The organism is Cedecea sp. (assembly GCF_036500665.1).
In the GTDB taxonomy this organism is placed as follows: Bacteria; Pseudomonadota; Gammaproteobacteria; order Enterobacterales; family Enterobacteriaceae; genus Cedecea.
On the sequence record NZ_DASYBS010000072.1, the window covers coordinates 1 to 45,632 of the forward strand.

The 45,632-nt window shown below is 52.1% G+C and carries 47 protein-coding genes, 2 tRNA genes, 1 other RNA gene and 1 other annotated feature; of the genes, 24 read left to right on the forward strand and 26 right to left on the reverse strand.

What is annotated here, in order from left to right; genetic code table 11:
• Window positions 1-59: 59 nt before the first annotated feature.
• The 5 genes from VGM55_RS11965 to VGM55_RS11985 all read right to left on the reverse strand — a co-directional run bounded on the left by VGM55_RS11965 (window position 60) and on the right by VGM55_RS11985 (window position 1,948).
• A tRNA-Tyr gene (locus tag VGM55_RS11965) sits at window positions 60-144 on the reverse strand.
• A gap of 25 nt (window positions 145-169) precedes the next feature.
• Window positions 170-300: non-coding RNA, RtT sRNA (locus VGM55_RS11970), on the reverse strand.
• A 43-nt stretch (window positions 301-343) separates the two neighbouring features.
• A tRNA-Tyr gene (locus VGM55_RS11975) sits at window positions 344-428 on the reverse strand.
• 158 nt (window positions 429-586) lie between these two features.
• A complete protein-coding gene (gene purU, locus VGM55_RS11980; protein WP_154186846.1) occupies window positions 587-1,429 on the reverse strand; it encodes a formyltetrahydrofolate deformylase in 843 nt (280 codons plus the stop codon).
• 63 nt (window positions 1,430-1,492) lie between these two features.
• Window positions 1,493-1,948 (reverse strand): YchJ family protein, encoded by a 456-nt coding sequence (locus VGM55_RS11985; protein ID WP_154186847.1) that lies wholly within the window; start codon window positions 1,946-1,948, stop codon window positions 1,493-1,495.
• 114 nt (window positions 1,949-2,062) lie between these two features.
• On the opposite strand from VGM55_RS11985, the gene rssA reads away from it, so the two are divergent.
• The 4 genes from rssA to VGM55_RS12005 all read left to right on the forward strand — a co-directional run bounded on the left by rssA (window position 2,063) and on the right by VGM55_RS12005 (window position 6,542).
• Entirely contained in the window at window positions 2,063-2,971 is a 909-nt protein-coding gene (rssA, locus tag VGM55_RS11990) for a patatin-like phospholipase RssA (protein ID WP_331635579.1), read from the forward strand.
• 81 nt (window positions 2,972-3,052) lie between these two features.
• Window positions 3,053-4,066: a two-component system response regulator RssB gene (gene rssB / locus VGM55_RS11995; protein WP_331635580.1), complete on the forward strand. Its 1,014-nt coding sequence runs from the start codon at window positions 3,053-3,055 to the stop codon at window positions 4,064-4,066.
• Window positions 4,067-4,268: 202 nt separating this feature from the next.
• Window positions 4,269-5,177 carry a UTP--glucose-1-phosphate uridylyltransferase GalU gene (gene galU, locus VGM55_RS12000; protein ID WP_016536741.1) on the forward strand — a complete coding sequence of 303 codons (909 nt, stop codon included), beginning with the start codon at window positions 4,269-4,271 and terminating at the stop codon, window positions 5,175-5,177.
• 24 nt (window positions 5,178-5,201) lie between these two features.
• The gene (locus VGM55_RS12005) at window positions 5,202-6,542 is read left to right on the forward strand and encodes a UDP-glucose/GDP-mannose dehydrogenase family protein (protein ID WP_331635581.1); all 1,341 of its coding nucleotides are present in this window, start codon (window positions 5,202-5,204) and stop codon (window positions 6,540-6,542) included.
• A gap of 762 nt (window positions 6,543-7,304) precedes the next feature.
• On the opposite strand, the gene hns is transcribed toward VGM55_RS12005, so the two are convergent.
• A complete protein-coding gene (hns, locus tag VGM55_RS12010) occupies window positions 7,305-7,712 on the reverse strand; it encodes a histone-like nucleoid-structuring protein H-NS (protein ID WP_008454242.1) in 408 nt (135 codons plus the stop codon).
• Between the two features lie 554 nt (window positions 7,713-8,266).
• On the opposite strand from hns, the gene tdk reads away from it, so the two are divergent.
• Window positions 8,267-8,872, forward strand: coding sequence for a thymidine kinase (gene tdk, locus VGM55_RS12015; protein WP_154186851.1), 606 nt, complete (start codon window positions 8,267-8,269; stop codon window positions 8,870-8,872).
• A gap of 118 nt (window positions 8,873-8,990) precedes the next feature.
• Here tdk and adhE read toward each other — a convergent pair whose 3' ends face one another.
• Window positions 8,991-11,663 (reverse strand): bifunctional acetaldehyde-CoA/alcohol dehydrogenase, encoded by a 2,673-nt coding sequence (adhE, locus tag VGM55_RS12020; protein WP_154186852.1) that lies wholly within the window; start codon window positions 11,661-11,663, stop codon window positions 8,991-8,993.
• 476 nt (window positions 11,664-12,139) lie between these two features.
• Here adhE and VGM55_RS12025 point away from each other — a divergent pair, with 476 nt between their 5' ends.
• The 7 genes from VGM55_RS12025 (at window position 12,140) to VGM55_RS12055 (ending at window position 20,089) form a co-directional block, all read left to right on the forward strand.
• Window positions 12,140-12,787, forward strand: a complete 648-nt coding sequence (locus tag VGM55_RS12025; protein ID WP_331635582.1) for a YchE family NAAT transporter — start codon at window positions 12,140-12,142, stop codon at window positions 12,785-12,787.
• 797 nt (window positions 12,788-13,584) lie between these two features.
• On the forward strand, window positions 13,585-15,216 hold the full coding sequence (oppA, locus tag VGM55_RS12030; RefSeq protein ID WP_016536728.1) for an oligopeptide ABC transporter substrate-binding protein OppA: 1,632 nt from the start codon (window positions 13,585-13,587) through the stop codon (window positions 15,214-15,216).
• Window positions 15,217-15,324: 108 nt separating this feature from the next.
• The gene (gene oppB / locus VGM55_RS12035) at window positions 15,325-16,245 is read left to right on the forward strand and encodes an oligopeptide ABC transporter permease OppB (RefSeq protein WP_008454251.1); all 921 of its coding nucleotides are present in this window, start codon (window positions 15,325-15,327) and stop codon (window positions 16,243-16,245) included.
• Window positions 16,246-16,257: 12 nt separating this feature from the next.
• Window positions 16,258-17,166, forward strand: a complete 909-nt coding sequence (oppC, locus tag VGM55_RS12040; RefSeq protein ID WP_331635600.1) for an oligopeptide ABC transporter permease OppC — start codon at window positions 16,258-16,260, stop codon at window positions 17,164-17,166.
• Window positions 17,167-17,177: 11 nt separating this feature from the next.
• Window positions 17,178-18,191: an ABC transporter ATP-binding protein gene (locus VGM55_RS12045; RefSeq protein ID WP_154186855.1), complete on the forward strand. Its 1,014-nt coding sequence runs from the start codon at window positions 17,178-17,180 to the stop codon at window positions 18,189-18,191.
• Window positions 18,188-19,192, forward strand: coding sequence for a murein tripeptide/oligopeptide ABC transporter ATP binding protein OppF (gene oppF, locus VGM55_RS12050; RefSeq protein WP_154186856.1), 1,005 nt, complete (start codon window positions 18,188-18,190; stop codon window positions 19,190-19,192). Before VGM55_RS12045 ends, oppF begins: the two co-directional genes overlap by 4 nt.
• A gap of 51 nt (window positions 19,193-19,243) precedes the next feature.
• Window positions 19,244-20,089, forward strand: coding sequence for an ion transporter (locus tag VGM55_RS12055; RefSeq protein ID WP_331635583.1), 846 nt, complete (start codon window positions 19,244-19,246; stop codon window positions 20,087-20,089).
• A gap of 30 nt (window positions 20,090-20,119) precedes the next feature.
• Here VGM55_RS12055 and VGM55_RS12060 read toward each other — a convergent pair whose 3' ends face one another.
• The gene (locus tag VGM55_RS12060) at window positions 20,120-20,449 is read right to left on the reverse strand and encodes an HI1450 family dsDNA-mimic protein (RefSeq protein ID WP_008454257.1); all 330 of its coding nucleotides are present in this window, start codon (window positions 20,447-20,449) and stop codon (window positions 20,120-20,122) included.
• Between the two features lie 37 nt (window positions 20,450-20,486).
• Window positions 20,487-21,947: a cardiolipin synthase gene (cls, locus tag VGM55_RS12065; protein WP_154186857.1), complete on the reverse strand. Its 1,461-nt coding sequence runs from the start codon at window positions 21,945-21,947 to the stop codon at window positions 20,487-20,489.
• A gap of 146 nt (window positions 21,948-22,093) precedes the next feature.
• Here cls and VGM55_RS12070 point away from each other — a divergent pair, with 146 nt between their 5' ends.
• From VGM55_RS12070 to VGM55_RS12080, 3 genes are all read left to right on the forward strand, one after another.
• Window positions 22,094-22,273, forward strand: a complete 180-nt coding sequence (locus VGM55_RS12070; protein WP_008454259.1) for a YciY family protein — start codon at window positions 22,094-22,096, stop codon at window positions 22,271-22,273.
• Between the two features lie 200 nt (window positions 22,274-22,473).
• Window positions 22,474-24,003: a diguanylate cyclase gene (locus VGM55_RS12075; protein WP_331635584.1), complete on the forward strand. Its 1,530-nt coding sequence runs from the start codon at window positions 22,474-22,476 to the stop codon at window positions 24,001-24,003.
• Window positions 24,004-24,030: 27 nt separating this feature from the next.
• Window positions 24,031-24,795, forward strand: a complete 765-nt coding sequence (locus VGM55_RS12080) for an EAL domain-containing protein (RefSeq protein WP_331635585.1) — start codon at window positions 24,031-24,033, stop codon at window positions 24,793-24,795.
• A 43-nt stretch (window positions 24,796-24,838) separates the two neighbouring features.
• Here VGM55_RS12080 and VGM55_RS12085 read toward each other — a convergent pair whose 3' ends face one another.
• Window positions 24,839-25,135 carry a YciI family protein gene (locus tag VGM55_RS12085; RefSeq protein ID WP_331635586.1) on the reverse strand — a complete coding sequence of 99 codons (297 nt, stop codon included), beginning with the start codon at window positions 25,133-25,135 and terminating at the stop codon, window positions 24,839-24,841.
• 223 nt (window positions 25,136-25,358) lie between these two features.
• Here VGM55_RS12085 and tonB point away from each other — a divergent pair, with 223 nt between their 5' ends.
• From tonB to VGM55_RS27495, 4 genes are all read left to right on the forward strand, one after another.
• Window positions 25,359-26,087, forward strand: a complete 729-nt coding sequence (gene tonB, locus VGM55_RS12090; RefSeq protein WP_331635601.1) for a TonB system transport protein TonB — start codon at window positions 25,359-25,361, stop codon at window positions 26,085-26,087.
• Window positions 26,088-26,450: 363 nt separating this feature from the next.
• A complete protein-coding gene (locus VGM55_RS12095; RefSeq protein WP_331635602.1) occupies window positions 26,451-26,735 on the forward strand; it encodes a polymorphic toxin type 25 domain-containing protein in 285 nt (94 codons plus the stop codon).
• A gap of 144 nt (window positions 26,736-26,879) precedes the next feature.
• Window positions 26,880-27,335 (forward strand): hypothetical protein, encoded by a 456-nt coding sequence (locus tag VGM55_RS12100; protein ID WP_331635587.1) that lies wholly within the window; start codon window positions 26,880-26,882, stop codon window positions 27,333-27,335.
• A gap of 50 nt (window positions 27,336-27,385) precedes the next feature.
• Entirely contained in the window at window positions 27,386-27,475 is a 90-nt protein-coding gene (locus VGM55_RS27495) for a hypothetical protein (protein WP_414648254.1), read from the forward strand.
• A 515-nt stretch (window positions 27,476-27,990) separates the two neighbouring features.
• On the opposite strand, the gene yciA is transcribed toward VGM55_RS27495, so the two are convergent.
• The 3 genes from yciA to VGM55_RS12115 are packed head-to-tail and all read right to left on the reverse strand — an operon-like array spanning window position 27,991 to window position 29,725.
• Window positions 27,991-28,386 carry an acyl-CoA thioester hydrolase YciA gene (gene yciA / locus VGM55_RS12105; protein WP_085540022.1) on the reverse strand — a complete coding sequence of 132 codons (396 nt, stop codon included), beginning with the start codon at window positions 28,384-28,386 and terminating at the stop codon, window positions 27,991-27,993.
• A complete protein-coding gene (locus VGM55_RS12110) occupies window positions 28,386-28,922 on the reverse strand; it encodes a septation protein A (protein WP_154186861.1) in 537 nt (178 codons plus the stop codon). Before VGM55_RS12110 ends, yciA begins: the two co-directional genes overlap by 1 nt.
• 59 nt (window positions 28,923-28,981) lie before the next feature.
• A complete protein-coding gene (locus VGM55_RS12115; protein ID WP_154186862.1) occupies window positions 28,982-29,725 on the reverse strand; it encodes a YciC family protein in 744 nt (247 codons plus the stop codon).
• 329 nt (window positions 29,726-30,054) lie between these two features.
• Here VGM55_RS12115 and ompW point away from each other — a divergent pair, with 329 nt between their 5' ends.
• Window positions 30,055-30,687, forward strand: a complete 633-nt coding sequence (gene ompW, locus VGM55_RS12120) for an outer membrane protein OmpW (RefSeq protein WP_331635588.1) — start codon at window positions 30,055-30,057, stop codon at window positions 30,685-30,687.
• 49 nt (window positions 30,688-30,736) lie between these two features.
• On the opposite strand, the gene VGM55_RS12125 is transcribed toward ompW, so the two are convergent.
• From VGM55_RS12125 to trpL, 7 genes are all read right to left on the reverse strand, one after another.
• A complete protein-coding gene (locus VGM55_RS12125) occupies window positions 30,737-31,615 on the reverse strand; it encodes an alpha/beta hydrolase (RefSeq protein ID WP_331635589.1) in 879 nt (292 codons plus the stop codon).
• Between the two features lie 255 nt (window positions 31,616-31,870).
• Entirely contained in the window at window positions 31,871-32,677 is an 807-nt protein-coding gene (trpA, locus tag VGM55_RS12130) for a tryptophan synthase subunit alpha (RefSeq protein WP_331635590.1), read from the reverse strand.
• Entirely contained in the window at window positions 32,677-33,867 is a 1,191-nt protein-coding gene (trpB, locus tag VGM55_RS12135; RefSeq protein WP_331635591.1) for a tryptophan synthase subunit beta, read from the reverse strand. The genes trpA and trpB overlap by 1 nt, the downstream gene beginning before the upstream one ends.
• 12 nt (window positions 33,868-33,879) lie before the next feature.
• Window positions 33,880-35,241 (reverse strand): bifunctional indole-3-glycerol-phosphate synthase TrpC/phosphoribosylanthranilate isomerase TrpF, encoded by a 1,362-nt coding sequence (gene trpCF, locus VGM55_RS12140; protein ID WP_331635592.1) that lies wholly within the window; start codon window positions 35,239-35,241, stop codon window positions 33,880-33,882.
• Window positions 35,242-35,245: 4 nt separating this feature from the next.
• Window positions 35,246-36,841: a bifunctional anthranilate synthase glutamate amidotransferase component TrpG/anthranilate phosphoribosyltransferase TrpD gene (gene trpD, locus VGM55_RS12145; RefSeq protein ID WP_154186868.1), complete on the reverse strand. Its 1,596-nt coding sequence runs from the start codon at window positions 36,839-36,841 to the stop codon at window positions 35,246-35,248.
• Window positions 36,841-38,403 (reverse strand): anthranilate synthase component 1, encoded by a 1,563-nt coding sequence (locus VGM55_RS12150; RefSeq protein ID WP_154186869.1) that lies wholly within the window; start codon window positions 38,401-38,403, stop codon window positions 36,841-36,843. Before VGM55_RS12150 ends, trpD begins: the two co-directional genes overlap by 1 nt.
• A gap of 21 nt (window positions 38,404-38,424) precedes the next feature.
• Window positions 38,425-38,522 (reverse strand) — a sequence feature (Trp leader region).
• On the reverse strand, window positions 38,499-38,543 hold the full coding sequence (gene trpL / locus VGM55_RS27500) for a trp operon leader peptide (protein WP_414648255.1): 45 nt from the start codon (window positions 38,541-38,543) through the stop codon (window positions 38,499-38,501). (Overlaps the previous feature by 24 nt.)
• A gap of 136 nt (window positions 38,544-38,679) precedes the next feature.
• Between trpL and rnm the strand changes: the two genes are divergently transcribed.
• The 4 genes from rnm to rluB all read left to right on the forward strand — a co-directional run bounded on the left by rnm (window position 38,680) and on the right by rluB (window position 42,095).
• A complete protein-coding gene (rnm, locus tag VGM55_RS12155; protein WP_154186870.1) occupies window positions 38,680-39,561 on the forward strand; it encodes an RNase RNM in 882 nt (293 codons plus the stop codon).
• Window positions 39,558-40,178 (forward strand): L-threonylcarbamoyladenylate synthase, encoded by a 621-nt coding sequence (locus VGM55_RS12160; protein WP_154186871.1) that lies wholly within the window; start codon window positions 39,558-39,560, stop codon window positions 40,176-40,178. Before rnm ends, VGM55_RS12160 begins: the two co-directional genes overlap by 4 nt.
• A gap of 10 nt (window positions 40,179-40,188) precedes the next feature.
• Window positions 40,189-41,010 (forward strand): MerR family transcriptional regulator, encoded by an 822-nt coding sequence (locus VGM55_RS12165; protein WP_154186872.1) that lies wholly within the window; start codon window positions 40,189-40,191, stop codon window positions 41,008-41,010.
• Window positions 41,011-41,204: 194 nt separating this feature from the next.
• Entirely contained in the window at window positions 41,205-42,095 is an 891-nt protein-coding gene (rluB, locus tag VGM55_RS12170) for a 23S rRNA pseudouridine(2605) synthase RluB (RefSeq protein WP_331635593.1), read from the forward strand.
• Window positions 42,096-42,124: 29 nt separating this feature from the next.
• Here rluB and cobO read toward each other — a convergent pair whose 3' ends face one another.
• The 6 genes from cobO to VGM55_RS12200 form a co-directional block, all read right to left on the reverse strand.
• Window positions 42,125-42,715, reverse strand: a complete 591-nt coding sequence (gene cobO / locus VGM55_RS12175; protein ID WP_331635594.1) for a cob(I)yrinic acid a,c-diamide adenosyltransferase — start codon at window positions 42,713-42,715, stop codon at window positions 42,125-42,127.
• On the reverse strand, window positions 42,712-43,473 hold the full coding sequence (locus tag VGM55_RS12180; protein ID WP_331635595.1) for a YciK family oxidoreductase: 762 nt from the start codon (window positions 43,471-43,473) through the stop codon (window positions 42,712-42,714). The genes cobO and VGM55_RS12180 overlap by 4 nt, the downstream gene beginning before the upstream one ends.
• A gap of 156 nt (window positions 43,474-43,629) precedes the next feature.
• Window positions 43,630-44,691, reverse strand: coding sequence for a tyrosine-type recombinase/integrase (locus VGM55_RS12185; RefSeq protein ID WP_331635596.1), 1,062 nt, complete (start codon window positions 44,689-44,691; stop codon window positions 43,630-43,632).
• On the reverse strand, window positions 44,648-44,899 hold the full coding sequence (locus tag VGM55_RS12190; RefSeq protein ID WP_331635597.1) for an excisionase: 252 nt from the start codon (window positions 44,897-44,899) through the stop codon (window positions 44,648-44,650). Before VGM55_RS12190 ends, VGM55_RS12185 begins: the two co-directional genes overlap by 44 nt.
• Window positions 44,900-45,013: 114 nt before the next feature.
• Entirely contained in the window at window positions 45,014-45,193 is a 180-nt protein-coding gene (locus VGM55_RS12195; protein WP_331635598.1) for a DUF1187 family protein, read from the reverse strand.
• The gene (locus tag VGM55_RS12200) at window positions 45,181-45,435 is read right to left on the reverse strand and encodes a hypothetical protein (protein ID WP_331635599.1); all 255 of its coding nucleotides are present in this window, start codon (window positions 45,433-45,435) and stop codon (window positions 45,181-45,183) included. Before VGM55_RS12200 ends, VGM55_RS12195 begins: the two co-directional genes overlap by 13 nt.
• Between the last annotated feature and the right edge of the window lie 197 nt (window positions 45,436-45,632).

Sequence of the window (45,632 nt, forward strand, 5' to 3'; positions counted from 1 at the left end):
GCATGGGCAGAATATTGGGTAACATCGATTGATTTGGCTGAGGAGCTACAGAGAAGTGATGGTGGTGGGGGAAGGATTCGAACCTTCGAAGTCGATGACGGCAGATTTACAGTCTGCTCCCTTTGGCCGCTCGGGAACCCCGCCAGGGGTAGTGCTTTGAATTGTCAGATGGTGGTGGGGGAAGGATTATTCGTTGCTTCGCTCCTCACCCTTCGGGCCGCTGCTTCAGCAGCGTTATCTCGCTTTCGCTCGATTCGAACCTTAGTCGAAGGTTCTCACCCTTCCCGATAAGCGAAAGCATTGCCTCATCTCATCGGTATTACCACATCGCTGTGGTGAATAATGGTGGTGGGGGAAGGATTCGAACCTTCGAAGTCGATGACGGCAGATTTACAGTCTGCTCCCTTTGGCCGCTCGGGAACCCCACCACGGGGTATTGCTTGTTACTGGCCTGCTTCCTTGTGGGAAGCGGGGCGCATCATATCAAATGAAGCGCCGCTGTAAAGCTTTCAATCTAAGAAAATGAATCGTTTGCCGTTTTTTTACGCGTAGCGGCGTAAAGCTAAGCAATTCATTTTCCGGATGATTACAGAATAATCGTGCGGTTACCGTAAACAAAGACGCGCTGTGCCAGTACTTCGTATAGCGCTCGGCTCAGCACATTCTTCTCTACGTCACGCCCTGCACGCATCATATCGTCTGCGGTGTAGGTGTGGTCGACGTGAATCACGTCCTGCATGATGATTGGGCCTTCATCCAAATTATCATTAACGTAATGCGCGGTCGCGCCGATAATCTTCACGCCGCGTTCATAGGCCTGATGATAAGGGCGTGCGCCGATAAAGGCCGGCAGGAACGAGTGGTGGATATTAATAATCTGGTTTGGGAAGCGAGCCACGAACTCAGGCGTCAGGACTCGCATGTATTTTGCCAGTACCACGTAATCCGGTTTATGCGCATCAATGGCATCGGCCATTTGCATATCGTGCTCTTCACGCGTCATCCCTTCATGGCTGACAAGTTGGAACGGAATATCGAAACGCTCCACTAAAGTACGCAAGGTTTCGTGATTGCCGATAACGGCGGCAATTTCTACGTCCAGGCCGCCGTAGGTGGCTTTCATCAGCAGATCGCCAAGGCAGTGGGCCTCTTTGGTGACCAGAATAACGATGCGGCGACGTCCGGCTGGCGTCAATTCGCGAATTGAGCCTTCCGGCAGCGCACTGTCGAGGTCAGCCATCAGCGTGGTGTCGTTAAAAATACCCTCGAGTTCGGTGCGCATGAAGAAGCGGCCGGTACGATGATCGACAAATTCATTGTTCTGAACGATATTGAGTTCATGTTTGTAGCAAATATTAGTGATTCGCGCGATGAGACCCTTTTGGTCAGGGCAGATTGTGCGGAGAACTTTACGTTGTAGTGCCTGCATGAAGAGATAAATCCTGTTGAACGGTGTTTGCGAAACAATAATGCTGTTACGAAGCGAAGGCTATCACCCGCAGCATTTTTTATATTTTTTACCTGAGCCGCAAGGGCAGGGGTCGTTACGACCAAACTGCGGGCGAAGACCGTCGATATAGTACCATTGGCCGCTTTCCCTGACGAAACGGGAACGTTCAATTATCGCACTTTGATGGCCATTTTCTCGAAAACGGGCAACAAAACTTACATATCCTTCGTTTGCATCTTTGCCATCAGCCTCTTCATAGACGGTCAGGCCAAGCCATTCAGTGGTGCCAAAGCTGTTGGATATTTCTGATTTTAAGCCGGGGCGGCGGCAGCTCTCATGCCAGCTGGATACCAGATAGTCCGCATCCCGCATCACAAAAGCGGTATAACGAGAGCGCATAAGCTGTGACGGGCGTTGCGGATGCTGGCCAGCGCTTAGGTAAGGCTGACAACATAAGCTATACTCCAAACCGCTGCCACAGGGACAAAGTTGCAACATTGCATCTCCAGGAAAAAATAAACGGCGTCAATAACACTACGGCAGCGCTTATGTTAACTGAGCAGTGGCGTTGGCGTCACGGAGTGATTACCGGGGAAGATTGACCGAGGCGTGATGAGACAGGTAAAGATCGGCCTGGCATTAGGGTCGGGTGCTGCAAAAGGATGGGCGCACATTGGCGTTATCAATGCGTTAAAAAAGGCAGGGATCCAGATTGATGTCGTGGCAGGTTGCTCTGTAGGCGCGCTGGTCGGTGCTGCCTATGCCAGTCAGCGGCTTACGGTGATGGAGCGGTGGGTTCGGTCCTTTAGCTACTGGGATGTCCTGCGCCTGATGGATCTCTCCTGGCGTCGCGGCGGGCTACTGCGCGGCGAACGCGTGTTTAATAATATTCGTAAAATCATTCCAGAAACGGCTATTGAAGGCTGCGGCCTGCGATTTGGCGCCGTGGCCACCAACCTTAGTACCGGGCGAGAACTGTGGTTCACCGAGGGGGATTTGCACCAAGCCATCCGTGCTTCTTGCAGCATGCCGGGGCTCTTGTCACCGGTTGCACACAATGGTTATTGGCTGGTGGACGGGGCGATTGTTAACCCTGTACCAATCTCGCTAACCCGTGCACTGGGCGCGGATATCGTTATCGCGGTTGATTTACAGCATGATGCACATCTGATGCAGCAGGATTTGCTGTCGGTCAATATGACGCCATCGGCGGATGAGCCGTTGGCGCAGGCAACATCCTGGCGCAGCCGTCTGCGTGAGCGGCTGGGAAAAATGACTAACCGCCGGGCGAATGTGACGCCCACGGCGATGGAAATCATGACGACCTCTATTCAGGTGCTGGAAAACCGCCTCAAACGTAACCGTATGGCGGGCGATCCTCCCGACATTCTTCTGCAGCCGTTCTGCCCGCAAATATCTACGCTCGACTTTCACCGTGCTTCAGAAGCTATCGCGGCGGGAAGCCTGGCGGTTGAGAAAAAAATGGATGAGTTGTTACCGTTGGTTCGTACTCATGTTTAAGTTAATACTTAAACCGTTTCTGACAGGCGCTCGTTGCGATACCGTGCCACTATTGAGTTATTGCCAGGCAGAGGAAAGCGCATGAGTTACCCGCTGGAAGGAAAACACATTCTTATTGTTGAAGACGAGCCCGTTTTCCGCTCTCTGCTGGACAGCTATCTCACTTCACTTGGTGCTGTGACGAGGCTTGCGTGGGACGGCATGGATGCGCTGGAAAAGCTTGCGCAGTCCGTTCCTGATCTGCTGATTTGCGATCTTGCAATGCCCAGGATGAACGGCCTTGAGCTGGTAGAACATATTCGGAATGACGGTAATCAAACGCCAATTTTAGTGATTTCAGCGACCGAAAATATGTCGGATATCGCCCAGGCTTTGCGGCTTGGCGTGCAGGATGTCCTGCTGAAACCAATTAAAGATCTTAATCGATTAAAAGAGACGGTTTTATCCTGCATCTACCCCGCCATGTTTAATTCACGGGTAGAAGAGGAAGAACGACTGTTTCAGGACTGGGATGCGCTGGCGCGTGACCCGCAGGCGGCCTCTAAATTATTACAAGAACTGCAGCCGCCGGTTCAGCAGGTTATCTCGCGCTGCCGGATAAATTATCGCCAGTTAATTTCGGTCGATCAGCCGGGCCTCGTGCTCGATATTGCACCCCTTTCAGATAATGACTTAGCGTTTTATTGCCTGGATGTTACCCGTGCCGGTGAGAACGGTGTATTAGCGGCGCTGTTGTTACGGGCTTTATTCAACGGTTTGCTACAGGAACAACTCTCACATCAAGGGCAGCGTTTACCTGAATTGGGAAACTTACTAAAACAAGTTAATCAGCTATTGCGACAGGCCAACCTTAGCGGGCAATTTCCGCTAATAGTTGGTTATTATCACAGCGGATTAAAAAACCTCATACTTGTTTCCGCCGGGCTTAATGCAACGTTAAATACGGGTGAGCACCAAATCCAGGTCAGCAATGGTGTGCCGCTGGGTACGCTGGGTAACGCCTACCTGAATCAAATCAGCCAGCGATGCGAAGCGTGGCAGTGCCAGGTGTGGGGCTCCGGTGGCCGTTTGCGTCTCATGTTGTCTGCAGAATAAACAACGGAACAACTGATTACATTTAGCTTTTTTCCTGGAACTCGGGCGGTGGTAATATCGCGACCAACCTAATCGTATTTGTCTTAAATTAACCGCTGCCGGAGTAAACAGGGGGCGGTTTTCGTTTTTAAGCTGATATACTCAATCGCGTTTTTAAATTGACGACAAGTGTGAAACTTGAACAGTCCTGGAGGTTTTTTCAATGGCTGCTATTAATTCTAAAGTAACGAAAGCTGTTATCCCTGTTGCGGGATTGGGAACGCGCATGTTGCCGGCAACAAAGGCAATTCCAAAAGAGATGCTGCCGCTGGTTGATAAGCCGCTGATTCAGTATGTCGTTAATGAGTGTATCGCTGCCGGTATTACTGAAATCGTGCTGGTCACCCACTCCTCAAAAAACTCGATTGAAAACCATTTTGATACCAGTTTTGAGCTGGAAGCGATGCTGGAGAAGCGCGTTAAACGTCAGCTTCTGGAAGAAGTTCAGTCTATTTGTCCTCCTCACGTCACCATTATGCAGGTGCGTCAGGGGCTGGCTAAAGGCCTTGGCCACGCCGTGCTGTGCGCGCACCCGGTTGTGGGTGACGAGCCGGTCGCCGTTATTCTGCCAGACGTAATCCTCGATGAATTCGAATCCGATCTTTCCCAGGATAACCTGGCTGAAATGATCCGCCGCTTTGACACCACGGGCCACAGCCAAATCATGGTTGAGCCGGTTGCCGATGTTACCGCTTACGGCGTCGTTGACTGTAAAGGTGCCGCGCTCTCTGCCGGCGACAGCGTGCCGATGGTGGGCATTGTTGAAAAACCAAAAGCAGACGTTGCGCCATCTAATCTGGCGGTCGTCGGGCGCTATGTACTGAGCGCAGATATTTGGCCTCTGCTGGCTAAGACGCCTCCGGGAGCGGGTGATGAGATCCAGCTGACCGACTCTATCGCTATGCTGATGGATAAAGAGACCGTTGAGGCTTACCACATGAAGGGCGTGAGCCACGATTGCGGCAACAAACTGGGCTATATGCAGGCGTTTGTTGAGTACGGTATTCGTCATAAAACGCTGGGTGAAGACTTCAAAACCTGGCTTGAAGCCACCGTTGGCGCGAAGAAATAATTCTATTCAACGCAGGATGGTAAGATGAAAGTTACCGTATTTGGTATTGGCTACGTTGGGTTGGTACAGGCTGCTGTACTGGCCGATGTGGGGCACGATGTTATGTGCATCGACGTAGACGCAAAGAAAGTGGAAAACCTTAAAAAAGGCGAAATCCCGATCTTTGAACCAGGCCTTGCTCCCCTGGTAAAGAAGAATTACGAGGAAGGACGCCTGCAGTTCAGCACCGATGCTGAGCAGGGCGTTCACCACGGTGAAATGCACTATATTGCCGTGGGTACACCGCCGGATGAAGACGGTTCTGCTGACTTGAAATATGTGACTGCCGTAGCGCGCACCATCGCGCAGTATATGGACTCGCATAAAGTGGTTATCGACAAATCTACGGTTCCCGTTGGCACGGCAGATAAAGTGCGAGCGGTAATGGCAGAAACCCTGAAGTCGCGTGGGCTTGAGATTGGGTTTGACGTGGTTTCTAACCCTGAGTTCCTGAAGGAAGGCGCCGCGGTTGCCGACTGTATGCGCCCTGAGCGTATTGTTATCGGTACGGATAACGAAGAGGTTATTGAACTGCTGCGCGAGCTCTATGAGCCGTTCAACCGTAATCATGATCGTATGATTCTGATGGATATCCGCAGTGCAGAGCTGACCAAATATGCCGCTAACTGCATGCTGGCGACCAAAATCAGCTTTATGAACGAAATTGCAAACCTGGCCGAGCGCCTGGGGGCGGATGTCGAGAAAGTGCGTATGGGGATCGGTTCAGATTCCCGTATCGGCTACAGCTTTATCTACCCTGGCTGCGGCTACGGTGGCTCCTGCTTCCCGAAAGACGTTCAGGCCCTGATTCGTACTGCTGAACAGATTGGCTACACGCCACGTATTCTGCAGGCGGTAGAAGAGGTCAACTACGCACAGAAGCAAAAGCTGCCAGAGTTCATTACTCGCCACTTTGGTCAGGATCTGAAAGGGAAGACCTTTGCTCTTTGGGGGCTTTCATTCAAGCCGAATACCGATGATATGCGTGAAGCCTCGAGCCGCGTGTTGATTGAAGCGCTGTGGGAACGCGGTGCTGAAGTGCAGGCTTTCGATCCGGAAGCAATGGATGAGACTCAGCGTATTTATGGCCACCGCAGCGACTTAAGGTTGATGGGAACCAAAGAGGCTGCGTTACAGGGCGCTGATGCGCTGGTTGTTTGCACGGAATGGCAAAGCTTCAAAGCGCCAGATTTCGACCTGATGAAGAAATCCCTGAAGCAGCCGGTTATCTTTGATGGTCGTAACCTTTATGATCCTGAAAGGCTTAACAAGCGTGGTTTTGTCTATTATGCCATTGGCCGCGGTGCATCTATCAATATTGTCTGAGTAACAACCTTCTGTCGTTATGTATTGTTACCGGCACGACAGCGCATCTAACAGGCCTGTATGCTGCCGGTATTTCTCCTTCTGGTCACGCTCTAAATCCCCTCACACTGTTTCTGTGCGTAATACCAGCCGTTGCTGGCTTCTGTTTCCAGTTGCGCCAGGCGTAAGCCACTTATAACGATCCCAAACAATCAGAGATACGTTCATTATTTGACCTCTCAGGCGTTGCAGCGTCAGAACAAAAAGTGGTGGGCTAAAAGCAAACGCCATTTTCTTGATCCTGAATATTAGCGTTAAAGGTGTCGATAATAATTGGAATCATACGTTGGTTAAGCAAGCCAGGCAGACTCATTCCAGCGGTGCTTATGTTAGCGGAGATAAAAACGAAACGTAACGCGTCTCCTCAATAATCACAGCAGTAAGAATTGTTGGCTTGATTAGCCACTACTCAGGCCTGCAATTCAAATCTTTGTAGTAATACTCTACGTTCTGTTGATAACGCTTATGGGGTATATGAACCCGGTAAAAGGATTACCACACGGTAAGATAAATCAGTTTTACGGTTAACGTGATGATTAAGGAGCGAAATTAGCTGTACTAAAGATCAGGTATTGTATCTAAAAATATTGGTCCAGTTTCTTTAATAAGAAAAGTAAGCGGTTTTATGATTGCGTTACTGGGGGCGGGGAGGAACTTAACATGCTGGGGGCTTAAAATAAAAATCCCGCCGAAGCGGGATCTTAATAAGCAGCACTGAGAGGATTAAAGCAGGAAGTCTTCCAGTTTCTTACCTTGCTCGTCCATTGCTTTCTTGATAACTGCTGGGGTACGGCCCTGGCCGGTCCAGGTTTTAGTTTCACCGTTTTCGTCGATGTACTGGTATTTAGCCGGGCGCGCAGCGCGTTTCGCTTTGCCTGCGGATTTAACAGCAGCAATGCTGTTCAGCAGCTCGTTAGGATCGATACCGTCAGCAATAAGCATTTCACGGTACTGCTGCAGTTTACGAGTACGTTCTTCAACTTCAGCCGCTGCCGCGTTTTCTTCTTCGCGACGTTCGTTAACCACAACCTCTAATTTTTCCAGCATCTCTTCCAGAGTTTCCAGGGTGCATTCTCTTGCCTGGGCACGAAGAGTACGGATGTTGTTCAGAATTTTAAGTGCTTCGCTCATTGTAGTAATCTCAAACTTATTATTGGGGGGTGACGTTTGAGCTAATAATAGAGCGTTATATTAAGTTCTGCAATAGCCGTGAATGTAAGGAATTCAAAATTTGCTGATATATATGCGGTGGTTTAAATACGGTTAACTTAATTTCGGCCTGCCAGACCACACCAAATGGCACTTTAAGACTCAATTTTTAGACAACAACCCTGAGGTCAAAAGGGTTTGTTGGTGGGGAAAAAAAGATAAAATTTCGCATTAATCATCAAATATCAATTGAATCTATTAATGCCTGTGGCTGATACAGGCTGTTTACAATTTATAATAATTGAGCAAGTGAACAATTTCCTGGAGGAGGTATAAACGTGGCACAACAGCTTCTGCTACGGCTGTTTCACCGGTGAAGGCGGCAGCTATTACTCACTGTATAAGCGTGATTTATTAATATATCTGATGAAATTAACCCTTGTGTTTAGAGAGGTAATCGGTAATCCACTGCTTCGCATCGCTGTGGTACAATCCGCAGCAACATTATTTACATTCTGATTCAGGCTACAGGTGCAATGGCTCAACTCTATTTTTACTACTCTGCAATGAACGCAGGAAAATCGACAGCACTGCTTCAGTCCTCCTGGAATTACCAGGAAAGAGGGATGCGCACGCTGGTGTATACCGCGGAGATAGATAATCGTTTTGGTGTCGGTAAAGTCAGTTCACGTATTGGTCTGTCATCCCCTGCCAGACTGTATAACCAGGCGACGGATTTGTTTGCCGATATTCGCGCAGAGCAGCAGTCTGCGCCGGTACATTGCGTGCTGGTAGATGAAAGCCAGTTCTTATCTAAAGAGCAGGTCTATGCTTTATCTGACGTTGTGGATGAGTTAGATATACCGGTTTTGTGCTACGGCCTGCGTACGGATTTTCGTGGCGAATTATTCAGCGGTAGCCAGTACCTTCTCGCGCTGTCCGATAAGCTGGTGGAGTTGAAGACGATTTGTTTCTGCGGGCGCAAGGCCAGCATGGTGTTACGCCTCGATCAGGATGGGCGTCCTTATAATGAAGGTGAGCAGGTTGTGATTGGCGGCAATGAGCGCTACATCTCAGTTTGCCGTAAGCATTATAAAGAAGCGTTAATTAAAGGCTCTCTGCAGGAGATTCAGGGGCGTTAATTAAGAAGCAGGGCAGCCTATGCCCTCGTGGTATTAAACGCGTTGTCGTGGCCTGAGCGCGTGAATCAGGCATAAAAAAACCCGCCGAAAGGCGGGTTTTGTATTTGAAAGCTAACGATTAAGCCGTTTTCTTCGCTTTTTTATCAGCTTTTGCTGCAGGCGCCGCTTCTTTAGCCACCGCGCCTTCAACGAACTCACGTCCGTAGTAGGTATCCAGCAGAATCTGTTTCAGTTCAGAAATCAGCGGATAGCGAGGGTTTGCACCGGTACACTGGTCATCAAACGCATCTTCAGACAGTTTGTCAACGTGCGCCAGGAAGTCTGCTTCCTGTACGCCTGCTTCGCGGATGGACTTAGGAATACCCAGTTCAGCCTTGATAGAATCCAGCCATGCCAGCAGTTTCTCAATCTTAGCCGCGGTACGGTCACCCGCAGCGGTCAGACCCAGATGGTCAGCGATTTCAGCATAGCGACGACGTGCCTGTGGGCGATCGTACTGGCTGAAAGCGGTCTGCTTGGTTGGGTTGTCATTCGCGTTATAGCGGATAACGTTGGAAATCAGCAGGGCGTTCGCCAGGCCGTGAGGAATGTGGAACTGAGAACCCAGTTTATGAGCCATTGAGTGACACACACCCAGGAAGGCGTTAGCAAACGCGATACCGGCGATAGTCGCTGCGTTGTGAACACGTTCACGGGCAACCGGGTTTTTAGACCCTTCATTATAGGAAGCTGGCAGGTTTTCCTTGAGCAGTTTCAGCGCTTGCAGAGCCTGACCGTCAGAGAATTCGCTCGCCAGTACGGAAACGTAAGCTTCCAGCGCGTGAGTGACGGCATCCAGACCACCAAAGGCGCACAGTGACTTAGGCATGTCCATAACCAGGTTAGCATCAACAATCGCCATATCCGGCGTCAATGCGTAGTCAGCCAGTGGATATTTCTGGCCCGTTGCATCATCAGTTACAACCGCAAACGGAGTGACTTCTGAACCGGTACCGGACGTGGTGGTAACCGCAATCATCTTCGCTTTCACGCCCATTTTCGGGAACTTGTAGATACGTTTACGGATATCCATAAAGCGCAGCGCCAGTTCTTCAAAGTGGGTTTCCGGGTGTTCGTACATCACCCACATGATTTTCGCAGCATCCATTGGGGAGCCGCCGCCCAGCGCGATAATCACGTCTGGCTTGAAGGAGTTCGCCAGCTCTGCGCCTTTACGTACAACGGTCAGCGTCGGGTCAGCTTCAACTTCGAAGAAGACTTCGGTTTCTACACCTGCTGCTTTCAGCACGGAGGTGATCTGGTCAGCGTAGCCGTTGTTGAACAAGAAGCGGTCAGTCACAATCAGCGCACGTTTGTGGCCATCAGTAATCACTTCGTCCAGCGCAATTGGCAGGGAGCCACGGCGGAAGTAGATAGATTTCGGAAGTTTATGCCACAACATGTTCTCAGCTCGCTTAGCAACGGTTTTCTTGTTGATCAGGTGCTTCGGACCCACGTTTTCAGAGATGGAGTTACCACCCCATGAACCACAGCCCAGCGTCAGGGAAGGGGCCAGTTTGAAGTTATACAGGTCGCCGATACCACCCTGAGAAGCCGGGGTGTTAATCAGGATACGTGCGGTCTTCATTTTGTCGCCGAAGAATTTAACGCGCGCAGGCTGGTTGTCCTGGTCGGTATACAGGCAAGAGGTATGGCCGATACCGCCCATCTCAACCAGTTTTTCCGCTTTCACCACGGCATCTTCGAAGTTTTTGGCACGGTACATTGCCAGGGTCGGAGACAGTTTTTCGTGAGCAAACGGCTCAGACTCATCCACTACGGACACTTCGCCGATCAGGATTTTGGTGTCTGCGGGTACGGTAAAGCCTGCCAGTTCAGCAATTTTGGTTGCTGGCTGACCAACGATTGCGGCATTCAGCGCGCCATTTTTCAGGATGATGTCCTGTACGGCTTTCAGCTCTTTGCCCTGCAGCAGGTAGCCGCCGTGGGTAGCGAAGCGCTCACGCACTGCGTTATAAGCAGAATCGACAACGATAACGGACTGTTCAGAAGCACAGATCACGCCGTTATCGAAGGTTTTGGACATCAGAATAGAAGCAACAGCACGTTTGATGTCTGCGGTTTCGTCAACCACAACCGGGGTGTTACCGGCACCAACGCCGATAGCAGGTTTACCAGAGCTATAAGCCGCTTTAACCATGCCTGGACCACCGGTAGCCAGAATCATATTGATATCCGGGTGGTGCATCAGAGCGTTAGACAGCTCTACGGAAGGCTGATCGATCCAGCCGATCAGATCTTTCGGTGCACCGGCAGCGATTGCAGCCTGCAGCACGATATCCGCTGCTTTGTTGGTTGCATCTTTAGCACGCGGATGTGGCGAGAAGATGATGGCGTTACGGGTCTTCAGGCTGATTAAAGATTTGAAGATGGCGGTAGACGTCGGGTTGGTGGTAGGGACGATACCGCAGATGATGCCGATGGGTTCAGCGATAGTGATGGTACCGAAGGTGTGATCTTCAGACAGCACACCGCAGGTTTTCTCATCTTTATAGGCATTGTAGATATATTCGGAAGCAAAGTGGTTTTTAATCACTTTATCTTCGACGATACCCATACCGGATTCGGCAACGGCTAATTTAGCCAGGGGGATTCGAGCGTCGGCAGCTGCCAGGGCGGCAGCACGGAAGATTTTATCGACTTGCTCTTGAGTAAAGTTGGCATATTCACGCTGGGCTTTCTTTACGCGCTCTACGAGGGCGTTCAGTTCCGCGACATTAGTTACAGCCATAATGCTCTCCTGATAATGTTAAACTCTTTTAGTAAATAAGCTGCGCGAGTCGACAGTATAGTCAGCAGCAACAGAATGCGTGTTTAGGACGAAACGATGCCGTACAAAATACCTGATTTCATGCGCTGATTTACTAAAAGAGCCTCACCTGAACAAGCGGCTTCAGAGGAAAATTCTGCTTTTCAGATGTGACCAAGAGTACCCACTTCTGAGTAGGTTTTTCGTGATCTAAATCACAACTATCTCATGCTGACACCATTCAGCAGGCGCTACTCAGGTGATTGATAAATCTTTAAAAATTTAGTCACAGCGATGACAAAACAAAGTACCACAAATTCAACATTAAGGTAACAGTTCACCACCATGCTAAAATTAGTTGCTGTCGCGGTCGATTACCCAGGGAAATAGCGTAGCGGCGGGGGTGTTTTTCCATTACATTACGCCTGCTTTTGCTTTGTTCATTTGCGGAGTTTTGCGTGGCTCAATCCTTTTTCGACTTGCCAACCTATATTAAGTTTTTTATCGGGATGTTTGCTCTGGTCAACCCGGTAGGGATTATTCCCGTCTTTATTAGCATGACCAGTTACCAGAGTGCGGCCGCAAGAAATAAAACCAATCTTACCGCCAATCTCTCGGTTGCGATTATTCTCTGGACCTCACTTTTTCTTGGCGACGGCATTCTGCAAGTCTTTGGTATTTCAATAGACTCATTCCGCATCGCCGGCGGCATTCTGGTGGTGACCATTGCCATGTCGATGATAAGCGGCAAGCTGGGTGAGGATAAACAAAACAAGCAGGAAAAGTCAGAGAGCGCCATCCGCGAAAGCGTAGGTGTTGTTCCGCTTGCATTACCGCTGATGGCGGGGCCTGGGGCCATCAGTTCCACTATCGTTTGGGGCAGTCGCTACCATAACTGGGGCCACCTTCTGGGCTTTTCTATCGCCATTGCGCTGTTTGCTTTCTGCTGCTGGCTGCTGTTCCGTATTGCGCCCTGGCTTGTGCGCATATTGGGGCAAACCGGCATAAACGTGATCACCCGTATCATGGGGCTGTTGTTGATGTCGCTCGGCATCGAATTTATCGTCACCGGAGTGAAGGCTATCTTTCCTGGATTATTAAGTTAATTCCGCTGCTACTTTCAAATGAAAAAGCAGAATCTTTATTCTGCTTTTCTTCTCTTAATAGATGAAAAATGCATCTATCCGTTGTTCCTTTTTTGCAAAAACAAATGCGAATCTTTCATAAGAAAATACTTTGGAAAACCGTAGATTAGCGGTTGACGGTGTAACAAGTTGTACAGAAAAGTGGCAATCGAAATTATATTTAGCTGCCGTTATGCAATCAGGCTTGCTGCGAATTTATTGAGATGATATTAGTAATTCATGCCTTCCCGCAGAGGAATGTGCTAAAAAATAATCAATTGTTAATTTTTTGTGAGTGATGAAGCGAGTGAGAAATCGTCCTCCCTTCCCGTGTGGTGATGCCCAAGTAACTCCATGATTATAAAGATTATGTGTAAGTTAATTGATTGGCGTGTTGCGCATCGCGCTCCCCACAATCTCTCCATAAAAGAGAAATGGTTAACAAATTTGCAAATTGTATTGGCGGGTATCTGAAGCTTTTGATACTTTCCGGGCAAAACAATTCGCTGAAAAAAGTTTCTTTTGTAGATGAGAATGATTTCGCAGAGTAATCATGTCCTGCGAAATAGAGATTACTGCCCGTCGACCACGCAATCGGCGGCATACCAGAATCGACGTAATGAGGCTGTCGTATCGAACGGCCCGAAAATAAAGTCGGTGATAGCGAGAAGTAAAGCAGTATCCCGTACGGACGCTTAACGCTCCTGCGCTGTAAGGGACCCCAAGGGGAAGAGGCTGACTTTCGGGTCAGTAATTATAATGAGTGGAGTACCAACACAATGACAAATATCACTAAAAAAAGCCTGATTGCAGCAGGCATTTTAACTGCGCTGATTGCCGGCAATGTCGCTATGGCGGCGGACGTCCCGGCTGGTGTTCAACTGGCAGAGAAACAAGACCTGGTTCGTAACAACGGTTCAGAACCACAGTCTCTGGACCCGCACAAAATTGAAGGCGTGCCGGAGTCCAACATTAGCCGCGATTTATTTGAAGGTTTGCTGGTTACCGACCTGCAGGGTCACCCCACTGCCGGCGTTGCCGAGTCATGGGATAACAAAGACTTTAAAGTGTGGACCTTCCACCTGCGTAAAGATGCTAAATGGTCAAACGGCGAGCCTGTAACCGCTCAGGACTTCGTTTACAGCTGGCAGCGCCTGGCTGACCCGAAAACCGCTTCTCCATACGCAAGCTACCTGCAGTACGGCCACCTCGCTAACATCGACGATATTATCGCCGGTAAGAAGCCGACCAGCGATCTGGGCGTAAAAGCCATCGACGCCAACACGCTGGAAGTGACTCTGAGCGAGCCGGTTCCTTATTTCTACAAGCTGCTGACTCACCCGTCCGTTTCTCCGGTTCCTAAAGCAACCATTGAAAAATTCGGCGACAAATGGACTCAGCCAGCCAATATCGTGACCAACGGTGCTTATAAAGTAAAAGATTGGGTAGTTAACGAACGTATTGTTCTGGTGCGTAACACCGACTACTGGAATAACAAAAAAACCGTTATCAACCAGGTCACCTATCTGCCAATCTCTTCTGAAGTTACCGACGTAAACCGCTACCGCAGCGGCGAAATCGACATGACTTATAACAACTTGCCGATTGAGCTGTTCCAGAAGCTGAAGAAAGAGATCCCAACTGAAGTACACGCCGATCCGTATCTGTGCACCTATTACTACGAGATCAACAACCAGAAAGCACCGTTTACCGACGCACGTGTACGTACCGCGCTGAAACTGGGCCTGGATCGTGACATCATCGTAAATAAAGTGAAAAACCAGGGTGACCTGCCGGCTTATGGCTACACCCCACCGTATACCGATGGCGCGAAACTGACCAAACCAGAGTGGTTCACCTGGTCTCAGGAAAAACGTAACGAAGAAGCGAAGAAACTGCTGGCTGAAGCGGGCTACACCAAAGACAAACCGCTGACCTTCAACCTGCTGTATAACACCTCCGATCTGCACAAGAAGCTGGCTATCGCCGTGGCGTCTATCTGGCAGAAAAACCTGGGTGTGAACGTCAAGCTGGAAAACCAGGAGTGGAAAACCTTCCTGGATACCCGTCATCAGGGTACCTTCGACGTGGCGCGTGCAGGCTGGTGTGCGGACTATAACGAACCGACTTCCTTCCTGAACACCATGCTGTCCGACAGCTCGAACAACACCGCGCACTATAAGAGCCCGGCATTCGACAAGATAATCGCCGATACTTTGCAGGTGACTGACGAAGCCCAGCGTACCGCGCTGTATGACAAAGCTGAACAGCAGCTTGATAAAGACTCAGCAATCGTTCCGGTTTACTACTACGTTAACGCCCGTCTGGTTAAGCCGTGGGTTGGTGGTTATACCGGTAAAGACCCGCTGGATAATGTCTACGTCAGAGACTTGTACATTATCAAACATTAATGGCAATTCGTGGGGCAGGGCTCACCGGCTTCGGCCGGTGGTTGAGTCGTGCCCCATCGTGTCTTATTTACATCGCACTGCAAAGGCACAGGCCAGAAGGTACGGGCAATGTTGAAATTTATTCTACGTCGTTGTCTGGAAGCAATTCCGACACTCTTTATTCTTATAACGATTTCCTTCTTTATGATGCGTCTCGCTCCGGGGAGTCCTTTTACCGGCGAACGTACGCTGCCGCCAGAAGTCATGGCGAACATCGAAGCGAAGTATCACCTGAACGATCCGATCACCACCCAATATTTCAGCTATTTAAAGCAGCTGGCACACGGGGATTTCGGGCCGTCATTTAAATACAAAGACTATTCTGTGAATGACCTGGTGGCTTCCAGCTTCCCGGTTTCCGCTAAATTGGGCGCAGCCGCCTTCATCTTTGCTATTGTGCTGGGTGTCACGGCGGGCGTGGTTGCGGCGCTGAATCAAAATACCAAATGGGATTACACGGTAATGGGCTTTGCCATGACGGGGGTCGTTATCCCCAGCTTCGTGGTGGCTCCGTTGCTGGTACTGATATTCGCCATCACCCTGAAGTGGCTGCCCGGAGGCGGCTGGAACGGGGGCGCGCCGAAGTACATGATACTGCCGATGATCGCGCTGTCTCTGGCTTATATCGCCAGCATTGCGCGTATTACTCGCGGTTCAATGATTGAAGTCCTGCACTCTAACTTTATCCGCACCGCACGCGCTAAAGGCTTGCCGATGCGCCGTATTGTGCTGCGCCACGCCCTGAAACCCGCACTGCTGCCGGTACTGTCGTACCTTGGGCCTGCTTTTGTTGGGATCATCACCGGCTCAATGGTTATTGAAACGATTTATGGCTTGCCGGGCATCGGCCAGCTGTTTGTTAACGGTGCGCTGAACCGTGACTATTCACTGGTTCTCAGCCTGACCATTCTGGTCGGTGCGCTGACGATTCTGTTCAACGCGGTGGTCGACGTGCTGTATGCCGTCATCGACCCGAAAATCCGTTACTAAGCTGGAGTGGCCATAATGTTGACTAAGAAAAACAGCGAGGCGCTGGAAAACTTCAGTGAAAAACTGGAAGTTGAAGGCCGTAGTCTGTGGCAGGATGCGCGCCGCCGTTTTATCCATAACCGCGCGGCGATCACCAGCCTGTTCGTCCTGGCGGTAATTGCTCTGTTCGTGGCGTTTGCTCCGGTACTGTCGCAGTTTACCTACTTTGATACCGACTGGGGCATGATGTCGGCAGCGCCTGATATGGCGTCCGGGCACTATTTCGGTACCGACTCTTCAGGACGTGATTTGCTGGTTCGCGTGGCCATCGGTGGGCGTATCTCCCTGATGGTTGGTGTTGCTGCTGCGCTGGTTGCGGTGGTTGTAGGAACGCTTTACGGCTGTCTGGCCGGCTACCTCGGCGGTAAGATCGACTCCGTGATGATGCGTCTGCTGGAGATCCTGAACTCCTTCCCGTTCATGTTCTTCGTCATTCTGCTGGTGACCTTCTTCGGGCAAAACATCCTGCTTATCTTCGTGGCTATCGGCATGGTGTCATGGCTGGACATGGCGCGTATCGTGCGCGGTCAGACCCTGAGTCTGAAGCGTAAAGAGTTTATCGAAGCGGCTCATGTGGGCGGCGTTTCTACGATGAACATCGTTCTGCGTCACATCGTGCCGAACGTACTGGGTGTGGTGGTGGTATACGCCTCGCTGCTGGTTCCAAGCATGATCCTGTTCGAATCTTTCCTGAGCTTCCTGGGCCTCGGCACGCAGGAGCCTCTGAGCAGCTGGGGCGCATTGTTAAGTGATGGTGCGAACTCCATGGAGGTATCACCCTGGCTTCTGCTGTTCCCGGCAGGCTTCCTGGTGATTACGCTGTTCTGTTTTAACTTTATCGGCGATGGTCTGCGTGATGCCCTCGACCCGAAAGATCGTTAAGGAGTACCTCCATGAGTACTATTGAAACTTCTCCGGTGGCCGCTCCACTGAACAAATCAGAGGTTCTGCTCGACGTTAAAGACCTGCGCGTGACCTTTGGCACGCCGGACGGTGACGTCACCGCGGTAAACGACCTCAACTTTAGCCTGCGTGCGGGTGAAACCCTCGGCATTGTTGGCGAGTCCGGATCCGGCAAATCGCAGACTGCTTTTGCCCTGATGGGACTGCTGGCGGCCAACGGCCGCATCGGCGGCTCCGCGAAATTCAACGGCAAAGAGATCCTGAACCTGCCGGAAGCGCAGCTTAACCGCCTGCGCGCCGAGCAAATCTCGATGATTTTCCAGGATCCAATGACCTCGCTGAACCCGTACATGCGCGTGGGCGATCAGCTGATGGAAGTGCTGATGCTGCACAAGAAACTCGGAAAAGCGGAAGCGTTTGAAGAGTCTGTGCGGATGCTGGATGCGGTAAAGATGCCGGAAGCGCGCAAGCGTATGCGCATGTTTCCGCACGAATTCTCCGGCGGTATGCGTCAGCGCGTGATGATTGCCATGGCGCTGCTGTGCCGGCCTAAACTGCTGATTGCCGACGAACCTACCACGGCGCTGGACGTGACCGTTCAGGCGCAGATCATGACGCTGCTGAACGAGCTGAAACGCGAGTTCAACACCGCGATCATCATGATCACCCACGACCTGGGCGTGGTGGCCGGTATCTGCGACAAAGTACTGGTGATGTACGCCGGGCGTACTATGGAATACGGCAACGCGCGTGACGTGTTCTACAAGCCGGTCCATCCGTACTCCATCGGCCTGCTGAACGCGGTGCCGCGCCTGGATGCGGAAGGTGAGTCTTTGCTTACCATCCCGGGTAACCCGCCGAACCTGCTGCGTTTACCGAAGGGATGCCCGTTCCAGCCTCGCTGCCAGTTTGCTATGGAAGCGTGTAACAGTGCTCCGCCACTGGAGCAGTTTGGTGATGGCCGCCTGCGTGCCTGCTTTAGACCGGTGGAGGAATTAGCATGAGCACCGTTGCAGAAGAAAGAAAAGTGCTGTTAGAAATCGCTGACCTGAAGGTGCACTTTGACATCAAAGACGGCAAGCAGTGGTTCTGGCAGCCTTCAAAAACCCTGAAAGCCGTTGATGGGGTTACCCTGCGTTTGTACGAAGGGGAGACCCTTGGTGTGGTGGGCGAGTCCGGCTGCGGTAAGTCGACGTTTGCCCGTGCTATCATTGGCCTTGTGAAAGCGACCGATGGGCGTGTTGCCTGGCTTGGGAAAGATCTTCTGGGCATGAAGCCGGAAGAGTGGCGCAACGTGCGCAGCGATATTCAGATGATTTTTCAGGATCCGCTGGCCTCGCTGAACCCGCGTATGAACATCGGCGATATTATTGCCGAGCCGCTGCTGACCTATCATCCCAAAATGCCTAAGCAGGAAGTTCGCGACCGCGTGAAGGCGATGATGATGAAAGTGGGCCTGTTGCCGAACCTGGTTAACCGCTACCCGCACGAGTTTTCCGGCGGCCAGTGCCAGCGTATCGGTATTGCGCGCGCGCTGATTCTGGAACCTAAACTCATCATCTGTGATGAGCCGGTTTCCGCGCTGGATGTTTCCATTCAGGCGCAGGTGGTTAACCTGCTGCAAAAACTGCAGCGCGAGATGGGCCTGTCGCTTATCTTTATCGCCCACGACCTTGCGGTTGTGAAGCACATCTCCGATCGTGTGCTGGTGATGTATCTGGGGCATGCGGTAGAACTCGGCACCTATGACGAGGTTTACCACAACCCGCTGCACCCTTACACCAAAGCGCTGATGTCGGCAGTGCCGATTCCTGACCCGGATCTGGAAAAGAACAAAACCATCCAGCTGCTGGAAGGTGAGCTGCCGTCGCCGATTAACCCGCCTTCAGGCTGCGTGTTCCGTACCCGCTGCCCGATTGCAGGCCCGGAGTGCGCGAAAACGCGTCCTGTACTGGAAGGGAGTTTCCGCCATGCGGTTTCCTGTCTGAAGGTCGACCCGCTATAATCTCGCCAGGGGCCAGCACCGCGCTGGCCCTTTCTTTATGCGAGGATTGCCGTGTCAGGGAACATCTCTTCATTTCGAGCGCTGCTTTACCGCTTTCTGTTTGATCAAAATACCCGTTCCGGGCGCCGCTTTGAGGCGTTTTGCGGCCTGCTGGCGCTGCTTAGCGTTGCCGTTGTCTTTACCGAATCGAGCGTAGGGAGCGACCCGAGGCTGACGTTCGATGAATGGCAGCTCTTTATCTGGCTTGAAATCATCTTCACGCTGTTGTTTATCTGCGAATACGTATTGCGAGTGCTGACGTGGCCTAAACCCGTCCGCTATGTGTTTAGCGTCTGGGGTATTATCGACCTGGCGACCATGCTGCCGCTGTATGTGCTGTGGCTGTGGCCAGAGTTCGCTATTCACTATTATTTTGCCTGGCGAGCGATGCGCGCCATCCGCGTGCTCCGCATTCTCAAACTCTTGCGCTACATGCCCGCGCTCAAAAGCCTGTGGCGGAGCCTGCTCAACGCCAGCAATCAGTTAATCCTGTTCTACTCGTTTATTGCCATCGTAATGGTCGCGGCGGGCGCGCTGATGTACGGCATAGAAGGGAAGGCCAACGGCTTTACCAGCCTGGGTGTGGCGGTCTATTGGGCGGTTGTGACGGTGACAACCGTCGGTTATGGCGACATTGTGCCGCATACCGCTTTAGGCCGCTTCGTTGCCTCATTACTGATTTTGATTGGTTATTCGGTAATAGCCATTCCCACCGGGATTTTAACGTCTCAGATGTCGCAGGATATGCAAAGAAGACGGTCGGTGAGAGAGTGCACGCGCTGCCATCAGCAGGATCATGCCGCTAACGCGCATTACTGCAAAACTTGCGGGGAGCATCTTCCGCCCAATGAGAAGTAACAGCGCGGCCTGAGGGCCGCGCAGGGATGATTACTCACGCCACAGGATGTGGCAAAGCTTGTGGTCTTTCTCACGGCACAGCAGCACGCGAGCAAAGATATCGTTCAGCTCGCCGCCGTCGGTGTCCGCCAGCCCGATAACCACTTCGGCGAAGAAGTCCGGATTCAGGTCGAAATCGACGTGCTCCTGCCAGTCTTCGGCCGGGTCAAACAGCTCCGCGCCGCCGCGTTCCTCGAACTGCAGATTGAACAGAATAATGTCGGCAGGATCGAGGTTATCACCCGCCAGCTCGAGAAAAATATCGTACGCCTGTTCTAAAGTCTCGTCTTCGGTCAGGCGGTTATTCAGATCCATTTCCATCTCTACATCCACTTATCGAGTGCTGATGCGCCACGTTTTACAGCAACGGACTAAAGAAGTAAAACAGTCGCTCAGCCATACGCTGCCAGAGCGGGCGTTTTACCCACAAATGCGCGTCCAACAGCCGCGAGCGGGAAATATAGTCATCCTGTACTGCCGCTAAATCACCGGCAAAACCTTCATCATCGATGACCAGCGTAATCTCAAAGTTGAGCCACAGGCTGCGCATATCCAGGTTTACGGTACCCACCAGGCTCAACTGACCATCGACCAGCACGCTCTTGGTGTGCAACAGGCCTCCTTCAAACTGATAAATCTTCACGCCTGCGGCGAGCAGCTCGGTGAAGAACGCACGGCTTGCCCAGCCGACCAGCAGAGAATCGTTTTTACGCGGGACGATGATGCTCACGTCAACGCCACGCTGAGCCGCGGTGCAAATCGCATGCAGCAAATCATCGCTTGGCACGAAGTAGGGGGTGGTCATTATCAGATATTCACGCGCCGCATAGACGGAAGTCAGTAATGCCTGGTGAATCAAATCCTCAGGGAAGCCTGGCCCTGAGGCGATAGTGTGAATGGTATGGCCGCTGGCTTCTTCAAACGGCATGATGTTTTCATCCGGCGGCGGCGGGAGAATACGTTTGCCGGTCTCTATCTCCCAGTCACAGGAGTAAACGATGCCCATGGCGGTGGCGACCGGGCCTTCCATACGTGCCATCAGGTCGACCCACTGGCCAACGTTGGCATCCTGCTTGAAGAAACGAGGGTCGACCATATTCATGCTGCCGGTATAGGCAATGTAATTATCGATCATCACCATTTTACGGTGCTGGCGCAGGTCCATGCGGCGCAGGAAAACACGCATCAGGTTAACCTTCAGCGCTTCAACAACCTCGATACCCGCGTTGCGCATCATATTTGCCCACGGGCTGCGGAAAAAGGCCACGCTGCCGGCTGAGTCGAGCATCAACCGGCAATGAATACCGCGACGTGCGGCGGCCATCAGCGATTCAGCCACTTGGTCGGCCATGCCGCCAGGCTGCCAGATATAGAACACCATCTCGATGTTGTGGCGTGCTAGCTGAATATCTCGGATCAGCGCCTGCATAGTGTCATCTGAACTGGTCAGAAGCTGGAGTTGATTCCCCTTTACGCCGGCAATGCCCTGGCGTCGTTCGCATAGCTGGAACAGCGAATCCGCCACCTCACTGGTTTCCGAGGCAAAAATATGCTTGCAGTTCTTCAGGTCCTTTAGCCATTTGGCGGTAGAAGGCCACATGGCGCGAGCGCGCTCAGCACGGCGCTTACCAAGGTGCAATTCCCCCACGGAGAGATAGGCAATAATTCCGACCAGCGGCAGAATATAGATAATTAACAGCCAGGCCATAGCCGAAGGAACGGCACGGCGTTTCATCAATATACGTAGCGTTACGCCAGCAATAAGCAGCCAGTAGCCGAGAATAACCAGCCAGCTCACCACGGTATAGAAGGTTGTCATGCCTTAAAAATCCTTTTGAAACCGAATAGTTGAGAGTGTACGCAGAACTTTCATCGCTTAACACTAAAAGTATACGCAAAACGGATGGTTTGCCCGGCAGAAGGTTCTATAATGGCGCGTCTTTTTTGGAAAGTTGAGTTGTAGAAATGAGACGTAGCAGAACGGAAGTTGGGCGTTGGCGGATGCAGCGTCAGACGCAAAAACGCAGGGCGCGTTGGCTGGAAAGTCAGTCCCGGCGCAACATGCGCATCCATGCCATTCGTAAGTGCCTGGTTAACCAGCAGCGTAATTCATTGCTGTTTGCCATCCACGACCGCTGGGCATAAGACCAGGGCACCGCTTGCGGTGCCCATCAATTATTTTCTTTTTTATCGTAGTAAATAAGGAAACAACGCTTCCCCTGGCCCGGAAATTATCGTTCCAGACGGCGGAAATTTGTTTTTAAAATGATCATGATCATCCTCTGAGTGAAATTTATCGGCATAATTCTCGCGATTTTTCTTATATCTCCAGGATGTCTGAATAAGTGATTAGTGATTTAATTAAAAAGGATTTCTCTTACTCCAGGAGAATTAACTTTCTGTTTGTTATTATTGTTGCCGTGCTAATTGTTTTTAGCTCAATAATCTCCTTTGTAAGTTATAATCACCAGAAAACCACGTTAAATGAAGAGAGCGAGGGTTTTGTACACAATATTGCAACGTTCTACCTGGAGCAGCAGCTAAAAACCTTAGAGAATGCGCTATGGCAAAACTCTATTATGCTGAATAACAATTACGTTGAGGCACTGGTCAAGTCTGAAGACGAAGAACTGGAGAAAAAACTCACGACGTCAATCTCAATGCTGCCTGTCGTTTCAGGGTATATTATTGCTACGCGCGATGGCCGCTATAACAGTATCCCCAAATCCTACGTCGATAGTAATTATACGCTTTTGGGTCGTACCTGGTACGAACGCCTCAGCGTGAAGAGTTCTTTTGTTAATTACTCGGAAATTTATGCCAACGCGGTTGATCAATCGCCGGTGGTGACGATAGCCAAACTGCTGCATGACGATAAAGGCGAGCGCTATGGCGTATTTGCTATGGATCTGAATCTTATCGAGATGAGCTACGTGCTGCGCCAGCTTGAGAGCCCGAGTGAAGGGCATTTCTCGATTGTCGATCGCCAGGGGCGAGCCATCCTGGATGCAGACAGCGATGCAATAGGTACCCCGACTGTTCCGCAGGCAGCCATTGAGCGAATGACCAACGGACTTGGTTCATTTCACGACAACGTCACCAGCAAGCGTTATTACTATTATTCTTTCTCTAACCCCGACTGGTTTGTCGTCTTTACCGTTAAGGATAAAGTGATAGATGAGCACACCTTCTACTATGTCTGGGTTATTTGGGTGGCATTCGCCTTCTGCCTGACAATTTATTCATTGTTGTGGATCTTTATGCGCCATTCGATCAAATCGATGATCGTGGATATCGTTTCGATGATGCGCTTTGGCCGGCTTGAGTTAAAGAATGATGTAGATAAGCAAATTTTAAATGAGATTAATGAAAGCAGTCAGCAAATTAAAAGTGCGAAAAGTGCTTCACTAACGGATGGTCTCACCGGCCTGCTTAATCGTCGAAGCTTTGATAATGATATTAATTATTTATTAACCCGTAAAGCTCCCTTTAGCCTCGGAATTATCGATATTGATAACTTCAAAAAAATAAACGACGGATACGGTCATCTTGTTGGCGACACGGTTTTGAAAGTTATCGCTGATATGGGCATGGGGCTGCTGGACGATTACTCTAAGCTTTATCGTTACGGCGGGGAAGAAATTGCCTTTATTTACTTCTCCGATAATCAGGTTAAAGCCATGGAAATTATGGAAAGCTGGCGCAGGCAGGTGGAGAACAAAATCTGGCGTGAGCAAGGACTGGTCGTCACCTTCAGCGGCGGTATTTGCCCGTGGCGCGGAGAGGGCTACGAGGCGTTTATCGAGAAAGCTGACAGGCTGCTTTATAAGGCAAAATCCAGCGGTAAAAATAAAGTGGTTATCGCGACCAGCTAAGAAAAGCCTGCACTAAGGAGTTGTTACATGGAGAAAAGCGCTGAGTTCATCGTTAATCGCGTGATGAAGAATAACTTCAGCATGGCTTTTGAGTCGTTGCTACAGCCTATTTTCGACACATCAAGTTTTAAGTGTGTCGGAACCGAAATGCTCATCCGGGGCGTGCATCGCCGGGCCCTTGTCGCCCCGGATCTGTTTATTCACCGTCTGGAAGACAATGGCGGCATCGTTTCTTTGGGGGAGCATATTATCGGCACGGCTTTTAGCTACATGAAAGACGTCATCATGCCGCATAACAGCAGCTATTTAATGCACCTTAATCTTTCACCCGTGCAGTTGAATGACGTCGGTTTCGCCGGACGGGTGATTGCCCTCGCAGTGCAGCGCTCTGTGCCCGTGCAGCGCATCGTGTTTGAGATAACGGATAACCATCTTCCGTTAGATGACGCCGGGCGTGAAAATGCCGTTCGCCTTCGCGAGGCTGGCTTCTTGCTGGCGTGGGATGATATTCACAGCGTTGAGCAGCTGCAGGACAGGCTGGCCCAGGTGGATACGAACTTCATTAAGCTCGACCGCTCCTGTTTCAAGGCGACGTGCAGTGAGGAAACGCTGCGTATTGTCAGACGTGCGCAGGACAGTGAAGTTGATGTGATCGCCGAAGGTGTCGAAACCTTTTCGCAAATGCAGATGCTGTTTAATAACAATGTCAGGATGGCGCAAGGGTACCTGTTTTCCCGGCCACTGGACCGGGAAAGCTTCCGTCATAAGCACCTGCTGGTGAAGGATGCCTGAATCAATCGCGAGCCTGTACCGGCCAGACTCGCTATAGCACAAATCAGAAGACTTTCTTGAACGGCTTAACAGCAACCTGCCTGTAAACGCCAGCGGCGACATACGGGTCGGCATCAGCCCAGGCTTTTGCTTCTTCCAGCGACGTGAACTCGGCAATCACCGTTGAGCCGGTAAAACCCGCGGCGCCGGGATCGTTGCTGTCGACCGCTGGCATTGGGCCTGCGGTAAGCAGGCGGCCTTCATCGCGTAACAGCTGAAGGCGAGCCAGGTGGGCAGGGCGGACCGACAGGCGTTTTTCAAGCGAGTCGGCAATATCTTCAGCATAAATGACATACAACACGTGTACTCTTCCTTCTTGATGTTGGGTTGTAAACCACGGTAAGTGAATGCCGTGAAGACTGCAATTGAAAGATAAACAGGATGTTAAAACCTTGAGATAGTTGCGGGAAATTAGCTCAGATAGCCGGAAAATGTGCACCTTTGAACGATGCGTTGTTGAATATGATTGCTATTTGCATTTAAAATTGTCGTCTCTTAAAGATACTGAAGCCATTATGACGTCAATGACCCTCGATTTACCTCGCCGCTTTCCGTGGCCGACTCTTCTCTCCGTCGGGATTCATGGTGCCGTTGTGGCCGGGTTGCTCTACACCTCGGTACATCAGGTTATTGAGTCCCCGGCGCCCTCGCAGCCGATCAGCGTCACGATGGTCGCCCCAGCCGACCTTGAGCCTCCGCAGCCAGCAGTTGTTCAGCCGCCGCCACAGCCGGTTGCGGAACCCGAGCCTGAGCCGGAACCTATTCCTGAGCCGCCGAAAGAAGCCCCGGTGGTGATCCACAAGCCGGAGCCTAAGCCAAAACCGAAGCCTAAACCGGTCAAAAAAGTCGAACAGCCGAAGCGTGAAGTAAAGCCGGTTGAGCAGCCTCGCACGGCTTCGCCGTTTGAAAACAACGCCCCGGTGCAGCCATCGCCGACACCGGCAGCAAAACCGGCACCAGCAGCGCCTGCACCGTCTGTAAATGCCGGGCCGCGCGTTATCAGCCGCGACAGGCCGCAGTACCCAACGCGCGCCTTTGCGCTGCGCATGGACGGTAACGTTCGCGTGAAGTTTGATGTCGATGCCGATGGTCGCGTGAATAACGTCGAGATCCTCTCCGCCCAGCCTGCCAACATGTTCGAGCGTGAAGTGAAGCAGGCTATGAAGAAGTGGCGCTACGAAAGCGGTAAGCCTGGTCAGGGCATTACCGTTAACATCAAATTCCGCATTAGCGGCGGCGCAAGTATGGATTAAGCTTTAACCGTCTGTTAGTCGAACAAGGCCGCACGTGGGAATGTGCGGCCTTTTTGTTATTCGTAGTCTTGTTGTTCGGCGTGTGATGAGCAGCATGGTGGCCAACCAAAGCAGGACACAACAAGCGGTGTAATTGTGGGCTGCGGCATCATTATTTGCGTGCTGGCAGGAGCGGGCGGCGATGTGAAACTCGATGGTCAGTACACCGTCAACATGGCGCGCGTCTATAAGGAAGGTAACGATCAGGTAGATGCCCTGCTGCTGCACACTGGGGAGCGTTGGTCCGAGTGCAACACAACAAGATGCATCGTTGGCTTTCAGTCTGGGAGATAAAGGCGTTGCAGCGGCAAAATAATCAAAGCAATAGAAACATCACATCTCAACCCGACACTCGGGGATGTAGTAAAAATTAAAGGTGATATGAAAAGACGAATGGTGGCAGGTGTTGGTGCAGGAGGGTATCCTGAAGGTGTTTTTTCCGATAATAAATTCGCGATCAATGCAGGGGTGACAAAGGTCATCTGCTGGCGAGCAGATGCGTCTGTAGGTTTGACTTTTGGGTCTTTCCGATTAAAGATTTCAGCCCTGTATATGATTATGCAGGTTCCATATCGGCTGGTATTATTTCTGTTGAGGGTCTATAGGTAAAGACGGTATTGATGGTTCTTTCAGATTTGACGGTGGAATTGGCGCAAGTTTCCGACAAAATTGAAAACTGCAATAATCAGCCCGAGCTTAATGGTTCCGGTAGTGCCGAAATAATGTCGTGGCCTATCAAAAAGGACTAACTAAATGATGCTGTTGCTGTTAGGTATTGCTCTGATTGCTTTTGCTGTTGGAACAGTCATATTCTATCGGTTTGGTAAGATAACGGAAAGAAATCTTCAGTCTCCCGTAACAACAATACATTTTTTTGATGCGCTTTTTTTTGGGCTTGGAAGAAAAAACGAGATGAATATTGCTGTCTGTTCTTTCTTGATCTTTTTACTAAGCCTGTGGGGTATCTTTTATTTAAAATTGAAACCTCATTTTTGGGGGAGTTCCGAAAGTTATTTTGGTTTAGGGATCGCCGGGATTTTCTTTCTGATACTGCATTGCCGCTATGGTGCGAAGCATGTCGTTATCAAGCATGATGGTCTGGCACCGATGAGGGAATTAACTAATATCAAAGGGTCTGGATTTGCCAGCCCATTTTTATGGCTAAGTCGGATCGGATATCTGGGATGGTTGATCGGGGTGATGCGCTGAATTAGGATGCTAAAATTACAATATATTCTGGCGTCGGTCCTGGTATCGGATTGAAAACATCCACAACTTCACATCAGAGTAAAAAAAATGAAATGAATGGCGATACGACTAAGGGAGTCTATCACTATGATTTAAAATGATATTGTATGTAACGTGCTGTCCGTGATGATGTTATTTTCCCTAATTATGTTCGCAGGGTGTTTTTTCATTTTTGTTTATAAGGTGCTCGGTGGTCCAAAGGTTGGACGTGATTCTTTTTTTTTAATTTCATTTTTTTCAGGCGTAATATTTTATCAGGGCTGGCATTGATCTTTCTTGTGCTGGCCTATATGGCTGAAGCTTTTGCTCAGTTTCGGGAAGGTGCAGGTATCATACTACTGGTGGCGAATGCATCCGGGAGCCTGTCAATTTTGCTTTTCGGTATATACGGGAAGTATTTATATCGGGGCGTTATTGATGATAAAACCCTTTTTTTTCATCAAAGTATTCCTGACTAAGATTGGTTTTTCTTTTGCGGATGTACTTCTCTTGCTGTCGCGATTTACCTATATTGCCTGGATTGTAATAACTATTTATAACTAAATCCGGCTAGTTCTCTGCAGTTTTAAAGGTCTGGTGAATAAAAAACCCGGCATTGCCGGGTTTCTCTTAAGCATTAATCTGTCTGAGGTATCGCGCGAGGCTTGCCTTCTTTATCCACGGCGACGTAGATAAATATCGCCTCGGTGGCTTTGTAGCGCTGGCCGATAGGCTCGGAAGAGACCTTTTTCACCCAGACCTCCACATTGATGGTGATGGACGTTGTCCCGCGCTTAACGCAGCGGGCGTAGCAGCACACCACGTCGCCTACGGCCACCGGCTTCAGGAAGGTCATGCCGTCCACGCGCACGGTCACGACGCGGCCATGAGCGATCTCTTTGGCCTGAATGGCGCCGCCCATATCCATCTGCGACATCAGCCAGCCGCCAAAAATATCGCCGTTGGCGTTGGTGTCCGCTGGCATTGCCAGGGTGCGCAGCACTAATTCACCTTGCGGTAATTCGTTCGGCATTACTGCTCTTCCTTTGGCATATGACGGTAGATATAGACGCCGCTCAGCAGGGTAAAGACCAGCGTGATAGCGGTCAGCCCGAAGACTTTAAAGTTAATCCAGATGCTTTCCGGGAGCCAGAACGCCACGTAAATATTCAGCAAACCACAGGCAATGAAGAACAGCGCCCAGGCGATATTAAGGCGAAACCACACGTCGGTCGGCAACGTGATTTCTTTACCCAACATGCTTTGAATCAGCAGCTTGTTCATGCCGAACTGCATAAACAGCAGCGCCGCTGCGAACAGGCCGTAGATCAGCGTGACTTTCCACTTAATGAATTCGGCGTTGTGGAAGTAAATGGTCAGCCCGCCAAAGACGGCAACCATCACGAAGGTCACCAGCGTGGTTTTCTCCAGCTTGCGGTATTTAATCCAGCTGTAAACCAGCGCGAGGGCGGTGGCGATGATCAGCGCCCAGGTGCCGACAAAAATGTCGTACATCTTGTAGAAGGCAAAGAAGACAATCAGGGGCAGGAAGTCGAGAAACTGCTTCATAATCTGTTCCGTAAAGAGGTGACTCCTGACTATAACGCGCGGTCAGGAGTCGGGGAAGGTTATTGACGTATCAACATGTACAGGCGGAATAAGTAGATAAGCAGCACGGCAGAAATCAGGTTGCTTATGGTATTCGCAATCACGGCTCCGGCTTCCGGCGACAGCGTGGCAAAGCTTGAGGCCAGCAGCAGTAACGCCGTTTTTGCCGCCAGCCACGCGACGACCGCAGGGGCGACAAGGCGCATGTTCGCCCACACCAGCCGCAGGCTGCTGCGCATAGAGCGGAAAATCCCGATTTTATCCTGCACCAGCATTACCGGCGCAAGCGACAGCAGGATGGCCAGCAGTACGCCCGGCACAACCACAAGCATGATGCCGATTTGCACCAGCAGCGTGGTCAGGAAGATCAGAATGAACATTTTTGGCAGCACCGGCGCGGAGGCGCCAATCGCGCGCAGGGCGCTAACGCGCTGACCTGCAGAGACGATTTGCATCAGCACCATCATGCTGGCCGCCAGAATGGCGTTGCCAATCAAGCCTGAAAACGTTGAGGCAGCAGACGCTTTCAGTAACACTTGCTGCTGCTCCAGCGACATATTTTGCACTAAATCAAACAACCCAACGCTACCCGCCAGGTTATCTCCCTCACTCAAAATCGCCATTTGTTCTTCGTTGGGCGAGAACGCGCGGCCGATTATCACCGAAATTAAGGCGCAAAGTAACGCAATCAGTAAGATGGTAACAAACTGATTACGAAGAAAATTTCCCGTGTCACGGTATACCGAACCCGCCGTGATAGACATGCACTCTCCTTGGTGTTGCTAACGGTTATCAATCTGCGGGCAATTGTACCCTGGATGTAGGCGCCGTGGCACCACAAAGACTTTCACTAAGCGGTTGAATTGTGTCGATTAGCTTGCAGGTCGTACAAATATGACAAAAATTTACGAAAGCTGATAATTCAATAAAATTGATCTGATTTCACTTTGTTGTTTTTCATGGCATCACTAAAAATTAATCCAGATCATTGAATGTTAAATTAGAGGGCAAAGTGTGATCGGTGTTAGATCACTTTGTACTTCTTTCTAAGTATATTCAGCCCGCTGTTAAAAACCATAACAAGGGAAGGGCTATGAAAAAACTCACACTGGCATTACTGGCGATGGGGTGTCTGTCCGGTGCGGCATCGGCGCATCAGGCGGGTGAATTCTTTATGCGCGCGGGTACTGCAACGGTTCGTCCAACCGCTGGATCGGACGATGTGCTCAAAATGGGTAGCTTTAAGGTCGACAACAACACGCAGATGGGGCTGACCTTCGACTACATGGTCACCGACAACATCGGGATCGAGTTACTGGCGGCTACGCCGTTCCGTCACAAGGTTGGCCTTGGTCCAACCGGCGATCTGGCGACCGTACATCAGCTGCCGCCGACGCTGATGGCGCAGTGGTATTTTGGCGATGCGGGTAGCAAAGTGCGTCCTTACGTTGGGGTTGGTGTTAATTACACGACCTTCTTTGATGCCAGTTTCAACGACACCGGTAAAAGTGCAGGCCTGAGCGACCTGAAAGTAAAAGATTCCTGGGGCGCGGCGGGTCAGGTCGGGCTGGATTACATGGTGAACGACGACTGGCTGCTGAACATGTCCGTCTGGTATATGGACATCGACACCGAGGTGAAATTTAAAGCCGCGGGTGAGCAGCAAAATATCAAGACGCGCATCGACCCGTGGGTGTTTATGTTCTCCGCAGGCTACCGCTTCTGATAGCCTGAAACAAAACTGGCCGCCTGGCGGCCAGTTTGGATGTATAAAATCAGTTATCCAGGAAGTTAACGATCGCGTCGTTAAATTCCTTTGGTGCCTGAATAAAGGCAAAGTGGCTGCTGTTTGGCAGAATCAACAGACCTGCGCCCGGAATCGTTTTTGCAATGTACTCAAGGTGATCGCGCACGATAGCTTCGTCATGATCGCCATCCACAATCAGAATCGGCGTTTTAATTTTCTGTAGATCAGCATCACTCCAGTTTGGCTGTGAGGCCCACATGTGGCTTATTTGCTCCACAAACGCATCATATTCTTTCGGCGTTTTAGACAACTTTTTATATTCATCTCCCGCCCGTTTGATATAAGCCCCGAAGACCGGATCGTTCTCAACGCCTGGCCTTACGCCGATGGTTTTGGTGTTAGGCGCGAAGGAAAAGACTTTGTTGACGCGATCCGGATGGCGTATCGCCATATCAATACCGATGATGCCGCCGTCGCTCCACCCAACGATATCCGCCTTTTTCAGCTTTAAATGATCCATAAGGGCGAGGATGTTATCGGTCATTAAATCGTAACCGTATTCCTGGCTGTTGCGGGTGCTGCGCCCGTGCCCCCGGCTATCTACAATAATGACCTGGTGGTTTTTCGCTAACACGGGGATTTGTTTACCCCAATAGTCCGAGTTAGCGAGACCGCCGTGGACCAGGATAACCGGAGAGCCGTGGCCAAGTATGCCGTAATAGAGTTTGATGCCGTTGACATCCGCGTAGGCCGATTTAATCCCAGCCACAGGAGCGGGCGTAGCGGGTAAGTGCTGCCAGCGCGATTCCCAGGTAATTTGATTAGGCGTTTGAGCAGCCTGAGCATCTGGCAATATGCCGGTAGTGAGAGAAAGCAGTCCTGCGAGAAATGTTATCGTTTTTTTCATCTGATCTACCATCTTAGGTTCTGAGTTGTTGTGGTGACTTCAGGTTTGCCTGCATCTGTGCGCAAGTTGCATCGCCGAAGCAGGAAGAGAATAAAGATAAATTACTCCAGAAATCCTCATCAAAAATTCACATTTTTGTGATTTTCAAATGCGGTAAATAGCTAAGGTCTCAAAAGGAGTGCTGCGTGAGGAAATATCAGAGAATTTTTAATGGAGAGAAAACGATAAGGCCGGGTCTCCCCGGCCTTTTAATGCTTAACCGCGCGTTGCGGCTTTCATATTTTGTACAAAACGCTTCAGCTCGCTGAGCATCACGTCCGGCTGTACCAGGTTCTTCTCGATGATTTTCACCACCGCAGACCCAGAGATTGCGCCCGCCGCCCCGGCGGCTATGGCATCGCGTACCTGAGAAGGTTCAGAGATACCAAAGCCTTGCAGAGACGGAGCGGCATGGTACTCGCTCAGCTTCTCAATCAGGTGGTTCAGCGGCAGCTGAGCGCGCGTTTCCGTGCCGGTAACGCCTGCGCGGGACAGCAGATAAGTATAACCTCTGCCATGGGACGAAATTTCACGCAGCAGCGCGTCGTCGGCGTTTGGCGGGCAGATGAAGATAGGCGCTACACCGTGACGCAGCGCTGCATTACGGAACGCTGCGGACTCTTCAACCGGCACGTCGGCAACCAGCACTGAATCCACACCTACTTTAGCGCACAACGCGTAGAACTCGTCGATGCCGCGGTTAAACACCAGATTGGCATACATCAGCAGGCCGATTGGAATTTCCGGGTATTTTTTGCGGACAGCCGTGAGCATTTCAAAGCACTGGGTTGGCGTTACGTCAGAGGCGAAAGCACGCAGCGCTGCACCCTGAATGGTTGGGCCATCTGCCAACGGATCGGAGAACGGGATCCCTAATTCCAGCGCATCCGCACCGCCTTCAATCAGCGCGTCGATAATTTTCAGCGAGAGTTCAGGATTCGGATCGCCCAGCGTCACAAAGGGAACGAATGCGCCTTCCTTGCGTGCCTGCAGCTGCTCAAAAAGATGATGATAACGTTCCATTACATTTCCCCTCGTGCTTTCAAAATATCGTGGACGGTGAAGATGTCTTTGTCGCCGCGGCCAGAGAGGTTCACTACCAACAGCTGCTCTTTTTCAGGGTTCTCGCGGATCATTTTCAACGCATGGGCGAGGGCGTGGGAGGACTCCAGCGCAGGAATAATCCCTTCGCTGCGGCACAGCGTTTTAAAGGCGTCCAGCGCTTCGTCATCGGTGATGGACACGTAATCGGCGCGACCGGTACTGTTCAGATGAGCGTGCTGCGGCCCAACGGACGGGAAGTCCAGCCCGGCAGAAATAGAGTAAGACTCTTCAATCTGGCCTTCGTCGGTTTGCATCATCGGCGACTTCATGCCGAAGTAAATGCCCACGCGGCCGTGCTTCAGCGGCGCGCCATGTTCGCCGGTTTCGATCCCATGCCCGGCGGGCTCTACGCCAATCAGGCCAACGCTGGTTTCGTCGATAAAGTCAGCAAACATGCCGATGGCGTTGGAGCCGCCGCCCACACAGGCGATCACCGCGTCAGGCAGGCGACCTTCTTTTTCCAGAATCTGCGCTTTGGTTTCTTCGCCGATCATGCGCTGGAACTCACGGACAATGGTTGGGAACGGGTGCGGGCCCGCGGCGGTACCGAGCATATAGTGCGCGGTGTCATAGCTTGCAGACCAGTCGCGCAGCGCCTCGTTACAGGCATCTTTCAGGGTGGCTGAACCGCTGTGTACCGGGATCACTTCGGCACCCATCAGGCGCATGCGGAAGACGTTTGGCGACTGGCGCTCAACGTCTTTGGCCCCCATATAAATGCGGCATTTCAGGCCGAGCAGGGCGCTGGCGAGGGCAGAGGCTACGCCGTGCTGACCCGCGCCGGTTTCAGCGATGATTTCGGTTTTGCCCATGCGTTTGGCGAGCAGGGCCTGGCCCAGTACCTGGTTGGTTTTGTGCGCGCCGCCGTGAAGCAGATCTTCACGCTTAAGGTAAAGCGTAGTGTTGGTGCCCGCCGTCAGGTTACGGCATTTCGTCAGGGCTGTTGGGCGCCCGGCGTAGTTTTTCAGCAGGTCGGTAAACTCTGCCTGGAACTCAGCATCGCTTTGCGCCGCCACGAAGGCTTCTTCAAGCTGGCGCAGCGCAGGCATCAGGATCTGCGGCACATACATGCCGCCAAATTCACCAAAATAAGGGTTCAGTAAAGTCATAGTATCTCTTCCTTAGTAAGCCCGCAGGGTCCGGAAGACCGCAGCCAGCTTGTTAGCATCTTTTATTCCCGGCGCGCTTTCCACGCCAGAGTTGAAATCCAGTCCTGCGCAGCCGGCTTTTGCCGCTTCCACGCAGTTATCCGCTCCGAGGCCGCCTGCCAGAATCACGTTTTCCAGCTTTTGTCCGGCTAACAGTCGCCAGTCGAAGCTTTGCCCGGTGCCGCCCTGGCCGTTATCGAAGACGTACTTATCCACGTGTTGTAGATTACGCTCCGGCAGCGAGTCAGCCACGCTCAACGCCTTCCAGATTTGCGTTTTCTCCGGCAACAGCGCCCGCAGCTCAGTTATGTATTCCTGATTTTCAGCGCCGTGGAGCTGAATCGCGCTAAGTGTGAATTTCTCTGCTTTCGCCACGACTTCGGCTACCGGCGTGTTTCTGAATACGCCCACGTAGCGAAGCGGGGCGGCGGAAATCACCGCGGCGGCTTTATCATCGGTGACAAAGCGAGGTGAAGCGGGCACGAAGATCAGTCCACCGTAAATAGCCCCGGCTTCCTGAGCGGCGCGGGCATCTTCGCCACGCGTCAGGCCGCAGACTTTGTTCTCCCCGAGCAGCACGCGGCGTACCGCTGCGTTCAGGTCATCCTCACTCATCAACGCAGAGCCAATCAGGAAGCCGTTCGCGTAGTGGCTAAGTTCGCGAACCTGAGCGTAATTATTGATGCCAGATTCGCTGATAACCGTCACGCCGTGGGTCAGGCGCGGCGCCAGCTGACGAGTGCGATCCAGATCGATAGACAGGTCGCGCAGGTCGCGGTTGTTGATGCCGACCACTTTGGCGCCGAGCTCGATGGCACGCTCCAGCTCTTCTTCGTTACTGACTTCGGTCAGCACGCCCATGTTCAAGCTGTGGGCCACTGCGGCCAGCTGGCGATACTGTTCATCGTCCAGCACAGAGAGCATCAGCAGGCAGGCATCTGCCTGGTAAAAACGCGCCAGATGAATCTGATAGGCGTCGATAATAAAGTCTTTGCACAGTACCGGCTGGCTGACAATCCCGCTCACAATGGGCAGAAAATCGAAGCTGCCCTGGAAGTATTTCTCGTCGGTCAGCACCGACACCGCAGAAGCATAATGCTTATATACTCCGGCAATTCGAGCCGGATCGAAATCGTCGCGGATAACCCCTTTAGACGGGGACGCTTTTTTGCATTCAAGAATGAACACGGTACGCGCGCCCTGCAGCGCGTGATAGAAGTTGCGCGTGGTCGGTACGATGTCATTCTGGAAGCTCGCCAGTGGCTGCTGCTGTTTGCGGGCTTCAACCCACAATGCTTTGTCAGCCACGATGCGGTTTAATACGGTCTCCTGCATGGCCTTATCCTCTCCCCGCGAGCGCGGTCACGCGGTCGTATGCAGCACCGCTACGTAATACATCCAGCACTTTCTGTGCGTTAGCTTTTAAATCTTCATGGCCGTGCAGTCGCATCAGCATTGCCACATTCGCGGCGACCGCAGACTCATGTGCTGTTTCGCCTTTACCTTGTAGCAGGCGGGTAAGAATGTCACGGTTTTCTTCCGGTGTACCGCCCGCCAATGCTTCCTGGTGGTAGGCAGGCAGGTCGAAATCGGCGGCGGTCAGTTGATAGCTTTTGATTTCGCCATGGTTCAGTTCGGCAACCAGCGTCGGCGCGTGAAGCGATACTTCATCCATGCCGCCGCTGTGAACCACTGCCGCACGCTTGTAGCCGAGGACGCGCAGGGTTTCAGCAATCGGTAGCACCAGTTCAGGACTGTAGACGCCGATCAGCGCCAGCGGCGGGTGTGCCGGGTTAATCAGCGGCCCCAGCACGTTGAACAGGGTGCGCGTTTTCAGCTGCTGGCGAACCGGCATCGCGTGGCGGAAACCCGTGTGATACTTAGGCGCAAACAGGAAGCAGACGCCCAGCTCGTCCAGCGCTTTGCGGGAAGCGTCGGCATTCATTTCAAGGTTGATGCCAAATGCTGCCAGCAGGTCGGATGAACCGGACTTGCTGGACACGCTGCGGTTACCGTGTTTGGCGACCTTAAGCCCTACCGCTGCGGCGACAAAGGCGCTGGCGGTGGAGATATTAATGCTGTTGCTGCCGTCGCCGCCGGTACCGACGATGTCGGCAAACTCGTAGCTCGGGCTTGGGAACGGCGCGGCGTGTTCGAGCAGGGCGGAAGCGGCCCCGGCGATTTCGTTCGGATGTTCGCCGCGCACCTTCATGCTGACCAGCGCGGCCGCCAGCTGTTCTGGCTTCAACTCACCGCGAACAATGGCGGAAAACAGCTGGTGGCTCTCTTCACGGCTCAGAGTTTGCGCCTGGTAAAGTTTGTCGAGGGTCGGCTGCAGCGTATTGGCCTGCTTCAGCTTCAGCAGCGCCCAGTCGAGCGTCTGCTCAAGCAGGCGAGCCCCGTGGCTGGTCAGGATGGATTCCGGGTGGAACTGGAAGCCAACAACCCGGTCAGCCTCATGACGAACCGCCATCACCATACCGTCGAAATGCGCGTTGATGGTCAGCCCGGCAGGAATATTGCTGCCGACCAGCGAGTGATAGCGTGCCACCGGCAGCGGGTTAGGCAGCCCGGTAAACATCGCTTCGCCGTCGTGGGAAATAGAAGACGCTTTACCGTGCAGGATTTCTCCGGCCTGGCCAACGTAGCCGCCGTAAGCTTCAACGATGGCCTGGTGGCCCAGGCAGATACCGATAATCGGCAGCTTGCCGCGCATGCGGGTCAGCAATTCAGGCATACAGCCCGCTTCGCTTGGTGCCCCGGGGCCTGGTGAAAGCATCAGTACCGGGTTATCCATGGTGGCCAGACGTTCAATTAAGGTCTGCGCCGGAACATGGTTACGGTAAATCACCACGTTGTGGCCGCTCGCGCGGAGCTGGTCTGCCAGGTTATAGGTGAATGAGTCGATATTATCGAGCAGCAGAATGTCAGCCATTAGAAAGTCTCCTTCGCGTGATGCGCGGTAGCAATTGCGCGCAAAACGGCGCGGGCTTTGTTGCGGGTTTCGTCGGCTTCTGACTGCGGGTCTGAATCCAGGACAACACCGGCACCTGCCTGAACGGTGGCGATTCCGTCTTCAACATAGGCAGAGCGGATAACGATGCAGGTATCGAGGTCCCCGTGGGCGGTGAAATAACCCACTGCGCCGCCGTAGCTGCCGCGGCGAACGCCTTCGGCACCGGCAATCAGCTGCATCGCACGTACTTTAGGTGCGCCGCTCAGGGTGCCCATATTCATGCAGGCGCGATAGGCGTGCAGCACGTCAAGGTCATGATGCAGCTCGCCAACGACGCGGGAGACCAGGTGCATCACAAAGGAATAACGGTCTACTTTAGTTAAATCAGCCACGTAGCGGCTACCCGGCGTACAGATGCGGGCCAGGTCGTTACGCGCCAGGTCAACCAGCATTAAGTGCTCTGAGAGCTCTTTATGATCGGTGCGCATTTCCAGCTCGATGCGGCTGTCCAGATCGCGGTCCAGCGAACCGTCGGCGCGGCGGCCGCGAGGGCGGGTTCCGGCAATCGGGTAGATCTCGATCTGGCGGTTGGTGGCGTCGTATTTCAGCGAGCTTTCCGGAGAAGCCCCGAACAGCGTGAAATCGTTATCCTGCATAAAGAACATGTACGGGCTTGGGTTGCTCTTTTTCAGCGTCTGATAGGCGGCCAGCGGCGAGGGGCAAGGCAGTGAAAAGCGGCGGGACGGCACCACCTGGAAGATTTCGCCGATGCGGATAGCTTTTTGCATCTGGCGGACAACCGCGCCAAATTCTTCATCGCTCTGGTTAACGTCACAGCTCATGTGCTCAACCTTCTGTACCGGCAGCGTCGCGGGCTGCTCGCTAATCTGCTGACGCAGTTGTTCGGTGCGCTTTAACAGGCGCTGTTTTTCGCTCACGGAAGGCGTAAATAGGCTGGCCTGAATGCAGGTCTGCTTTTTCTGGTGATCGATGGTTAATAATGTTTCGGCCAGGTAGAAACAGTAATCCGGGCAGCGGTTGTCTTGTTTCAGCTGCGGCAGGTCTTCAAAGCCAGCCACCAGGTCATAAGCGAACAGGCCACCGAAGAACATGGCATTACGTTCGTCAGCGGGGACGCTCACCAGTTCCTGCATGATGCGGAAAGCGTCAAAGACCGACAGCGAGCACAGGCGCGCATCTTCATCTAATAATGCACTGACTGGCGGGAAGCGTAAGGTTCGGCCATCGGGGAAATGTTCATTTTCGACGCCCGCCGGTAAAGCCGCATCCAGAAGCGGCAGTAAAGAGGCGCCGTTAGCTGAGAGAGCCTGTAACGTGACGGTATCGCCCAGGGCGGTAATACGCATTGCGCTATCGACTAACAGCAGGCTTTTTAAATCGTCTTTGCTGTCGATATCCGCCGACTCCAGCAGCAGGGTTGCCGGACGGGCGCCGCACAGCTGGTGGAAGAGTGCCGTAGGGTTTTCACGGTAGTCAGCGTTGCTGCTCAGGAGTTCAAGTGCTGGTTTTTGTGTCTGCATGTTGGTTCTCAAATTTTGTTCAAAAAAAAGCCCGCATCGTTGGCGGGCCTGGTATCTGTGTTGTTAAACAGCGTACGCGATCGCACCGCCCGAATTCAGGAAGTACGCCACCAACCGCGCAGGGAATTTATCGCTTTCATTTCAGATACCTCGTCATGTGAACTTGCGTACTAGTAAACTGGTTCGGACGTGTGTTGTCAATACTGATTTTTTAAAATAGTGGAATATCGCTATCATGGGGCGCTAAATTTCTGTTTATCCACCCCTGGAGCCATTTTGAGCGAGCCCACCCTGGCCACTATCCACGATTTGCATAGCCACACCACCGCCTCGGATGGCCTGTTGTCTCCTGAAGCATTAGTCAGTCGCGCGGTTGATATGCGCGTGACGGTTCTGGCGATTACCGACCACGATACCGTGGCGGGTTTGCCTGCCGCACGTGCAGAGATCGAACGTCTGCAGTTGCCGCTACAGTTAATCAGTGGCGTCGAAATATCGACCGTATGGGAAAACCATGAGATCCATATTGTCGGCCTTGGCATTGACGAACAACATCCGGCACTGAAACTTTTTCTCGAACAACAAAGCGAACGCCGAAACCATCGTGCGGTGATGATTGCCGAGCGCCTGGACAAGGCTCGTATTCCTGGCGCCCTGGAAGGCGCAATGCGGCACGCTAACGGGGGGGCAATAACTCGCGGTCATTTTGCCCGTTTCCTGGTTGAGCAGGGTATGGCCAACAATATGGGCGACGTGTTTAAGAAGTATCTCGCGAAGGGGAAAACCGGATATGTTCCGCCACAGTGGTGTACAATAGAACAAGCTATTGATGTCATTCATCATTCTGGCGGGCAGGCGGTGCTGGCGCATCCAGGGCGCTATGGCCTGACCGCAAAATGGCTAAAACGACTGCTGGCGCAGTTTGCAGAACAGGGTGGCGATGCCATGGAAGTTGCACAGTGCCAGCAGGCTCCCAACGAACGAACCCAGCTTGCGAGCTACGCGAAGCAGTTTAATCTGCTGGCGTCGCAGGGGTCAGATTTCCATCTGCCCTGCGCCTGGATTGAGCTGGGACGCAAGCTGTGGCTTCCGGCGGGCGTTGAGCCCGTTTGGCAGCATTGGGAGCAAAGCCACATCGCGAAAGAGAGGGCAATATGAGTCAGTTTTTTTATATCCACCCGGATAACCCGCAGCCGCGCTTAATTAACCAGGCGGTAGATATCATTCGTAAAGGTGGAGTGATTGTTTACCCTACGGATTCCGGCTACGCGCTCGGCTGTAAGCTGGAAGATAAAGCCGCCATGGAGCGTATCTGCCGCATCCGTCAACTTCCCGATGGCCACAATTTCACCCTGATGTGTCGCGATTTGTCCGAGCTTTCGACCTATGCGTTTGTCGACAACGTCGCGTTCCGCCTGATTAAAAACAACACGCCGGGCAACTACACTTTTATCCTTAAGGGTACAAAAGAGGTGCCGCGCCGTCTGCTGCAGGAAAAACGCAAAACCATCGGCCTGCGCGTGCCGTCCAACCCGATCGCGCTGGCGCTGCTTGAAACGCTGAATGAGCCTATGCTGTCGACGTCACTGATGCTGCCGGGCAGTGAGTTTACCGAGTCCGATCCGGAAGAGATCAAAGATCGCCTGGAAAAAGTTGTGGATCTCGTTATCCACGGCGGCTATCTGGGGCAGCAACCCACCACGGTTATCGATCTGACGGAAGACGCGCCGGTGGTAATGCGCGAGGGCGTAGGGGACGTTAAACCTTTCCTGTAAGGACATGGCTATGGCCCGATTTAACATTGATGTTCTGGCTTCTCAATGCGGCGTTACGCCAGCCAATATTCGTAGCTGGCAGCGTTACGGTTTAATCAAACCGCAGGTGGATGAGAACGGGCACCGTTTCTTCAATTTTACCCACTGTTCACGGGTCGCGACTATTGTCGGCTGGCTTGAAAAGGGCGCCGCGTTGCCGGATATGCTGGCGTTGCTGAACGGTGAAGAAACCCGTCGTCTCTCCGGCTGGCTGGAGGTTCAGGAAGCTCTGTTGGCGCAGTGCGAGGCGATGCAGCCCACGAAGCTGCGGGGGCTTATCTGGCGCTATGGTCGTGAAGTGCCTCCGGCCATTTTTATCGATGAAATTATTCGTCCGCTCAGACTGTGGCTCAACGCCGATGTGCAGCAGGAAATGGCCATGAGCCGCGCCTTGCTGGATACGGCGCTGATAGAATACGCTACGTTCGTCCTGGCAAGCGGTCGTAAGCGCCCCGGCGGCAGCCTGTTTATTCTGGCACTTTCTTTGAAAGATCCCGTAGAGCTGTGGCTGGAGGGCATTCGTTTTGCCAGCGATGGGTTCTGCGTTGAAGTGCTGGATCGTGAAATTCCGTTACCGGATCTTAGCGGCATCAGCGCCGACCATATTATGATTTGGGCAGAGAAAGCGTTAGACGCGGATCAACAGGCACGGTATCAGAGTTGGCTGAGCTGCGGATTTCCCGTCTTCCTTGCGGGCAGTGAAGCCGTGAAAAGGCAAAGAGATGTGGCAATAAATAGCGACGATTCATTCGCGTACCGGGCTTCGCTGCTTGATAGCCTGAGTCTGCAATAACAGTAAAATCCGTGAGACGGGTTTTACCTCCATTTACGTTAAAATTCGTGTACTATGTGCGGCCACGAAGCTGCCTGCGTTATTTGACAACGGCCGGGCAGCGATCCGAATCCGTATTTATACTTCATCAGGCCCATGCCTTTTGATTTCAAAGTATCTGAGACGCCTGTGAAGGCGACACCCGAGGAAGCTCAATGAGCGAAAAGTTACAGAAAGTGCTGGCTCGTGCTGGCCATGGTTCTCGTCGTGAGATCGAAACCATTATCTCTGCTGGCCGCGTAAGCGTTGATGGCAAAATTGCCACGCTTGGTGACCGTGTTGAAATTACCCAGTCGCTTAAAATTCGCATCGACGGTCATTTGATCTCGATTCGCGAATCTGCTGAACAAATCTGCCGCGTGCTGGCCTACTACAAACCGGAAGGTGAACTGTGTACCCGCAGCGATCCGGAAGGGCGCCCAACCGTGTTTGACCGTCTGCCAAAACTGCGGGGTGCCCGCTGGATTGCCGTTGGGCGTCTTGACGTGAATACCTGTGGTTTACTGTTGTTCACTACCGACGGGGAGTTGGCTAACCGCCTGATGCACCCGAGCCGTGAAGTGGAACGTGAATATTCTGTTCGCGTATTTGGCCAGGTCGATGAAGATAAGGTCAAACAGCTGTCTCGTGGCGTCCAGCTCGAAGATGGCCCTGCGGCGTTCAAAACCATCAAGTTTACCGGTGGCGAAGGCATTAACCAGTGGTATAACGTTACCCTGACCGAGGGTCGTAACCGCGAGGTTCGTCGCCTGTGGGAAGCGGTTGGCGTGCAGGTTAGCCGCCTTATTCGCGTCCGCTACGGCGACATCAAACTGCCTAAAGGCCTGCCGCGTGGTGGATACACTGAGCTTGATCTGGCCCAGACAAACTATCTGCGTACGCTTGTCGAGCTGCCGGAGGAAACCAGCAGCAAGGTGGCGGTAGAAAAAGATCGCCGCCGCATGAAGGCGAACCAGATTCGCCGCGCCGTTAAGCGTCACACTCAGGTAACCGGCGGCAACCGTCGAGCCAGTAGCCGTAACAGCGGCAACGGTAACGGCAACTAACTTAGGCCCCTCAAATGAGGGGCTTTTTGTTAATAATCAATGCCAATTTGCGCTTTCACGCCGGCATCAAAAGCATGCTTAACCGGGCGAAGTTCGCTCACGGTGTCGGCGATATCCAGAATCTCACGGTGGCAACCGCGTCCGGTAACAATAACCGTCTGATGAGCCGGGCGGTTGGCCAACGCGTTTAGTACCGCCTCTAACGGCAGGTAATCGTAGGCTACCATGTAGGTCAGCTCGTCGAGGATCACTATATCCAGCGCGGCATCCGCCAGCATTCGTTTGCCGTGTTCCCATACTTCAAGGCAGGCGGCCGTATCGGTTTCTCGGTTCTGCGTCTCCCAGGTAAAGCCGGTTGCCATCACCTGAAACTCAACGCCATGCGGCTCCAGCAGGTTGCGCTCGCCGTTCGGCCATTGGCCTTTGATAAACTGAATCACGCCAACTTTTTTGCCGTGGCCCACTGCGCGGGCGGCGGTGCCAAATGCGGCGGTTGTCTTGCCTTTGCCGTTGCCGGTAAAGACGATCAGGATCCCTCGTTCTTCCTGGGCGTCGGCAATGCGTGCATCTACCTTTTCTTTCTGGCGCTGCTGCCTCTGCTGGTAACGATCTTCACTCATTCTGAAATTCCCGGCTTACGGTTAGGCTGGGCGTCAAAACTCATGCCGGTTTTACGTCGGCTGTCGTCGCCCATCAGCCACAGGTAAAGCGGCATCAGGTCTCGTGGGGTTTTCAGTTTAGCCGGGTCTTCAGTTGGGAAGGCGCTGGCACGCATCGCCGTACGTGTCCCGCCAGGGTTAATGCAGTTCACGCGCAGATTGTGCTGCTTATACTCCTCCGCCAGCACCTGCATCATGCCTTCAGTGGCAAATTTTGAGGCGGCGTAAGCGCCCCATCCCGCGCGCCCCTGGCGGCCGACGCTGGAGGTGGTGAAAACCAGCGAGCCGGATTCAGATTTCAGTAATAGAGGAAGCAAAGCCTGGGTCAGGAAAAAGGTGGCGTTGACGTTCACCTGCATCACGGCCTGCCAGGTGTGTGGGTCCTGCTTATCCATTGGGACGATATCACCGAGGATACCTGCATTATGCAGCACGCCGTCGAGACGGGGGACAAGCGCGGCAAGTTTGCTTGCCAGAGTGTGACAGGCTTCCGACGTAGCCGTCGCCAGGTCAAGCGTAAACCAGTGGGCGGGCAGCAGTCCGTGTGACTGAATTTCGTTGGCGACCGAGCGCAGCTTTTGCTCGTTGCGGCCCAGCAAAATCACCGAGGCTCCAAAGCGGGCGTAGGTGAGTGCGGCTTCACGGCCGATACCGTCGCTGGCACCGGTCACTAAAATAATGCGGTTTTGCAGTAAGTTATCTTGCGGCTGGTAGTGCATGGTTTTGCTCCTCGCGTGATGCAATATGCTCACGTCTTATTTCTCATTGGTTTACCCGGCTTTATGCCTGAAAGGTGGGTTTCAGATTTATACATTTAAAATCAGCCACTTAAAAGTCACTTTCCGATATCATTCGATATTCATCCGATATAACTTTCAAACAACTACCCAGTTTACTTCCCTTTCATCGTGGTATGTGGCGGTCATTGTCGCTGATTTATGGCCCAGCAAACGCTGTGAAAATTCCTCTCCTTGCTCATCCTTGTACAGCCTTGCTGACAGTGAGCGGATCTCATGAAAGGGTGCCGGTGTACCACCCCATTCAAAATTTAATGAATCCCTGGCATTAGAAAAAATTTTCGTGACCTGATCATTGTTTAGCATTTTTCCGTAACGGTTTTTAATCAGATACCCCTGATTCCCGTAACGCATTTTGCATCTGTTGATAATATCGGAAAGACTAAGGCCGGCGGAATCAAGTCTCAGGCTCAGTGGAAGCAGCAGCTTAGCGCCGGTTTTGCTCTGGATAACTTTAAATTTTTCATCCCCGATATCATCCCAGGACATTTTAACCACATCACTTCGACGCTGACCAGTTACCAGCGCCAGGTCCATGACCAGATCTCCCCATTTGGCAAAGTCAGGAATTACAGTTCGTATAGCCTGATATCTTTCCAGATCCATCCTTTTGCGTTTTACTTCCTCTGTAACCTTCCGTGTAACCTGAGCGGGATTCACCGTGATATGTCCTTCCATAATCGCTTCGTTAAAAATATCCACAAAGAATGAGCGGTACAGTCGTGCTGACGCTTCTTTCCCTGCAAGTGTGTATTCGTTTAAGAAACCCGCTATATGCTGGGTGGTCACTCTTTTAAGGGTGATGGGGGGGAAGGATTTTTTTATTTTTGATACCCGATCCCCGTAATCACGTAGAGTTTTTGCACTAAGTTTTCGGCGATTTAAAATCTCTTCGAAACTGTCCAACCACGAATGGAAATTAAGGTCTGCAGAACCATCGAGCCGATCTATTAATCGAATCCCCCCGTCATCCTGCATGAGCCTTATATTTGCCTCGATCGCCTGATTAACTGCACTGGCTCTGTTTCTACCCAAACCAAATTCACGCCCGGATACAGGATCGCGATAGCTAAAATAGCCACCGCGATTGTACAGATTAGGTGGTAGTCCCTTGTTTGCGTGTTTTCTTGCCTGAGCCATCGTTAATTCTCTTCAGCAATCGCATAGCCGGCATAGCGCTGGCATGTTTCATCATCCGTTTTGCATCAGGCTCAAACAGGTATTCTCGCCCGTCTAACTCCGGCGCCGGGAAGATCATTCCCGCCCTGATCCAACGCCTGACTGTTTCTGCACATCGTGGCCGCGGTAATTTTGCGTTCCACTCAGCAAGGGTTAGTTTTCTCGTCATGTTTTGCTCTCATGACCGGCTCATTGTATTTTTCCCGGCCGGAATTTTTTGAGTTTTAAAAATCAGGCGCCAGTACGGCGCCCACGGGTTACCGTTTTGCTCTTGCTGGTGGCTTCACACGCCTACGCACTTAAACTTCGAGAGCGTTACCGTTTCCTCTGCCGTTCTTCCCGCTTCCTTACTTCGTGACAGCATGCGCGCGCACTGCTCCTGGGTGAGCTTATCTTTGGACATGCGCATCCACTCAACCGGGCCACCGCCTGGCTTTTGAATCGTCGCCGTTATTCTGTACATGGGGTATTCTCCGTAGTGACGGCGTCAGCAATGGCGCTTGCCATGTGGGGAATATCTTTAAAGCTGGTGGCGTGCGCCGGGTTAGCACAGAGCCCCTGAACAGCGGCAAGCAATAGTTGTTGCTGAAAGGTGAGGGTGGCCGATGCTGGCTGTTCGGAGACGATCGGTAGATCTATTACGACAGGTGCAGGCTCATTCGCTTTTAATTTTTTTGCCTCCGCCCTCTCTTTACGCCAGTGCACGGCCTCATCAAGAGCAATTTTCTGACGTACTGAAACGTCGCTGTTCCAGCTATAAAGGGAGTTATGCTCATTTCTGGTGTACGGGGATTTGAAGAGGGTGGCGTATCCTGCTGATTGATTTCGTGACAGATTTCAACAACAGAGAGGTGATACGCCATGAGTAAGTCTATCCTGAAGGCTCTGCCTGAGCCAGATAC

What these genes read in the sequence shown, in the direction of transcription:
- purU (WP_154186846.1), bottom strand. Translation starts at nt 1,429, where the DNA reads ATGCAGGCACTACAACGTAAAGTTCTCCGCACAATCTGCCCTGACCAA.
- VGM55_RS11985 (WP_154186847.1), bottom strand. Translation starts at nt 1,948, where the DNA reads ATGTTGCAACTTTGTCCCTGTGGCAGCGGTTTGGAGTATAGCTTATGT.
- rssA (WP_331635579.1), top strand. Translation starts at nt 2,063, where the DNA reads ATGAGACAGGTAAAGATCGGCCTGGCATTAGGGTCGGGTGCTGCAAAA.
- rssB (WP_331635580.1), top strand. Translation starts at nt 3,053, where the DNA reads ATGAGTTACCCGCTGGAAGGAAAACACATTCTTATTGTTGAAGACGAG.
- galU (WP_016536741.1), top strand. Translation starts at nt 4,269, where the DNA reads ATGGCTGCTATTAATTCTAAAGTAACGAAAGCTGTTATCCCTGTTGCG.
- VGM55_RS12005 (WP_331635581.1), top strand. Translation starts at nt 5,202, where the DNA reads ATGAAAGTTACCGTATTTGGTATTGGCTACGTTGGGTTGGTACAGGCT.
- hns (WP_008454242.1), bottom strand. Translation starts at nt 7,712, where the DNA reads ATGAGCGAAGCACTTAAAATTCTGAACAACATCCGTACTCTTCGTGCC.
- tdk (WP_154186851.1), top strand. Translation starts at nt 8,267, where the DNA reads ATGGCTCAACTCTATTTTTACTACTCTGCAATGAACGCAGGAAAATCG.
- adhE (WP_154186852.1), bottom strand. Translation starts at nt 11,663, where the DNA reads ATGGCTGTAACTAATGTCGCGGAACTGAACGCCCTCGTAGAGCGCGTA.
- oppA (WP_016536728.1), top strand. Translation starts at nt 13,585, where the DNA reads ATGACAAATATCACTAAAAAAAGCCTGATTGCAGCAGGCATTTTAACT.
- oppB (WP_008454251.1), top strand. Translation starts at nt 15,325, where the DNA reads ATGTTGAAATTTATTCTACGTCGTTGTCTGGAAGCAATTCCGACACTC.
- VGM55_RS12045 (WP_154186855.1), top strand. Translation starts at nt 17,178, where the DNA reads ATGAGTACTATTGAAACTTCTCCGGTGGCCGCTCCACTGAACAAATCA.
- oppF (WP_154186856.1), top strand. Translation starts at nt 18,188, where the DNA reads ATGAGCACCGTTGCAGAAGAAAGAAAAGTGCTGTTAGAAATCGCTGAC.
- VGM55_RS12060 (WP_008454257.1), bottom strand. Translation starts at nt 20,449, where the DNA reads ATGGAAATGGATCTGAATAACCGCCTGACCGAAGACGAGACTTTAGAA.
- cls (WP_154186857.1), bottom strand. Translation starts at nt 21,947, where the DNA reads ATGACAACCTTCTATACCGTGGTGAGCTGGCTGGTTATTCTCGGCTAC.
- VGM55_RS12070 (WP_008454259.1), top strand. Translation starts at nt 22,094, where the DNA reads ATGAGACGTAGCAGAACGGAAGTTGGGCGTTGGCGGATGCAGCGTCAG.
- VGM55_RS12080 (WP_331635585.1), top strand. Translation starts at nt 24,031, where the DNA reads ATGGAGAAAAGCGCTGAGTTCATCGTTAATCGCGTGATGAAGAATAAC.
- tonB (WP_331635601.1), top strand. Translation starts at nt 25,359, where the DNA reads ATGACCCTCGATTTACCTCGCCGCTTTCCGTGGCCGACTCTTCTCTCC.
- VGM55_RS12100 (WP_331635587.1), top strand. Translation starts at nt 26,880, where the DNA reads ATGATGCTGTTGCTGTTAGGTATTGCTCTGATTGCTTTTGCTGTTGGA.
- yciA (WP_085540022.1), bottom strand. Translation starts at nt 28,386, where the DNA reads ATGCCGAACGAATTACCGCAAGGTGAATTAGTGCTGCGCACCCTGGCA.
- VGM55_RS12110 (WP_154186861.1), bottom strand. Translation starts at nt 28,922, where the DNA reads ATGAAGCAGTTTCTCGACTTCCTGCCCCTGATTGTCTTCTTTGCCTTC.
- VGM55_RS12115 (WP_154186862.1), bottom strand. Translation starts at nt 29,725, where the DNA reads ATGTCTATCACGGCGGGTTCGGTATACCGTGACACGGGAAATTTTCTT.
- ompW (WP_331635588.1), top strand. Translation starts at nt 30,055, where the DNA reads ATGAAAAAACTCACACTGGCATTACTGGCGATGGGGTGTCTGTCCGGT.
- VGM55_RS12125 (WP_331635589.1), bottom strand. Translation starts at nt 31,615, where the DNA reads ATGAAAAAAACGATAACATTTCTCGCAGGACTGCTTTCTCTCACTACC.
- trpA (WP_331635590.1), bottom strand. Translation starts at nt 32,677, where the DNA reads ATGGAACGTTATCATCATCTTTTTGAGCAGCTGCAGGCACGCAAGGAA.
- trpB (WP_331635591.1), bottom strand. Translation starts at nt 33,867, where the DNA reads ATGACTTTACTGAACCCTTATTTTGGTGAATTTGGCGGCATGTATGTG.
- trpCF (WP_331635592.1), bottom strand. Translation starts at nt 35,241, where the DNA reads ATGCAGGAGACCGTATTAAACCGCATCGTGGCTGACAAAGCATTGTGG.
- trpD (WP_154186868.1), bottom strand. Translation starts at nt 36,841, where the DNA reads ATGGCTGACATTCTGCTGCTCGATAATATCGACTCATTCACCTATAAC.
- VGM55_RS12150 (WP_154186869.1), bottom strand. Translation starts at nt 38,403, where the DNA reads ATGCAGACACAAAAACCAGCACTTGAACTCCTGAGCAGCAACGCTGAC.
- VGM55_RS12160 (WP_154186871.1), top strand. Translation starts at nt 39,558, where the DNA reads ATGAGTCAGTTTTTTTATATCCACCCGGATAACCCGCAGCCGCGCTTA.
- VGM55_RS12165 (WP_154186872.1), top strand. Translation starts at nt 40,189, where the DNA reads ATGGCCCGATTTAACATTGATGTTCTGGCTTCTCAATGCGGCGTTACG.
- rluB (WP_331635593.1), top strand. Translation starts at nt 41,205, where the DNA reads ATGAGCGAAAAGTTACAGAAAGTGCTGGCTCGTGCTGGCCATGGTTCT.
- cobO (WP_331635594.1), bottom strand. Translation starts at nt 42,715, where the DNA reads ATGAGTGAAGATCGTTACCAGCAGAGGCAGCAGCGCCAGAAAGAAAAG.
- VGM55_RS12180 (WP_331635595.1), bottom strand. Translation starts at nt 43,473, where the DNA reads ATGCACTACCAGCCGCAAGATAACTTACTGCAAAACCGCATTATTTTA.
- VGM55_RS12185 (WP_331635596.1), bottom strand. Translation starts at nt 44,691, where the DNA reads ATGGCTCAGGCAAGAAAACACGCAAACAAGGGACTACCACCTAATCTG.
- VGM55_RS12190 (WP_331635597.1), bottom strand. Translation starts at nt 44,899, where the DNA reads ATGACGAGAAAACTAACCCTTGCTGAGTGGAACGCAAAATTACCGCGG.
- VGM55_RS12195 (WP_331635598.1), bottom strand. Translation starts at nt 45,193, where the DNA reads ATGTACAGAATAACGGCGACGATTCAAAAGCCAGGCGGTGGCCCGGTT.